Source organism: Citrobacter amalonaticus (assembly GCF_002918555.1).
GTDB classification, from domain to species: Bacteria; Pseudomonadota; Gammaproteobacteria; order Enterobacterales; family Enterobacteriaceae; genus Citrobacter_C; species Citrobacter_C amalonaticus_A.
Genome location: NZ_PQMB01000003.1, coordinates 865,074 through 922,744 on the forward strand (window position 1 = coordinate 865,074; position 57,671 = coordinate 922,744).

General features: G+C 51.4%; 44 protein-coding genes, 1 tRNA gene and 1 pseudogene (2 of these 46 cut by a window edge). 24 read left to right on the plus strand and 22 right to left on the minus strand.

The window, feature by feature from the left end:
* A protein-coding gene (gene efp / locus C3432_RS16890; protein ID WP_042321361.1) for an elongation factor P crosses the window boundary here: on the minus strand, positions 1–272 show its beginning. Its footprint begins 295 nt before the window's first position; only the first 272 of its 567 coding nucleotides appear in the window; its start codon is at positions 270–272; its stop codon lies beyond the left edge, outside the window.
* A 41-nt stretch (positions 273–313) separates the two neighbouring features.
* Here efp and epmB point away from each other — a divergent pair, with 41 nt between their 5' ends.
* Positions 314–1,342, plus strand: a complete 1,029-nt coding sequence (epmB, locus tag C3432_RS16895; protein WP_103777697.1) for an EF-P beta-lysylation protein EpmB — start codon at positions 314–316, stop codon at positions 1,340–1,342.
* Positions 1,343–1,892: 550 nt separating this feature from the next.
* Positions 1,893–2,759, plus strand: coding sequence for a YjeJ family protein (yjeJ, locus tag C3432_RS16905; protein ID WP_103777699.1), 867 nt, complete (start codon positions 1,893–1,895; stop codon positions 2,757–2,759).
* Positions 2,760–2,845: 86 nt separating this feature from the next.
* Here the strand turns inward: yjeJ and C3432_RS16910 are convergent, their stop codons facing one another.
* The 3 genes from C3432_RS16910 to C3432_RS16920 form a co-directional block, all read right to left on the minus strand.
* On the minus strand, positions 2,846–3,199 hold the full coding sequence (locus tag C3432_RS16910; protein WP_103777700.1) for a DUF4156 domain-containing protein: 354 nt from the start codon (positions 3,197–3,199) through the stop codon (positions 2,846–2,848).
* A gap of 260 nt (positions 3,200–3,459) precedes the next feature.
* The gene (gene groL, locus C3432_RS16915; protein ID WP_103777701.1) at positions 3,460–5,106 is read right to left on the minus strand and encodes a chaperonin GroEL; all 1,647 of its coding nucleotides are present in this window, start codon (positions 5,104–5,106) and stop codon (positions 3,460–3,462) included.
* Positions 5,107–5,149: 43 nt separating this feature from the next.
* Positions 5,150–5,443 carry a co-chaperone GroES gene (locus C3432_RS16920; RefSeq protein ID WP_000027827.1) on the minus strand — a complete coding sequence of 98 codons (294 nt, stop codon included), beginning with the start codon at positions 5,441–5,443 and terminating at the stop codon, positions 5,150–5,152.
* 274 nt (positions 5,444–5,717) lie between these two features.
* Here C3432_RS16920 and yjeH point away from each other — a divergent pair, with 274 nt between their 5' ends.
* Positions 5,718–6,959, plus strand: coding sequence for an L-methionine/branched-chain amino acid transporter (yjeH, locus tag C3432_RS16925; RefSeq protein WP_103777702.1), 1,242 nt, complete (start codon positions 5,718–5,720; stop codon positions 6,957–6,959).
* A 20-nt stretch (positions 6,960–6,979) separates the two neighbouring features.
* On the opposite strand, the gene C3432_RS16930 is transcribed toward yjeH, so the two are convergent.
* A complete protein-coding gene (locus C3432_RS16930; RefSeq protein WP_103777703.1) occupies positions 6,980–7,456 on the minus strand; it encodes an FxsA family protein in 477 nt (158 codons plus the stop codon).
* A 336-nt stretch (positions 7,457–7,792) separates the two neighbouring features.
* Between C3432_RS16930 and aspA the strand changes: the two genes are divergently transcribed.
* The 7 genes from aspA to C3432_RS16965 all read left to right on the plus strand — a co-directional run bounded on the left by aspA (position 7,793) and on the right by C3432_RS16965 (position 15,677).
* Complete coding sequence (gene aspA, locus C3432_RS16935) at positions 7,793–9,229, plus strand: aspartate ammonia-lyase (RefSeq protein ID WP_103777704.1); 1,437 nt, start codon at positions 7,793–7,795, stop codon at positions 9,227–9,229.
* A 114-nt stretch (positions 9,230–9,343) separates the two neighbouring features.
* On the plus strand, positions 9,344–10,645 hold the full coding sequence (dcuA, locus tag C3432_RS16940; protein WP_103777705.1) for an anaerobic C4-dicarboxylate transporter DcuA: 1,302 nt from the start codon (positions 9,344–9,346) through the stop codon (positions 10,643–10,645).
* A gap of 131 nt (positions 10,646–10,776) precedes the next feature.
* On the plus strand, positions 10,777–11,124 hold the full coding sequence (gene cutA, locus C3432_RS16945; protein WP_103777706.1) for a divalent cation tolerance protein CutA: 348 nt from the start codon (positions 10,777–10,779) through the stop codon (positions 11,122–11,124).
* On the plus strand, positions 11,100–12,803 hold the full coding sequence (locus C3432_RS16950; RefSeq protein ID WP_103777707.1) for a protein-disulfide reductase DsbD: 1,704 nt from the start codon (positions 11,100–11,102) through the stop codon (positions 12,801–12,803). The genes cutA and C3432_RS16950 overlap by 25 nt, the downstream gene beginning before the upstream one ends.
* Before the next feature lie 36 nt (positions 12,804–12,839).
* Complete coding sequence (locus C3432_RS16955) at positions 12,840–13,415, plus strand: transcriptional regulator (protein ID WP_103777708.1); 576 nt, start codon at positions 12,840–12,842, stop codon at positions 13,413–13,415.
* Between the two features lie 67 nt (positions 13,416–13,482).
* Positions 13,483–15,483 (plus strand): DUF1176 domain-containing protein, encoded by a 2,001-nt coding sequence (locus C3432_RS16960; protein WP_103777709.1) that lies wholly within the window; start codon positions 13,483–13,485, stop codon positions 15,481–15,483.
* Between the two features lie 118 nt (positions 15,484–15,601).
* Positions 15,602–15,677: transfer RNA gene (locus tag C3432_RS16965), tRNA-Phe, on the plus strand.
* A gap of 122 nt (positions 15,678–15,799) precedes the next feature.
* Here C3432_RS16965 and C3432_RS16970 read toward each other — a convergent pair.
* The 10 genes and pseudogenes from C3432_RS16970 to C3432_RS17020 all read right to left on the minus strand — a co-directional run bounded on the left by C3432_RS16970 (position 15,800) and on the right by C3432_RS17020 (position 30,643).
* Positions 15,800–19,240: an ImcF-related family protein gene (locus tag C3432_RS16970; RefSeq protein ID WP_103777710.1), complete on the minus strand. Its 3,441-nt coding sequence runs from the start codon at positions 19,238–19,240 to the stop codon at positions 15,800–15,802.
* Positions 19,241–19,245: 5 nt separating this feature from the next.
* Entirely contained in the window at positions 19,246–20,676 is a 1,431-nt protein-coding gene (locus tag C3432_RS16975) for a hypothetical protein (RefSeq protein ID WP_103777711.1), read from the minus strand.
* Positions 20,676–20,939, minus strand: a complete 264-nt coding sequence (locus tag C3432_RS16980) for a PAAR domain-containing protein (protein WP_103777712.1) — start codon at positions 20,937–20,939, stop codon at positions 20,676–20,678. The genes C3432_RS16975 and C3432_RS16980 overlap by 1 nt, the downstream gene beginning before the upstream one ends.
* Before the next feature lie 90 nt (positions 20,940–21,029).
* Positions 21,030–22,964 carry a T6SS effector phospholipase Tle3 domain-containing protein gene (locus tag C3432_RS16985; RefSeq protein ID WP_103777713.1) on the minus strand — a complete coding sequence of 645 codons (1,935 nt, stop codon included), beginning with the start codon at positions 22,962–22,964 and terminating at the stop codon, positions 21,030–21,032.
* The gene (locus C3432_RS16990) at positions 22,954–24,003 is read right to left on the minus strand and encodes a T6SS immunity protein Tli3 family protein (RefSeq protein WP_103777714.1); all 1,050 of its coding nucleotides are present in this window, start codon (positions 24,001–24,003) and stop codon (positions 22,954–22,956) included. Before C3432_RS16990 ends, C3432_RS16985 begins: the two co-directional genes overlap by 11 nt.
* A gap of 156 nt (positions 24,004–24,159) precedes the next feature.
* Entirely contained in the window at positions 24,160–26,094 is a 1,935-nt protein-coding gene (locus C3432_RS17000; RefSeq protein ID WP_103777715.1) for a T6SS effector phospholipase Tle3 domain-containing protein, read from the minus strand.
* Positions 26,087–27,133, minus strand: a complete 1,047-nt coding sequence (locus C3432_RS17005) for a T6SS immunity protein Tli3 family protein (RefSeq protein ID WP_103777716.1) — start codon at positions 27,131–27,133, stop codon at positions 26,087–26,089. Before C3432_RS17005 ends, C3432_RS17000 begins: the two co-directional genes overlap by 8 nt.
* Before the next feature lie 4 nt (positions 27,134–27,137).
* Complete coding sequence (locus C3432_RS17010; protein ID WP_103777717.1) at positions 27,138–29,630, minus strand: type VI secretion system Vgr family protein; 2,493 nt, start codon at positions 29,628–29,630, stop codon at positions 27,138–27,140.
* Positions 29,631–29,902: 272 nt separating this feature from the next.
* Positions 29,903–30,094, minus strand: a pseudogene (locus C3432_RS17015) (Clp protease N-terminal domain-containing protein); the annotation flags it as partial.
* 180 nt (positions 30,095–30,274) lie between these two features.
* On the minus strand, positions 30,275–30,643 hold the full coding sequence (locus C3432_RS17020; RefSeq protein WP_103777718.1) for a type VI secretion system contractile sheath small subunit: 369 nt from the start codon (positions 30,641–30,643) through the stop codon (positions 30,275–30,277).
* Positions 30,644–31,498: 855 nt separating this feature from the next.
* Between C3432_RS17020 and C3432_RS17025 the strand changes: the two genes are divergently transcribed.
* The 6 genes from C3432_RS17025 to C3432_RS17050 all read left to right on the plus strand — a co-directional run bounded on the left by C3432_RS17025 (position 31,499) and on the right by C3432_RS17050 (position 38,704).
* Positions 31,499–31,750: a hypothetical protein gene (locus C3432_RS17025; RefSeq protein ID WP_103777719.1), complete on the plus strand. Its 252-nt coding sequence runs from the start codon at positions 31,499–31,501 to the stop codon at positions 31,748–31,750.
* Positions 31,751–31,981: 231 nt separating this feature from the next.
* Positions 31,982–33,613, plus strand: a complete 1,632-nt coding sequence (locus C3432_RS17030) for a sensor histidine kinase (RefSeq protein ID WP_103777720.1) — start codon at positions 31,982–31,984, stop codon at positions 33,611–33,613.
* Positions 33,610–34,329, plus strand: coding sequence for a two-component system response regulator DcuR (gene dcuR / locus C3432_RS17035; RefSeq protein ID WP_103777721.1), 720 nt, complete (start codon positions 33,610–33,612; stop codon positions 34,327–34,329). Before C3432_RS17030 ends, dcuR begins: the two co-directional genes overlap by 4 nt.
* 552 nt (positions 34,330–34,881) lie before the next feature.
* Positions 34,882–36,222, plus strand: a complete 1,341-nt coding sequence (gene dcuB / locus C3432_RS17040; protein ID WP_103777722.1) for an anaerobic C4-dicarboxylate transporter DcuB — start codon at positions 34,882–34,884, stop codon at positions 36,220–36,222.
* Positions 36,223–36,283: 61 nt separating this feature from the next.
* A complete protein-coding gene (gene fumA / locus C3432_RS17045) occupies positions 36,284–37,930 on the plus strand; it encodes a class I fumarate hydratase FumA (protein WP_103777723.1) in 1,647 nt (548 codons plus the stop codon).
* Between the two features lie 144 nt (positions 37,931–38,074).
* The gene (locus tag C3432_RS17050; RefSeq protein ID WP_103777724.1) at positions 38,075–38,704 is read left to right on the plus strand and encodes a DUF2238 domain-containing protein; all 630 of its coding nucleotides are present in this window, start codon (positions 38,075–38,077) and stop codon (positions 38,702–38,704) included.
* Between the two features lie 26 nt (positions 38,705–38,730).
* Here the strand turns inward: C3432_RS17050 and C3432_RS17055 are convergent, their stop codons facing one another.
* From C3432_RS17055 to melA, 3 genes are all read right to left on the minus strand, one after another.
* A complete protein-coding gene (locus tag C3432_RS17055; protein WP_103777725.1) occupies positions 38,731–38,985 on the minus strand; it encodes a SemiSWEET transporter in 255 nt (84 codons plus the stop codon).
* Between the two features lie 2 nt (positions 38,986–38,987).
* Positions 38,988–40,418, minus strand: coding sequence for a melibiose:sodium transporter MelB (melB, locus tag C3432_RS17060; RefSeq protein WP_103777726.1), 1,431 nt, complete (start codon positions 40,416–40,418; stop codon positions 38,988–38,990).
* A gap of 85 nt (positions 40,419–40,503) precedes the next feature.
* Positions 40,504–41,859: an alpha-galactosidase gene (melA, locus tag C3432_RS17065; protein ID WP_103777727.1), complete on the minus strand. Its 1,356-nt coding sequence runs from the start codon at positions 41,857–41,859 to the stop codon at positions 40,504–40,506.
* Between the two features lie 517 nt (positions 41,860–42,376).
* Here melA and melR point away from each other — a divergent pair.
* From melR to pmrB, 7 genes are all read left to right on the plus strand, one after another.
* Positions 42,377–43,309 (plus strand): transcriptional regulator MelR, encoded by a 933-nt coding sequence (gene melR / locus C3432_RS17075; RefSeq protein ID WP_103777890.1) that lies wholly within the window; start codon positions 42,377–42,379, stop codon positions 43,307–43,309.
* 198 nt (positions 43,310–43,507) lie between these two features.
* Entirely contained in the window at positions 43,508–45,781 is a 2,274-nt protein-coding gene (gene adiA, locus C3432_RS17080) for an arginine decarboxylase (protein ID WP_103777891.1), read from the plus strand.
* Positions 45,782–46,283: 502 nt separating this feature from the next.
* Positions 46,284–47,045, plus strand: coding sequence for an AraC family transcriptional regulator (locus tag C3432_RS17085; RefSeq protein WP_103777728.1), 762 nt, complete (start codon positions 46,284–46,286; stop codon positions 47,043–47,045).
* 127 nt (positions 47,046–47,172) lie between these two features.
* A complete protein-coding gene (adiC, locus tag C3432_RS17090) occupies positions 47,173–48,510 on the plus strand; it encodes an arginine/agmatine antiporter (RefSeq protein WP_103777729.1) in 1,338 nt (445 codons plus the stop codon).
* A gap of 100 nt (positions 48,511–48,610) precedes the next feature.
* Positions 48,611–50,254, plus strand: a complete 1,644-nt coding sequence (eptA, locus tag C3432_RS17095) for a phosphoethanolamine transferase EptA (RefSeq protein ID WP_103777730.1) — start codon at positions 48,611–48,613, stop codon at positions 50,252–50,254.
* The gene (pmrA, locus tag C3432_RS17100; RefSeq protein ID WP_103777731.1) at positions 50,251–50,919 is read left to right on the plus strand and encodes a two-component system response regulator PmrA; all 669 of its coding nucleotides are present in this window, start codon (positions 50,251–50,253) and stop codon (positions 50,917–50,919) included. Before eptA ends, pmrA begins: the two co-directional genes overlap by 4 nt.
* Positions 50,920–52,002, plus strand: coding sequence for a two-component system sensor histidine kinase PmrB (gene pmrB, locus C3432_RS17105; protein ID WP_103777732.1), 1,083 nt, complete (start codon positions 50,920–50,922; stop codon positions 52,000–52,002).
* On the opposite strand, the gene pmrR is transcribed toward pmrB, so the two are convergent.
* Both pmrR and proP read right to left on the minus strand, forming a co-directional pair.
* Entirely contained in the window at positions 51,996–52,085 is a 90-nt protein-coding gene (gene pmrR / locus C3432_RS17110; protein WP_103777733.1) for an LpxT activity modulator PmrR, read from the minus strand. The genes pmrB and pmrR overlap by 7 nt on opposite strands.
* Positions 52,086–52,258: 173 nt before the next feature.
* A complete protein-coding gene (proP, locus tag C3432_RS17115) occupies positions 52,259–53,761 on the minus strand; it encodes a glycine betaine/L-proline transporter ProP (protein ID WP_103777734.1) in 1,503 nt (500 codons plus the stop codon).
* 657 nt (positions 53,762–54,418) lie between these two features.
* Between proP and kdgT the strand changes: the two genes are divergently transcribed.
* On the plus strand, positions 54,419–55,417 hold the full coding sequence (kdgT, locus tag C3432_RS17120; RefSeq protein ID WP_103777735.1) for a 2-keto-3-deoxygluconate transporter: 999 nt from the start codon (positions 54,419–54,421) through the stop codon (positions 55,415–55,417).
* Positions 55,418–55,435: 18 nt separating this feature from the next.
* On the opposite strand, the gene C3432_RS17125 is transcribed toward kdgT, so the two are convergent.
* Positions 55,436–56,326: a diguanylate cyclase regulator RdcB family protein gene (locus C3432_RS17125; protein ID WP_103777736.1), complete on the minus strand. Its 891-nt coding sequence runs from the start codon at positions 56,324–56,326 to the stop codon at positions 55,436–55,438.
* Positions 56,323–57,671: the 3' portion of a clamp-binding protein CrfC gene (gene crfC / locus C3432_RS17130; RefSeq protein ID WP_103777737.1), read on the minus strand. Its footprint extends 1,006 nt past the window's final position; 1,349 of the gene's 2,355 nt are visible here — the last part of the coding sequence; its start codon lies beyond the right edge, outside the window; its stop codon occupies positions 56,323–56,325. Before crfC ends, C3432_RS17125 begins: the two co-directional genes overlap by 4 nt.

Consider the following 57,671-nt stretch of genomic DNA (forward strand, 5'->3'; position numbering starts at 1 on the left):
TCAAAGGTTTCGTTGTTCATGAAATGCCAGAACTCACCGTCGTTGTACAGGTAAGTCAGGTTCATATCGACAACGTCTGCGCCTTCAGCGGAATCGGTGGATTTGAAAGTTTTCTCAACGCGGGTACCGGTCAGCAGGCGGCGCAGCTTAACGCGCGCAAAAGCCTGACCTTTACCTGGTTTAACGAATTCACTGGCTTCAACCGCGTAAGGTTCGCCGTCCAACATGATTTTAAGACCAGCACGAAAATCGTTGCTATAGTACGTTGCCATAAGGCCCTCTGAAAATTGTTAACTGGTAGCTAAGCCACAAAATGGCGCATATTGTAACCCTAAATACCCCATCCAGAGAAGATTGGTTAGTGCAACTTGCCGATGTTGTGACCGATCCCGATGAACTTCTGCATCTTTTGAATATAGACGCAGATGAAAAACTGTTGGCCGGACGCGATGCAAAACGCCTCTTCGCCCTGCGCGTACCCCGTGCTTTCATTGCCCGCATGGAGAAAGGAAATCCTGACGATCCGCTTCTGCGTCAAGTACTTACTTCGCAGGACGAATTCGTTTCCGCGACCGGTTTCTCCACCGATCCGCTGGAAGAGCAGCACAGCGTCGTACCCGGATTGCTGCATAAATACCGCAACCGTGCGCTACTACTGGTAAAAGGCGGCTGTGCGGTTAATTGTCGCTACTGCTTCCGTCGCCATTTCCCTTATGCGGAAAATCAGGGCAATAAGCGTAACTGGCAGGTCGCACTGGACTATATTGCCGGGCATCCGGAACTGGACGAGATCATTTTCTCCGGGGGGGATCCGCTTATGGCGAAAGATCGTGAACTCGACTGGCTGCTTACGCAACTTGAGGCTATTGGACACATCAAACGCCTGCGTATTCACAGTCGCCTGCCAATCGTCATCCCTGCGCGGATCACCGATGCGCTGACCGACCGCTTTGCACACTCTTCCCTGCAAATTCTGCTGGTAAACCATATCAACCACGCCAGGGAGGTTGACGAGACGTTCCGTCAGGCGATGGGGAAACTGCGGAAAGCTGGCGTCACGCTGCTTAACCAGAGCGTGCTGTTACGCGGGGTTAACGACAATGCGCAAACGCTGGCAGATCTCAGCAATGCGCTGTTTGACGCAGGTGTGATGCCCTATTATCTGCACGTGCTGGATAAAGTTCAGGGAGCGGCGCATTTCATGGTGAGCGATGATGAAGCTCGTCAGATTATGCGCGAGCTGCTAACGCTGGTGTCCGGCTATATGGTGCCTAAACTGGCACGAGAAATTGGCGGGGAGCCAAGTAAAACACCGCTCGATTTACAGCTACGCCAGAACTAATGTTATGACCTGGATGGTTATATATCCTGAATAATTCGGGTTGCAGGACAAATCGCGTAGTCGTTTTGAACAGCGCTTGCGCTGGCCCGGAAGGGGCGAGGCCGAAGGCCGAGTAACAACGCCAACGTACCTGCAACTTGAAGTATGGCGGGGATAAAAGGGAAATCGGGTTCTGGGTCGCCGTCACGCCCTGAACTGGACGCCATTCATCTGGTCACTCTGCGGGAAACGCAAAATGGCCAGGTAATGCCAGTCCCCCCTCTCACAACACGGGTAGATGATGATTTCATCCTGCAACATCTCATTGCAACGACTGAGAAATAGCTCAATAAATAGTCCAAAATTATCCGTTTAATAAAAAATCAATCGATAATTAATTGATACCAATAGAGGAAAACCGTCTGGCATAAAAAATTATTATTTCGGACGCTGCTTGTCTGGAGTAAGGCTTTCTGTTTATGTTATTTTAATCACGCTCAGCAAATTCATCATTAATATAACAAATTCAATATTAATTATCCGATAAATAATGGGTTAGGGAGAACCGTGCATGACTATTACTATCAAAGGCATCAATACTGGCATTATTCGTAAAGCGAATGAATTTATCGCTCTGGCATTAAAGATAAAAGAGCCAGGAAATAAAGAGTCATTATTCTTTCTGACCGCGCTTGAGCTGAGGGATCTTCTTATCGCACTGGAAAGTCGACTCCATCAAAAACAGCAACTCAATGCAGAAGAACGTCAGCAATATGAAAAATCGCGTGATATAGCCAGCGAAAAAATGCATGAAAATATTCCACTTATTCAGGAAGATGAGCTCAGAAATGCGGATATAAATCGTCGGGTGAATGTATTATCTTTCATCGATAAGCAGACCGAAAATCTGACATTTTCTTTCACATTACATGATGGCAATGTATGCGAATTGATTATTAATGAACTACAGATTGAAGTTCTTGTTCGCGCAATTATTCGAGCGTTCGATAATGCGGGGATGCGTGAACTGGTACAGCGTATTACGTCGCTCCTGGATTTTCTGCCATTATATGATGCTGATTGCCAGGACAACGGTAATCTGGAATTCGACTCTTACACGCAACCCGAGTGGAAGCACAATCTTTTTACCCACTACCTGGCTATGGTGTATCGCTTTACGGATGAATCCGGTAAAGAACATTTCAGCGGCGCTGTTGTTAAAACGCGAACACCATCCGGCAGCAATGAGGCTGAAGCCATTTCACGTCGTTTGCTCGATTTCAGTCCACGATTGAAAAAGCTGACCGGTGTACCGTGTCAGGTATTTGTCAGGACGTTAGCCACAGATAAAGCGCCCAAGCTGACTCAGGATCAGTGCCTGCACGCTCTGCATCATTTGCGCGTTCAATCCGCAAAAACGGCTGTACTACAGCCATAATGTACTTCTCCGGTGACGCTACGCTCATCAGACCAACAGGCCTGATAAGTCACCTTAGCGTCACCATTATCCGACAACAGCAGTTATCAGTTAGGGCACTTATAAACCTGACCAATCATCTCGCTGGCGGTCGGGACAAAGCTGGATAACATACCCTGTGTTGGGCTGCTCACACCGTAGATCACGTTGCCGCCCATCGCCGCAGCCTGATTACGCAGATCATTTGCCGCACCGCGCATAGAGCCACCCTCTTCGCCATGTTGACCAGAAAGCCAGTTGCTCTGCTTACCGGTCGCCGTACCAACCAGCTGGCATTCGGCGCCGGGCTTCTCTTCAACAAAACGAACGCTCTGTCCAGCCGCGCTCAGTTCGTTGCTGGAGCTACAACCCGCCATCAGTAGCGCGGCACCAACGATCCCTGCTAAATATTTCACGTGCATGTTATTCCCCATAATCAATGAGCTGGACGTTTTGTCCGTATCTGAATCTTATACTAGAAAGATGACCAAAAGAAAAACCCCCGGACATTTCTGCCTGGGGGTTTCTCATTTTTTGCGAGATGCTTATTTAATCGAATAATTCAAGTTACAGGAAGGCGACAAGTTCGTATCCCTCATTCATCCCCGGTCGCTTACATCAGTAGTGACCAGGGTGAAGAAACGCAGTCAACGCATCTGCGGCCTGAAGTATGAAGATTAAATTACATCATGCCGCCCATTCCACCCATGCCGCCCATACCGCCAGCAGCACCTAAGTCAGGCGCATCGCCTTTCGGCAGATCGGTAACCATGCACTCGGTGGTGATCATCAGGCCAGCAACAGACGCCGCGTACTGCAGAGCAGAACGGGTAACTTTAGTCGGATCCAGGATACCCATGTCGATCATGTTGCCGTACTCTTCGGTCGCAGCGTTATAACCGTAGTTGCCGTCGCCAGCTTTAACGGTGTTAGCCACAACAGACGGCTCTTCGCCGCAGTTCAGCACGATCTGACGCAGCGGAGACTCCATTGCGCGCAGCGCAACTTTGATACCCACGTTCTGGTCTTCGTTCTGACCTTTCAGGTCGGCAATCTTAGACGCTACGCGAATCAGCGCCACGCCACCGCCAGCAACCACGCCTTCTTCTACCGCAGCACGGGTTGCGTGCAGGGCGTCTTCAACGCGTGCTTTCTTCTCTTTCATCTCAACTTCGGTAGCAGCACCAACTTTAATGACTGCAACGCCGCCTGCCAGTTTCGCTACGCGCTCCTGCAGTTTTTCACGATCGTAGTCAGAAGTGGCTTCTTCAATCTGCTGGCGAATCTGAGTCACACGCCCCTGAATTGCCGCTTCTTCACCCACGCCATCGATGATGGTGGTGGTGTCTTTGTTGATTACAACGCGTTTCGCCTGACCCAGATCTTCCAGGGTCGCTTTTTCCAGTTCCATACCGATCTCTTCAGAGATAACGGTACCACCGGTCAGAGTAGCGATATCCTGCAGCATTGCTTTACGACGATCGCCGAAGCCCGGAGCTTTAACCGCAGCCACTTTCACGATGCCACGCATGGTGTTAACCACCAGGGTAGCCAGCGCTTCGCCTTCAACATCTTCAGCGATGATCAGCAGCGGTTTGCCAGCTTTCGCAACGGCTTCCAGAACCGGCAGCATTTCGCGAATGTTGGAGATTTTCTTATCAGCCAGCAGGATGAACGGGCTTTCCAGCTCTACTGCGCCAGTTTCCGGCTTGTTGATGAAGTAAGGAGACAGATAACCGCGGTCAAACTGCATACCTTCAACCACGTCCAGTTCGTCCTGCAAACCGGTACCGTCTTCAACGGTGATCACACCTTCTTTACCGACTTTATCCATCGCTTCAGCGATCAGTTTACCTACGGTTTCGTCAGAGTTAGCGGAGATGGTACCAACCTGAGCAATCGCTTTAGAGTCGGAGCATGGTACGGACAGGGTTTTCAGTTCTTCAACCGCAGCAGCGACAGCTTTGTCGATACCACGTTTCAGATCCATCGGGTTCATACCCGCAGCAACGGCTTTCAGGCCTTCGGTGATGATGGACTGAGCCAGCACGGTCGCGGTGGTGGTACCGTCGCCTGCCGCGTCGTTCGCTTTAGAGGCAACTTCTTTCACCATCTGCGCGCCCATGTTTTCGAACTTATCTTCCAGCTCGATTTCACGTGCTACGGAAACACCATCTTTAGTGATAGTCGGTGCACCGAAAGATTTATCCAGAACTACGTTACGGCCTTTCGGACCGAGGGTAACTTTCACTGCATCTGCCAGTACGTTTACGCCGCGCAGCATTTTCACACGAGCGTCGTTACCGAATTTTACGTCTTTAGCTGCCATTTTCTCTTTCCCTTAAATTCGTATGTTCAGTGTCGTTCGCGGATTACGCTTCAACAATTGCCAGAATGTCACTTTCAGACATGATCAACACTTCTTCATTGTCGATCTTCTCAGATTTCACACCATAGCCATCGTTAAAAATAACGATGTCGCCAACCTTAACATCCAGCGGCTGCACAGTACCGTTATCCAGGATGCGACCCTTACCGACAGCGATGATTTCGCCACGAGTTGATTTACCCGCTGCGGAACCGGTCAGAACGATGCCGCCAGCAGATTTAGATTCAACTTCTTTACGCTTGACGATCACACGATCATGTAACGGACGAATACTCATTGATAGCTCTCCTTTGAGAAAGTCTTTATCAGTTATGGGTGACGCCGGCCCGTAAACGGTTTCCCGGCTAGTGACCAGAGAGATGGGGGTGAGGTTTTGCCCCTTCAAGGGGCAATGCGAAAAAAAAATCGCATCAGCCAAAAATCCTGTAAAAAGCCTACTGACATCACATTTCCCCCCAATTTCGGGTGAGCCATCATAAGCAAATCCGATTGTGGTAACATCGAAAATCTGCGCAGTGGCCTGATTCTCAGGCGAAACCGGATAACAACTCATGAGTGGACTGAAACAAGAGCTGGGACTGGCTCAGGGCATTGGCCTGTTATCAACATCATTATTAGGAACCGGCGTGTTTGCCGTTCCAGCATTGGCCGCCCTGGTCGCAGGCAACAATAGCCTGTGGGCCTGGCCGGTTCTTATCGTGTTGGTTTTTCCGGTAGCGATTGTGTTCGCCCTGCTGGGTCGCCACTACCCCAGCGCAGGCGGGGTGGCGCATTTTGTCGGCATGGCGTTTGGTTCTCATCTGGAGCGGATCACCGGCTGGCTGTTTTTGTCGGTTATCCCTGTCGGCCTCCCGGCAGCACTGCACATTGCCGCCGGATTCGGTCAGGCGATGTTCGGCTGGCACGGCTGGCAGCTTCTTCTGGCGGAGCTTGGAACGCTGGCGCTGGTCTGGTTTATCGGCTCCCGCGGCGCCAGTTCCAGTGCTAACCTGCAAACGGTGATTGCCGGATTGATCGTCGCGCTCATTATTGCCATCTGGTGGGCGGGCGATCTTAAACCGGCAGAAATCCCCTTTCCCGCGCCAGGCGATATTGCAATCTCCGGGTTGTTCTCTGCGCTGTCAGTGATGTTCTGGTGCTTTGTCGGTCTAGAGGCTTTCGCCCATCTGGCATCAGAATTCAAAAATCCCGAACGCGATTTTCCCCGCGCACTCATGATTGGTTTGCTACTGGCGGGTTCCGTCTACTGGGGTTGTACCGTCGTGGTGCTGCATTTTGACGCTTACGGTGAAACTATGGCAGCAGCGGCATCACTGCCGGAAATCGTGGTTAAGCTGTTCGGCGTCCAGGCGCTATGGGTAGCCTGTGTGATTGGCTATCTGGCCTGTTTTGCCAGTCTGAACATTTATATCCAGAGCTTTGCCCGTCTGGTGTGGTCCCAGGCGCAGTACAAACCGGACCACTACCTGGCGCAGCTCTCTTCACGCCATATCCCCCGCAACGCCCTCAACGCCGTACTGGGCTGCTGCGTCGTCAGTACACTGGGGATTTACGCGCTTGAAATCAATCTTGATGCGCTGATTGTCTACGCCAACGGCATTTTTATTATGATCTATCTGCTGTGCATGCTGGCGGGATGTCGTTTGCTGAAAGGACGCTATCGCGTGCTGGCAATAATTGGCGGTTTGCTGTGCCTGCTGTTGCTGGCGATGGTTGGCTGGAAGAGCCTGTATGCGCTGGTTATGCTGGCGGTGCTGTGGTTGTTTTTACCCCGCAGGCCGAATAAGCGTTAGCGCTATCCGGCCTGCCGGCATTAATCCCTGCGATCGTCTTTATGTTCAATACTGTTACGATCGTCATCTTTGCGCTGGAATTCACCGTCAAAGGTCTCTCCGCCCCCCGTTCCGGCGCTAAAACCGCCTCCCGGCATCCGGGAGAATCGCAGATGCGGCAGCAGCTTCATCGTCAGATGCTTCTGCACCGGAGGTAATAAAAGAAGAAGACCGAGGAAATCGGTAAAAAATCCCGGCAGCAGCAGCAGCAGACCAGCAATGATCAATGACACACTCTTAATCATCTCAGCCGCGGGGCTTTCACCTGCCGCCATTTTCTGTTGCATCAGTAAAAAGTTCTTAAATCCCTGGTTACGAACCAGCGACATCCCGATAACCGAGGTGAAGATCACCAGCAGCAGGGTCATCAGGACGCCCAAAACATGGGCAACCTGGATAAAAATAGAAATCTCAATGTAAACATAGAGAAAGACAGCAAGTAACGGTACCCAGCGCAAAGGATTCTCCTTAAATGACCCCGTGATATCACGCAGATCTGAATATAGTTGCATTCCGCATTAAGCGGATGTTGTGGTAGTTCGAGAAATTTCAAGTCGTTTGCATAGTTATTTTTGAAGGTAATCCTAAAGCGGTGACCTATTTCACAAAATAATAATTAAGGAGTAATTACCCGCACTTAAAGTGATCCAGATTACGGTAGAAATCCTGAAGCAGCATATGATCTCGGGTATCAGACCGATGCAGGGGATAATCGTCGGTCGGAAAACGTTCGTAACCACATATATCCTGTGTGTTTAGTGCAATTCATTGGCAGCTTGAAAAAGAAGGTTCACATGTTAAACAACATTCGTATCGAAGAAGATCTGTTGGGTACCAGGGAAGTTCCAGCCGAAGCCTACTATGGTGTTCATACTCTGAGAGCGATTGAAAACTTCTACATTAGCAATAACAAAATCAGTGACATCCCTGAATTTGTGCGTGGTATGGTAATGGTGAAAAAGGCAGCAGCTCTGGCAAACAAAGAGTTGCAAACCATTCCTAAAAGTGTGGCGAATGCCATCATTGCCGCATGTGATGAAGTCCTGAATAACGGTAAATGCATGGATCAGTTCCCGGTAGATGTTTACCAGGGCGGTGCAGGCACCTCCGTCAACATGAATACCAACGAAGTGCTGGCCAATATCGGGCTTGAGCTGATGGGTCACCAGAAAGGTGAATATCAGTACCTGAACCCGAACGACCACGTTAATAAATGTCAATCCACCAACGACGCCTATCCAACTGGCTTCCGCATTGCGGTTTACGCTTCAATCATCAAACTGATTGATGCTATCAACCAACTGCGTGAAGGTTTTGAGCGTAAAGCGGTTGAATTCCAGGATATCCTGAAAATGGGTCGTACCCAGTTGCAGGATGCAGTGCCGATGACGCTCGGTCAGGAATTCCGTGCTTTCAGCATCCTGCTGAAAGAAGAAGTGAAAAACATCGAACGTACTGCTGAGCTGCTGCTGGAAGTTAACCTCGGTGCAACGGCGATCGGTACTGGTCTTAACACCCCGAAAGAGTATTCTCCTCTGGCTGTGCAGAAACTGGCGGAAGTCACTGGTTTTGCCTGTGTACCGGCAGAAGACCTGATTGAAGCCACCTCTGACTGCGGCGCATACGTGATGGTGCACAGTGCGCTGAAACGTCTGGCTGTGAAGATGTCCAAAATCTGTAACGACCTGCGTTTGCTCTCCTCTGGTCCACGTGCCGGCCTGAACGAGATCAATCTGCCGGAACTGCAGGCGGGCTCTTCCATCATGCCAGCAAAAGTGAACCCGGTTGTGCCAGAAGTCGTCAACCAGGTCTGCTTCAAGGTCATCGGTAACGACATCACCGTTACGATGGCATCTGAAGCAGGTCAGCTGCAGCTGAACGTAATGGAGCCAGTCATTGGCCAGGCAATGTTTGAATCCATTCACATTCTGAGCAATGCCTGCTACAACCTGCTGGAGAAATGCGTTAGTGGTATCACTGCTAACAAAGAAGTCTGTGAAGCGTTTGTATTCAACTCCATCGGCATCGTTACTTACCTCAACCCGTTCATCGGTCACCACAACGGCGACATCGTCGGTAAAATTTGTGCCGAAACAGGTAAGAGCGTACGTGAAGTTGTTCTGGAGCGCGGCCTGTTGACTGAAGCAGAGCTGGACGATATTTTCTCCGCACAGAACCTGATGCACCCGGCTTACAAAGCAAAACGCTATACTGATGAAAGCGAACAGTAATTGTACAGGGTAGTACTACAGGGGGCACGTCACACGACGTGCCTTTTTTCTTGTAAGAAGTTACCAAATAACAACAATTTAATATCAACTTGTTAAACAACAAGGAAGGCTAATATGATAGTTGTCGAACTTATCATTGTTTTGCTGGCAATCTTTTTGGGCGCCAGACTAGGGGGCATCGGTATTGGATTTGCAGGTGGGCTTGGCGTTCTGGTTCTTGCCGCCATCGGCGTGAAGCCAGGTAATATCCCATTTGATGTAATCTCCATCATCATGGCAGTTATCGCTGCGATTTCTGCCATGCAGGTTGCTGGCGGTCTGGACTATCTGGTTAACCAGACAGAAAAGCTGCTGCGTCGTAACCCGAAATACATCACGATCCTCGCCCCGATTGTGACCTATTTCCTGACTATCTTTGCTGGTACCGGCAACATCTCCCTGGCAACCCTCCCGGTTATTGCCGAAGTGGCGAAGGAACAAGGCGTTAAGCCATGCCGTCCTCTCTCCACGGCGGTGGTTTCCGCACAGATTGCGATTACCGCTTCTCCGATCTCCGCTGCGGTAGTTTATATGTCTTCTGTCATGGAAGGTCATGGTATCAGCTACATCCACCTGCTCTCCGTGGTCATTCCGTCCACCCTGCTGGCAGTGCTGGTCATGTCCTTCCTGGTCACCATGTTGTTTAACTCTAAACTTTCTGACGATCCGGTATACCTGAAGCGTCTGGAAGAAGGTCTGATCGAACTGCGCGGCGAGAAGCAGATTGAAATCAAACCGATGGCGAAAACTTCCGTCTGGCTGTTCCTGCTGGGCGTCATTTGCGTGGTGGCCTATGCGATCATCAACAGCCCGAGTCTCGGCCTGGTGGCGACTCCGCTGATGAACACCACTAACGCCATCCTGATCATCATGCTGAGCGTCGCAACGCTGACCACGATTATCTGCCGCGTTGAAACTGACTCTATCCTCAACTCCAGTACCTTTAAAGCCGGTATGAGCGCCTGTATTTGTATCCTGGGTGTTGCATGGCTGGGCGACACTTTCGTGTCTCACAACATTGACTGGATCAAAGATACTGCGGGTAGCGTAATTCAGGGTCATCCGTGGCTGCTGGCGGTCATCTTCTTCTTTGCTTCTGCTCTGCTGTACTCTCAGGCAGCGACTGCAAAAGCACTGATGCCGATGGCTCTGGCGCTGAACGTCTCTCCGCTGACCGCTGTAGCCTCTTTCGCTGCGGTTTCTGGTCTGTTCATTCTGCCAACTTACCCGACTCTGGTTGCGGCGGTGCAGATGGATGACACCGGTACAACCCGTATCGGCAAATTCGTCTTCAACCACCCGTTCTTCATCCCAGGTACGCTGGGTGTTGCGCTGGCCGTCTGCTTTGGCTTCCTGCTGGGCAGCTTCATGTTGTAAGTTTTACCTGCGGGGCGTATCTGCGCCCCGCTCGCCTTTCCCCACTTCTCCCCGCTTCAACTAACATCTCTCCCCCCTTCCGTTGTATAGTGACCACTCTCTAGCCGGTCTTTCTGTCTTTCGAGGTGTTTATGCTTGATGTCAGCAGTCAGGATATGCCCATCCCCGAAACCGTGGTGGTACTCTGTACCGCACCGGATGAAGCAACAGCCCAGGATCTGGCCGCCAGGGTGCTGGCGGAAAAACTGGCCGCCTGTGCGACATTGCTCCCCGGGGCAACCTCGCTCTACTACTGGGAAGGTAAGCTGGAGCAGGAATATGAAGTGCAGATGATTTTGAAAACATCAGTTTCACACCAGCAAGCGCTTCTTGATTGCCTGAAGTCGCATCATCCCTACCAAACGCCAGAACTGCTGGTTTTACCCGTCACTCACGGAGACATTGATTATCTCTCATGGCTCAACGCATCCTTACGCTGATCCTGCTTCTTTGCAGCACATCTTCCTTTGCCGGATTATTTGACGCCCCGGGTCGCTCGCAGTTTGTCCCTGCAGACCAGGCGTTTACTTTTGATTTCCAGCAAAACCAGCACGACGTCAATCTCTCCTGGCACGTGAAGGACGGCTATTATCTTTACCGCAAACAGGTCAGCATTACGCCTGCTCAGGCAGATATTGCCGAAGTCCGGCTCCCGCCGGGCACCTGGCATGAGGATGAGTTCTACGGGAAGAGTGAAATCTACCGTAAACGGCTGAACATTCCGCTCACCGTCAATCAGGCAGCCTCTGGCGCAACGTTGACGGTCACCTATCAGGGCTGTGCCGATGCCGGTTTCTGCTATCCACCAGAAACCAAAATCGTACCGTTAAGCGCAGTCGCCGCCAGCCCTGAAGCCTCGTCAGCAACAACGTTGGCTCCCGTAAAACAATCTGAGCAAACGCCTGCTGAACTGCCCTTCTCCGCGCTGTGGGCGCTGCTGATTGGTATTGGTATCGCTTTTACGCCTTGTGTACTGCCGATGTATCCGCTGATTTCCGGCATTGTGCTCGGCGGGAAACAGCGCCTGTCGACGGGACGCGCGCTGCTGTTAACGTTTATTTACGTGCAGGGGATGGCGCTCACCTATACCGCGCTGGGCCTGGTGGTCGCGGCGGCGGGGTTACAGTTTCAGGCCGCACTTCAGCATCCGTACGTGTTAATCGGTCTGACGGTAGTTTTCACCCTGCTTGCGCTGTCGATGTTTGGTCTTTTCACCCTCCAGCTCCCCTCATCTCTGCAAACGCGCCTTACGCTGATGAGCAACCGCCAGCAAGGCGGTTCTTCGGGCGGCGTGTTTGCGATGGGGGCGATTGCCGGTCTTATTTGCTCACCATGCACCACCGCGCCGCTGAGCGCGATTTTGCTGTATATCGCCCAAAGCGGAAACATGTGGCTGGGGGGCGGAACACTGTATCTCTACGCGCTGGGCATGGGGCTACCGCTAATGCTGGTGACCGTGTTTGGCAACCGTCTGCTGCCGAAAAGCGGCCCATGGATGGAACATGTCAAAACGGCTTTTGGCTTTGTGATCCTCGCGCTGCCGGTCTTTTTACTTGAGCGGATTATCGGTGATGAATGGGGTTTACGCCTGTGGTCGCTGTTGGGCATCACCTTTTTCAGTTGGGCGTTTATCACCAGCCTGCAGGCAAAGCGTGGCTGGATGCGCATTGTGCAGATTATCCTGCTGGCAGCCGCGCTGGTGAGCGTACGGCCCTTGCAGGACTGGGCGTTTGGTACAACCGTCGCCCAGACGCAGGCGCATCTGAACTTTAAGCCGATTGCGACCGTCGACGAGTTAAATCAGGCGCTGGCCGAGGCAAAAGGAAAACCGGTGATGCTGGATCTGTACGCCGACTGGTGCGTTGCCTGTAAAGAGTTTGAGAAATACACCTTCAGTGACCCGCTGGTACAAAGGGAGCTGAACGACACGGTGCTGTTACAGGCCAATGTCACCGCCAACAATGCGCAGGATGTGGCGTTGTTGAAACATTTGCAGGTGCTGGGGCTACCCACCATTCTGTTCTTTGATGACCAGGGTCAGGAGCACCCGCAGGCGCGGGTAACAGGCTTTATGGATGCGCCAACGTTCAACGCGCATTTGCGCGATCGCCAACCGTGAGCAACACTTGCAAAAGAATAGACAGAGGAAAATACCGTGCAACGTGAAGATGTCCTGGGAGAAGCCCTGAAACTGTTAGAAGTTCAAGGGATTGCCAACACCACACTTGAGATGGTGGCAGAGCGCGTTAATTATCCGCTCGAAGAACTGCAACGCTTCTGGCCGGATAAAGAGGCGATTTTATACGATGCGCTACGCTATCTTAGCCAGCAGGTGGATATCTGGCGCCGTCAGCTGATGCTGGATGAAACGCAGTCCGCAGAGCAAAAGCTGCTTGCGCGCTATAATGCGCTTTCAGAATGTGTGAGCAATGAGCGCTACCCCGGCTGTCTGTTTATCGCCGCCTGCACGTTTTACCCCGATCCGGCACACCCGATCCATCAACTGGCCGATCAGCAGAAAAGCGCCGCATACGATTTTACCCATGAACTGCTAACCACGCTGGAGATTGACGATCCGGCAATGGTCGCCAAACAGATGGAACTGGTACTGGAGGGTTGTCTGAGCCGGATGCTGGTTAACCGTAGCCAGGCCGATGTGGAGACCGCACACCGTCTGGCAGAAGATATTCTGCGTTTCGCGCAGTGTCGTCAGGGTGGCGCACTGACCTGATTCAGATTTCATTACCCTGCTGAACCGCATATAATTTCGACAATACGGACATGTTAAAAGGAATTATATGCGCCTTCTTCACTGCGTCCTCCTCACAGGTTTTCTCTCTGCCCCCCTGTTTGCCAAACCGTTAACCGGTTTTTCGTTCGCCCATAAAGACTGGGAAGTTGCGTGTGATAATACCGGCACCTGCCGGGCGGCGGGTTATAGTGATAATGCGGTAAGCGTTCTGCTCACGCGGGCGGCAGGCCCCGACACCCGCGTAAAAGTTGAGGTGACCTTTGCACAACGCACGGCAGATCAGTCGCCCCTGACAGGCGCGACGCTTTTTATTGACGGTCAAAAGAAAGGTGAATTAACCAACCTCTCAGACGGATATTTTACGCTCGACTATGAACGCCGAAGAGAATTTCTGGCCGCCTTACGCCAGGATAACACCATTGAGTTTGTTGCCGATGGGGAACGTGTAACGCTTTCTGGCGCAGGTTCTGCCGCAGTGTTACTGAAAATGGACGAATTTCAGAAACGTATCAATACCCAAAGTGCTCTGCTGCATCCGGGAGATAAAAACAGCAACGATGTGCTGAAGGCCGAACCTGTCCCCCTCATCATCACCCAACCGGTCGTTCGTACTCCGGACTCTGAACCTTTAACGGCTGCGCAGCAGCTAAAAATAGCGCCTCAGCTCAGGCTCACTCCCGAGATGGGATGTCGTGAACTTACAGAGGATAAAGAACGGGTTTATTACCGTATTCCGGTTGATAAACATCATGTATTAATTCAGACCGAATGCTTTGATAGCTCCCGTTTCGCCCTCTGGCTCACCAATGCAGAACTTACCGCCCCACCCGTACTCATCACCAGCGATGCCAGTGAATATGAAAATGGAGAGATCGCCCGTTTCAGCGACCCCATTCAATTCTGGGTTTGGGATGGAAAGCACTTCACTCTGCGTGATGAATACCGTAGCGGCGGACAGGGAAACCTCTCTATTGGCGGTGTCTGGACGCTCCCTACGTTTGTCAGTAACGTACGCGCTCAGTCTGAAGTGGATGCCGATAATGCGGCTTTAAAAACGCTACAAAATGCCGTCGCGAATATGCAAAAAACGGCTCCGGAATTTGCTCTGAGCAAAATTGCCGGGCAGTTCCCGTTAACCGGAAAAGTCACCAATTTTACAATCTCTTACGCTGAAGATTCAGCGAAACCAACCACAAAACCCTCTGCTGAGATTAGCGATGATGAGTGGCAGGCATGGTCCCGTACAACGATAATTGTCGATTCGGAACATGGTCGGGTGAATTTCACGCTGGTTGATCTGGACGGCGACGGTAAACGCGATCTTATTATCGACAGTTACGTTGGTGGCACAGGGCTTTTCAGCTATACCGGCGTGCTCAAACGCGGTGATGACAGGTTTTTCGCCCTCAGCAGAACCCCGGATGACGATGACTTTGGCGTGCCCGGCGCCCTGTTTTCGGAAAATGGACGCGGCGCCAATCAGTGGAGCCAATGGGTACGCATCAACGGCCAGGTTTATGCGCTCTGGTTCAACGGCTTATATAATGAAGATAACCTTTATCTACTGCGTCCGTTTAGTGCAGACGATAAGGTTCCCGTTGTAACCGTCCACTATCATCATGAATACGATATGAATTCAATTGAACCGCAAGACGCGGGACAACCGTTAAGACCGACATTAAGCGATAGTGATAAAGCTCAATTAATCAAAACGCTGAATACAATGCAACGTCATCGTTCAGAAAACAGACAGGCCGCCCCAATTTGCCCTGTACCGCCTGCAACCTCACCGGAAGAGGCAGACAGTTACAGTATGGGGATTGCGGGCACCTATGTGACTCAACATGTTGCAGATATCCCCATCTGGCTTAATGGGGAATGTTTTATCGGCACGGTTGAGAGCTATTTTGGCCGGGGTGAAACTCTCGACCTCACCTCACCGAAGGATCGGGACAGTATTATTGGTGGCTATTCGATTTCAGGTTTAAGGCGGGTCACCGCGATACAGAGCGAATGGAGACACAGAGAAGGCGATAACGGCGCGTGATAAATTCGGGTAAAAATTCCGGGAAAATTGCAAAATCGCCGTAAAGTTAAGCAACCAGACGTGAAAATGAGAAATTTGGTTGACGGGCTGTACGGATTACGGTTTAATGCGCCCCGTTGCCCGGATAGCTCAGTCGGTAGAGCAGGGGATTGAAAATCCCCGTGTCCTTGGTTCGATTCCGAGTCCGGGCACCAAAATTCATATTAACGGACCTCCACGGAGGTCCGTTTTTGCATTCAAAGCCCGCCAAAATCAACGCTACTACAATATCTTAACATCACCCAATTCAATCAACTTCAACCCGCATCAAGTCCCGTCACGGTGCAGTCGCGCCCAGAGACAGGAGGTGGCGACTGTCACTGTTTCTCATATTGACCGTCAGCGCCTGAGCCGTAGCCGCACTGTCGACGCTGAAAATCTGATCCGGTAGCGTGAAGCCGCGCAGAGCCAGTAATGCCAGTGGACCACTTCCAAGTTGTGAGCGCAGTACCCACTGCAGGGTTCGACCATCCGGGGCTGTGAAGCTCATCATCCACTGACTATGGTCAAGCTGCTGGCGTTTGCCCTGATCCAGCCAGCGAATAAAGCCCCAGGTCCCGCGGTAGTCCCCGAACAGGCGCGCACCGGCGTTGATAGTGGTCCAGGTCAGCAGGGTTCCCGGCTTGTACATCTCCCCGGGCCAGCGGAAACTTTGCCAGTCGGCCATCTGGTTGAAATAGTGCAGCTGCTGACCATCAATGGACAGCTGGGTTTCGACCACCTGCGGTACAGGGCGCGCCTGTAGCTCAAAGCTGATGCCCTGGCTTCCATCGGTAAACAGAATGTCTGACAGCTGGCTCAGCTGGTTAATGGCCCGCAGGAAGGCCGGGTTAAAGCTCAGCCCCTGGCCGTTGACCTTATCAGGCACCCACTGGCTGCCCTCTTTGTGCAGCACACCGCTGAGTTCAGTCGTCAGGAAGCGCTCAATACGTCCGCTGTCCTTGCGCACAAATTCAGCCAGCATCGGCAGAGAAGCGTCACTTTTGCTGACGGCAAACGGGAAACGTCCGTCAAATGCCGTGTGCCAGTTCGCTACCACGGAGCGTCTCCACTTGTCATTCAGGCTTGCCGCCGACGGCTGAAGCACGGTCTTCCAGGCCTGGGTCAATGGTTGCACAAACACCGTACTGCCAAAGCCGCTCCACTCTTCGCCAAGGCTTGCCGAAATCAGACTGCCGTACTGCTGGGTATCAGTGAGATCCACGCTTTTACCCTGGAATACGGTCTGCGCCAGAGTCAGCATCATCTCCTGCGGGTCGGAGGCACTGGCCACCTGTTGCAGACGCAGACGCACACGGGTGATACGGGTCAGATAGCTCTGCAGACTTAGCGTGTTATCCGCCGACATCACGTTGCGGCCTTTGTTTTTACCCAGAAGCTGAAGCAGTGGGCCAAAGGTTTTATCCAGTGGCCCCTGCGGGCCTGATGCAGACTGGTCAATCGCGGGCTTTTCTTTTCCACCTACCAGGTCTTTAGCCGATTTGATGATGGAGTCCGAAAGGCCTTCGCTTTGCTGGCCGGTCTGCCCCTGCCAGGCGAGGGTATTCATCAGGGCAATCAGCGGAGACTGGCGGACATCACTCATCAGCATCAGCTGGTCGGTGACATCCGCAATGCTTTTTGCCTGATTCCAGTGCAGGCTGTTGAGGAAGCTCAGCCAGCTACCGGCAAAGTCGGTGAAGTAACGTTGTGTCAGACGGGCTTTTAGTGCTTCCGGCGACAGGTCTCCGGAGACGGCTTTTCGGCTGTCGCTCAACACCCAGTCGATTTCATCCCGGCGGGAACTGGCGGCCTTCCCGATGGCCTGCTGAATCCCCCCTTCCCATGCCTGGCGGGTGAACATGCCCGGCACCACCTCTTCGGTGGTAAACAGGCGGCGGGCATCGGTACCGCTGGTCATGTCTTCCAGAGACACATCGGCGAAGTTACGACGCACGGATTTGAGCATATTCTCATACAGGGTGCTTTCAGCGTTGCGGCGGCCAATTTGCTGCAACAAGACCTGGCGGCTCTGGCTGACCAGCTTTGCATCCGGCATGATTTTCCACTGTGGCTGCTTTGGCAGCTCAGAGATGTAGAACGCCCACAAATCTGGCGACAGGCTTTGCCAGAGGCCGGTTGAGATGCCCATGCGTGTCGGCTGCACGGCTTTCATGGTCTGCGCATAAAATGCGCCATCGCCTTTATCCGGACGGGCCATCATTAGCCAGCCTTTAAGCTGGTCATAGCCCGGTTTCGCCAGCTGTGCACGCTGGTCGCTGTTGGGTGCTGAGTTTACCAGCGCGCTGAGTTTCTGCGTCAGGGCGGCATTTGCCGGGTCGCGTATCAGACGGTTGTTCGCCACACCGTACCAGGGCAGCATCGCGTCGAGCAGCTGCTGATTATGATCCAGACCAAAGCGCTGATACCACGGCGCACCGTCCTGAATACGGTGCTGCAGTCGGCCGGCATCATTACGCAGGGTGTGCAGGGTAGTTAGCTGGTCATCCGATACGGCAGGATGCTCTACCAGTGCATGAGCCTGTTCAGCAACAGAGACTATCTGCAGGCGGTTTACCGCAAACGACAGCAGCGTCCCCGCCCCCCAGACAGCGATAGTGACCATCAGAGTCCAGGCAAGCGTCGACTCCCAGGCCATACTGACACGGCGGCCACGTACACGGGGGCAGTCATCAACAATTCCCTGCCAGGTCACCGGCAGGATCAGCGCATGAGGGTGTGATTCCGGGACATATTTTTCTGCGTCGGCAGATGCAGTGGAAGCGGCTCCCTCTGACGTATATGCGGGTTTATTCTCCGCCAGGCTGAACATCAGCCCCCTCAGTGGGACGCGTTGCGGGGAGACAGCCAGCCATGGCACCAGTTGCTGAGCCCAGTGACCGATAGCGCCTTCTTTAAGGTGCTGGGCCAGGCGCAGCAGGAAGTCGTGACGGTTGTTCTCAGCGACCTGGCTCATACCCTGTGCCCGAAGCGCCGGCAGCATCAGCTCAAGCTGGCGGATAACATCGTCTTCTTTTGCGCGCAGTGGAAAGTTTGCCCCTACCGCCTGCTCAGGGCGCTTCGTCTGCGACCAGTCGCTGTCGCACAGTTGCCATAGCCAGACCGGTGCGGAATAGCGCAGCAGTTCGCTGATTTTTTCCAGCCCGCGTAAATCGTTGTCACTGATTTGTGGCGTCAGGTTAAGCGACGCTGGCATCACCCGAACCATTCCGTCCAGCGGACGTCCGCGGCGCAGTTTACGTAACGCGGTGTATTTTTCTTTGTCCGGTACTGGAGTCAGACTGCCGCCGTAAATCAGAACGGTACGGTTACCTTCAAGCCACAGCTGCTGTTGCAGGCCGGGAACCAGTTGCTCAATAGCTGAATCATCACCGGTGACCAGCAGCAGTTGTACCTTACGCCGCCAGAACAGCGAGTAACGTCTTCTGAGGTGATTGCTGAGGGCTGAAAAATCACATTGAATCGGGGTTTGTTCTTCATTCCTGTCACTCCAGTCATCAGGCGTAACAGGAGAGGGATTTTTTTGCCCGGAAAATGTAAAAAAAATGAGAGTACACAATAGCGCGGTCAGGGTTACAAAACCTGCCACCACATACCAGAAAACATTTTCGCCCCTACCAGAGGGTAATGGTGTGATCTGTACAAGAACAAAGAGCACCAGAAGAAAGACAAGCAGGATAAGGAGCCCTGCACCCAGGAGATTCGAGGCCTTTTTCATGCCAGTTATTCCTTTCCGGACTGTCGTGCAGCCCTGATAAATAAGGGCCGCTGAAGACGGGATGTTACACGCCGTAGCGCAAATACGATCCCGGGCAATGTCGCTACCAGTGATAGCAGCAAGAGAGAGATCCCCGACCAGGAAAATGCCATTAAAGGAAAATAGCGAATCATCAGACTGTACAGCCCGACAGTCAGCATCAGAGCCATCATCATTGAGCCGCCAGGAAAGGGGGCCGGAATAATAAAATGATCATGCCCGACAGCGGGTGCGGCGCTTCCAAGCGCAACAGCCCAGGCATTATGTTCATCTCCGAGAAGAAACCACTGGCAGGTAGGGCCATAAGCAGCCATATCTGCAGCACTACCAATCATTGCCCAACCGGCAAGATCACCGTAACGGGCGCATGTGGTGTCATAATCAATGACACCTCCGGTACCAATGCCATCATACAAAGAGATCGACAGGTCATTCAGCACCCTGCTCACCGACTGGCGTGGCGCATCTGAAAGCCCGCTGTGCCAGACCAGATGTTTCTTGCTGGCAGGAGTGAGAGCCATACTCCGTAATTCACCGAGTTCAGTGGCGAGCGTACTGGTGTTGAGTGGCATCGCCCGGAATAGCCGTAGCGCATTTTTTTGTTCACCCGGGTTCAGCATCGACGGTGGCATCAAAAATAGCGCGCAGGCAAATTCCGGTAACACGTCGTCAGGCTGGCGGTAATGCATAGCCAGAACCAATACGGGTCGCTTTGCTGACTCCACAAACTGGTTCCAGTCACCAAACGGTGATCCCGCATCCTGAAAATGAATATCAACTTTCCAGGGCTGGGAACCTGCATTCCAGATACGATGGAACGATCGGGATTCTCTATCTTTATCATTACCGCTGGTCTGAACTACAACCTGCAGCGGGCCCGAGGGATAGCGTTGCAGCAGCGAGGGCTTGATCTGAGAAATGAGATTACTGGATAGTTGCTCAAAACGTGAAATGCCTGGCGTAAGTGGTTCCTCCGGCAACAGCGTTAAAGGAGGTGTTTCTGCGCTGTCCTCCTCTTGCGCATGTGCGAGACGAGGCAACAACGCCGTGTCGGCAGAGATGCAAACATGGCGGAGAATGACGAGATGTTGATGTGCGCGTCTGCGCCACATCAGACGCATACTCCGGCACCACTCATTCCAGTTCCAGACTCGAATTGCGAGCGTTTCCCACCAGAAACTATAGACAGCGATAGCTGCCGAAATGCCTGTAAATGTCCGGATAGTCAGTGGTAACCAGTACCCACTGCTCAACGAAGGCAATCCTGTCGTCGGTAATTTCAGCACAGCAACAATTAGGCCAATGAAAAGGCCTAATACGATAATCAAAAGACAGACCCAGGGCGACCAGGCCGTTGCCTGCGCTTTTTCAGGCACCTCCGGCAGAGACCATCCCATCAGCCAACCTCCATATCCTGCAAGCTTGCGATGACGCTTGCACCACACTGCGTTTTACAGCCATGTAAAACAATTCCACGCCCGTTTTCTTCATAGGCAGAAATATCGCACTCAATAATTTTATTTATGCCATGCTCAGGGCAGGTGACGGTATCATTTAAGAGTGCGGCATTTTTACCGGATATATCAAAACTGGATGAGGCTGATGTGACTTTACCACCATGTGTAGTGGCATCCCCTAAAACAACTGCAAATTTCCCCACTTTCTATTCCTTTAATTATAATTAAACACCTGACTCCATAGTGCTTAATTTTAGAAAACTCACCGAGACTTAAAGTCAGCTTAAATATATTTATGCTTTATTTACAACTCTGTAAGCGGGTAACTTACGTTGCTCTGTATTAAACTCATCAACAACAGTATCCCGGCTAATTAAATCAGGCTCTGGCACTTTGTCAGGTATTCCACTAAAGAGATAGGGATCCTCCCCCTGTACCCAGTCCGCTTTTCGCCGTAAATCAGCCATAAATTCCTTATCCCAGGTTGCATCGCAATACCCAATCGGCAAATCATAAGCTACCACCTGCGACATGAAATCAGCACGCATTGGCAAAGTACTATGGTCCGTGGGCTGGGAAACGTAGGTTCTTAAGCGAGCATCTTTCTCTTCAAATGTTTCTTTGCGAGTCACGGGTACCAGTCGAGGCTCTGATTGTGTCCCCAAATTCTTAAAGCCAATCACAATATCCTGATTAGGATATAGATTGATGTAATTGTCATAGGTATTGTCTTTTTTTTGATTGTTCTTCGGGTTAATCTCACCCCATCCATCTTTTTGACTGGCATCATGTTCAGCTCCAACTCGGGACCCATCAAAATTAGCCAATGTGGCCGCTGATAATGGCTCAGGTACTTTTTCGGCATTAATAAAAACCGTTTGCCATTCTGGCGGATCCGGATAGGTGAAACTACTGCTTTGATACTGGTCACCTTTATCGTCCCAGAAAGGTTTTCCATCCAGCAATTTTGCAAAAGGCGTCACGGGATTTGGAGCTTCGCCACATGGAGTACTGCGAGCCAGCATCCGCTGAAATAAATTTCCCTGATGCTTTTTCAGCAGAGGATGAGGATGCCCCTGAGAATCATTGGGTAATCCCTGCCAGCCAATTGAGCGTAGCGGCCGTGACCCCATAACACGGTCATGAGGACAAAAGTAGATATAAGTGCGCCCGTGATTATCGCGTTCGGTAAGACTGGTACCATTTTCATCAGCAAGAGTGACATCAGGTCGCCAGTTTTTTTTATCTGCCGTTTGTCCGACACAAAGCCCTTCATAGCCCAGTGATGACAAATGATTTTTTCTTGAAGCCACCTTATCAATGATGGCAGATAACGTATTCTGCCGCCCTTCTGGCGAAATGCACTCATCTGCCGGAAGTGACGCGCCATTGAGATCGTTGTGATCCAGTGCATAGGGGGAGTTAAGTACAAATAATGCATCAGGTGCTTGTTCAGCAATTGCTACGGCAGCCATTGCGACCATGGTTCCCTGACTGTGAGAAACAATGGTCACCGTATCTTTGGGATATTTTTTACGGATACTATCAACCAGGTCTGCAAGACGTTTGGCCGCATGGGCATAATATTTTCGCGGCGGGGCATTGGTTAACAGGCGGTCTTTATCTTCATTAAACCATTGTATCTTAATACCGGCAACGCTCTCTTTAAATCCTTTCTCACTCCATAAAGAGTGCAGATTATTTGTTCCGTTCTGGAATGGTCCGCCGCCCCAGAAAAATGGCCCCTTAGCAATAATATTTTCATGAGAAACACCTTGCATTTTCAACTGATGATAATCAACGCCTTTCCTATTGGCTAACGGTATAACGTATTTATCTTCATTACCTTTAGGTGAGGAATACCCCCAGTAAAAACGAATAACTGGAGACCTATTTTTATCAACTTCAGGTAAATATCGGGATACTAGAGGTTCAGAATTTATTTTATCGTCAGAAAGATATTTGTTGGCCTCCAGTTCATAATCTGTCCCGTTTAATCCAAGCCTCTTATTCAGACCTTCGCAAAGTTTATCCTCCGCAATTGAAAACCACTCTCCTGTCGAGTTTACACCGTGTACAAGTAAAATAACACCAGGTAAGTGCGGCGGTAAATCACACCCGCCTCTGATCTGGCAATTTTTATGAGACGGGAATGAGTGCCAGGACGGATGCCCATTATCATCAAATTTACATTCAAGTTCCCGGATGGGTTCAGAATTACTGTTCATTTTTCACCACCTCCTTTTTCCCGTTTGATTCACTTGTATATATAATGGTTTTAGCTTTAATGCTTTTATTACACTGATATTTACTATCTAAGCCCTGAGTTAAAAGAATTGGGAATTTAATCCTATTGCTATAAACCTCATCTTCAATCCTGATTCGAATATCTGACAATTCATTTGCCATCAAATTACTTTCCTCATGAGTTTTCGGAGGTGTTAATGTTCTGATATAGTCGAATATATGAAACCTCGGTCCATAATCGTTTGCATAGGGCATTTTTTTTCTTATCAGTTCTTTTTTCACTAACTCATGAACTTTTTTCTGCCAGTCATCATAAACACTGATTAAATTTCCGTCTGAAAATATTAATTTATTCACTGAATGAAGATCGCGAAGACCTATAGGGTGAGAATATACACTCTCTGTTTGAGACCCATCTTTTAAATAAACCCCATCGTTTGCCACTACCACTTTAAGCTTACTGAATCGTTCAGGGGTGTTGTACTCCTCAGCTATAATTTTATAGATAAAGGTTTTTCCATGATCCGCTGAAAAGAAGAAAAACACAGGACAACCTCTTTCTGACCTTCCGCTACCACAATACTGATCAGTGGATGCTCCAGGAAATGCGAGATACCCATTATCCGCTCCATTGACAATGCTTCCCTGATATGACGCCATGCTATTCCCAAGACGATATGAGAAATCATTGAAATCAATATCCCATCCCAGCAGGTTTTTTATTTCCCTTTCAGTATCATTGTAATAAACCTGCCCCCCCTTATCACAAGATATGTAGTTTTCCAGTGTCAGATATCGATTTTTATCTATGCGATAAATAATTTGAGTCGGCGCATCCGTTTCAACTTTTCGTGATTCTTCTACCTGTTGAGACCCGCTCATTCCTCCCAGACCGACCCCAAAACTGGCCCCCATTGATACACCAGCTAAAAACTGAAGTCCTTTATAAATGGCATACAGGAGCACACCAGTAATGGCTATAATTGTGAGTACTTTTCTGTCTGACTGATTCCATTTCATATTATTGCGCCTTAACCAGGGTAATGAGCATATTGTCGATAACATCAGATGAGTTCAGCGACGTCGCGCCCGACGAATCTGGCACGCCTGCTTTTTATATGTATAAAAACGATCGTTACGTGTTCTTTCCCTGTACTGTAATCTACAAAAATATATTTATGCCTTATTTACAACTCTGTAAGCGGGTAACTTACGTTGCTCTGTATTAAATTCATCAACAACAGTATCCCGGCTAATTAAATCAGGCTCTGGCACTTTGTCAGGTATTCCACTAAAGAGATAGGGATCCTCCCCCTGTACCCAGTCCGCTTTTCGCCGTAAATCAGCCATAAATTCCTTATCCCAGGTTGCATCGCAATACCCAATCGGCAAATCATAAGCTACCACCTGCGACATGAAATCAGCACGCATTGGCAAAGTACTATGGTCCGTGGGCTGGGAAACGTAGGTTCTCAGGCGAAGATCTTTTTCTTCAAACGTTTCCTCACGGCTTACGGGAATCAACCGCGGTTCTGCTTCTGTACCCACATTTTTAAAACCAATCACAATATCCTGATTAGGGTAAAGATTAATGTAGTTGTCATAGGTATTGTCGTTTTTATTTTTTTTATCCGGGTTGAACTCTCCCCAGCCATCTATTTGCCTGGCGTCATGTTCCATCCCCACTCGTGTTACATCAAAATTTGCCAATTTAGTAGCATCAATAGGCTCCGGAACTTTTTCGGCATTAATAAAAACCGTTTGCCATTCTGGCGGATCCGGATAGGTGAAACTACTGCTTTGATACTGGTCGCCTTTATCATCCCAGAAAGGTTTTCCATCCGGCAATTTTGCAAAAGGCGTCACGGGATTTGGAGCTTCGCCACATGGAGTACTGCGAGCCAGCATCCGCTGAAATAAATTTCCCTGATGCTTTTTCAGCAGAGGATGAGGATACCCCTGAGAATCATTGGGTAATCCCTGCCAGCCAATTGAGCGTAGCGGCCGTGACCCCATAACACGGTCATGAGGACAAAAGTAGATATAAGTGCGCCCGTGATTATCGCGTTCGGCAAGACTGGTGCCATTTTCACCAGCAAGAGAGACATCAGGCCGCCAGCTCTTTTTATCTGCCGTCTGACCTACGCAGAGTCCCTCATAACCAAGCGATAACAGGTGATTTTTTCTTGAAGCCACCTTATCAATGATGGCAGATAACGTATTCTGCCGCCCTTCTGGCGAAATGCACTCATCTGCCGGAAGTGATGCGCCATTAAGATCGTTGTGATCCAGTGCATAGGGGGAGTTAAGTACAAATAATGCATCAGGTGCTTGTTCAGCAATTGCTACGGCAGCCATTGCGACCATGGTTCCCTGACTGTGAGAAACAATGGTCACCGTATCTTTGGGATATTTTTTACGGATACTATCAATCAGGTCTGCAAGGCGTTTGGCTGCATGCGCATAATATTTTCGTGGTGGCGCATTGGTTAACAGGCGATCTTTATCTTCATTAAACCACTGAACTTTGATACCTGCGACTCTCTCTTTAAATCCTTTCTCACTCCATAAAGAGTGCAGATTATTTGTTCCGTTCTGGAATGGTCCGCCGCCCCAGAAAAATGGCCTCTGAGCAATAATATTGTTATGAGAAACACCCTGCATTTTCAACTGATGATAATCAACGCCTTTCCGATTGGCTAACGGTATAACATATTTATCTTCATTACCTTTAGGTGAGGAATACCCCCAGTAAAAACGAATAACTGGAGACCTATTTTTATCAACTTCAGGTAAATATCGGGATACTAGAGGTTCAGAATTTATTTTATCGTCAGAAAGATATTTGTTGGCCTCCAGTTTATAATCTGTCCCGTTTAACCCAAGCCTCTTATTCAGACCTTCGCAAAGTTTATCCTCTGCAATTGAAAACCACTCTCCTGTCGAGTTTACACCGTGTACAAGTAAAATAACACCAGGCAAATGTGGTGGTAAATCACACCCACCTCTGATCTGGCAATTTTTATGAGACGGGAATGAGTGCCAGGACGGATGCCCATTATCATCAAATTTACATTCAAGTTCCCGGATGGGTTCAATATTATTATTCATTTTTCACCACCTCCTTTTTCCCGTTTGATTCACTTGTATATGTAATGGTTTTAGCTTTAATGCTTTTATTACACTGATATTTACTATCTAAGCTCTGAGTTAAAATAATTGGGAATTTAATCCTATTGCTATAAACCTCATCCTCAATCCTGATTCGAATATCTGACAATTCATTTGCCATCAAATTACTTTCCTCATGAGTTTTCGGAGGTGTTAATGTTCTGATATAGTCGAATATATGAAACCTCGGTCCATAATCGTTTGCATAGGGCATTTTTTTTCTTATCAGTTCTTTTTTCACTAACTCATGAACTTTTTTCTGCCAGTCATCATAAACACTGATTAAATTTCCGTCTGAAAATCTTAATTTATTCACTGAATGAAGATCGCGAAGACCTATAGGGTGAGAATATACACTCTCTGTTTGAGACTCATCTTTTAAATAAACCCCATTGTTTGCCACTACCACTTTAAGCTTACTGAATCGTTCAGGGGTGTTGTACTCCTTAGCTACAATTTCATATATAAAGGTTTTTCCATAATCCGCTGAAAAAAAGAAAAATACCGGGCAGCCTGTTTCTGAAGTACCGCTACCGCAATATTGCCTGGTTGATGCACCGGGGAATGCCAGATAACCATTATCTGCACCATTAATAATGGTTCCCTGATAAGCCGCAACATTATTACCACGACGATATGAGAAATCATAAAAATCTGTATCCCATCCCAGTTGGGTTTTTATTTCCCTTTCAGTATCATTATAATAAACCTGCCCCCCCTTATCACAAGATATGTAGTTTTCCAGTGTCAGATATCGATTTTTATCTATGCGATAAATAATTTGAGTCGGCGCATCCGTTTCAACTTTTCGTGATTCCTCTACCTGTTGAGACCCGCTCATTCCTCCCAGACCGCCCCCAAAACTGGCCCCCATTGATACACCAGCTAAAAACTGAAGTCCTTTATAAATGGCATACAGGAGCACACCAGTAATGGCTATAATTGTGAGTACTTTTCTGTCTGACTGATTCCATTTCATATTATTACGCCTTAACCAGGGTAATGAGCATATTGTCGATAACATCAGATGAGTTCAGCGACGTCGCGCCCGACGAATCTGTCACACCTGAAATAACAGAACCATCTGGCATGGTGATGTTATAAGCCTTACCAGGTATCGGTTCTTTTGTTAGCGCATTTCTGATAACAAATTTCTCATCAAACGTTGATGGCTCAAACGACTTCATCACGCCATGCAAACTGCCGGACCCCGCTTTCCTGATGCCCATATTCTTAATAAGCAGTTTCCCCGGGCCACCAATCTCAACATTCCCACCCCTGATTTTGATATAACCACCACCGCATATCAGCGTCAGTTCATCCTGCGCCGTGACAATCATTTTTTTGCCGCTTGAAATGTATGTGTCCTGTGTCGACCAGGTGGTGATATTTCCCCCCTGAGCCTGAATATCAATATCGTTTTGCGAGCTGAACAGTTTTGCGCCTTCACGGCTGTACAGACTGAGTTGCTTACCCGCAGCCAGCGTGAAGTCTTTTTGCACTCCGACATCCAGTTGCTTACCTGCCGTCAGCGTCAGATTATCTCTCGCCGATAGCTGCATATCTTCGCCACTCACCAGTACCACTCCTTTCGGTGCACTGCCCAGAATGACCTCCTCATGCAGTTGCTCGATTTTCTGCTTCAGGAGTTTTTGCTGACGACTGACATCCGCCGCCAGCGCCTGTGCCTGCTGTGCGCTTGCCGACAGCGATTCCATTTCCACTAATGCCGCCGACAGTCTGGCAATCGCCGGCTGCATTTCTAAAACCTGACCCTGCGCCTTTGCCTGCCCGTCTGCTGAGATGAACAGACCTTTCTGCGCACGGATGGCTCCCCGGCTGTCGGTTCTGAGCTCAAAACCCTCACCGCGCTTCTGCTTATCGGCATCCACTAAATGTCCGAGATTCAGCTGACTCTTGCCGCCGTACTCGGTGCTGACTTTGATGTGCTCTTTCCCGCGCTCATCGTCGAGCCGGATTTTGTTGTTCGCCGGGGTGCGCAGCACGTTACGTTTGTAGTTGCGGATGGTGACGTGGTCGCCGTGCGCCGAGTCGTGCAGCACGCCGGAGATGTACGGTCTGTCCGGGTTACCGTCCTCAAAGCCAATCGCCACTTCGGTGCCCGCCAGCAGCGGCAGGTGCAGGCCGTAAGTATCCCCGGCATAGGGGCGGGACTGACGGACCCACAGGCTCTCGAACCCGGTCTCCCAGTTGCCACTGTCAAACAGCATCCTGACGCGATAGCGGCCATCTTTATCGATATGCCCGTAGGTGTCATTTTCGGTGGTACTGGTGACGCGGGCCGGTAATGTGCCGGCCATCACCGGGCGTGAGCCAGGCTCAGGGCGGAAGCTAAAATCAGTGCTGTCCGGGATCCCGTCGAAGTTGACGCCAAAATCTTCATCACGCCGCGCATGGCTGTGCATCCCCGTGATGACCACACCATGAGCAAACACGTCCGCCACTTCGTAACCGCCGGTGACTTTCAGCACCTGCCCCGGAGAGAGGGTTGGGCAACTGGTGATGGCATGGGTCTGCGTCTGACCATTCAGGTAGCGTTCATGACGAATGCGGGCATAAAACGCCCCGGACTCCGGTGCCGGATTGCGGTCATACGCACTGCCCGGCGTCAGCCAGTTATCAGCATAGTGACAGGCATCACCGTAGGTGGTGGTATCCCCGCGGGTCGCATCGACCTGAGTGTTCATGTCATCCGTGGCCCGGCGGTAGTTGTAATCACGGGTGCTGACCTGCTTCTGCACCACATTATGATGGCTCTCCATTCCCCACACCGAGTCCACACCCTCCGAATGCTGGCCTGATGGCGGCACCGATAGCAGCGTCAGGCCTCTCTCGTAACCCTGCTGACTGTCATAAAACTCCACGACGTCGATATTCAGGCGGGTGTCGGTGGTGAAGCGGAACCAGATACCGACCTCGCCCAGCAGACGGGTGATAAAGTGCAGGTCGTCCTCGCCGTACTGCATCACCTGCTCGCGACGCGGATATTCTTTTGAGAGCGAGAACAGAAAATCCTGGCCGCGCATGCCGTGACGCTCACGCAGAATTTTTTCCACGATTTGCGGGACAGACATATCCTGGTAAATCGCGTTCTGATGCGAACGATCGAGCAGCGCCAGACGTGGCTGGAGCGTCAGGGCGTAATGGGTTTCATCTTTCGAGGTGCCGAGACGTGCAAAGCCGCTCACCACGCCCTGAAGGGTGCGCACAGCCTGTTGCATTTTAATGCCGTAACCCTGGTCAACCGGGGCCTGCAGCGTCAGAGAAGCGGCTTTCTTCAGCATCATTTCTTTGCTGATGGCATGGTCACCACTGGTAAACTCAATCCGGTAGCTGAACGGCGTGCTCAGGGCTTCATCGCCTTCAAACGCCAGCACATCAAGCGCTGAGCCGCACCCTTTAACCGACAGCAGGTGGTGGTTGTGGCTGAATCTTATCGGGGGATGGTTGCTCATACGTTCACTCCTTGTGTCCGGTCAAACTCCGGTCCGCTCCCCTCAGCCTCACTCCAGCTAAGGCATAGCGACTGTGGTTTCTGTTTTGCGGCAATGTGGATCGGCACCGGCAGAATTTGTTGATTAAGCAGGCAGGCGGCGTCATCGTCCGGCTCGTCCACCTTTACCATCCGGAAGCGACGCTCCAGTGCGGCATCGTTGTATTCAGACCCGCTGGTGGCTGCGATAGTACGCAATTCACCGCATGCAAGAGCGGGTTTCAGCAGATTAGCCGCATCCCCATCCCACTCGTAACGGCACGCCAGGACTGTCAGGTCACCTTCCCCCTGCTCGAACAGCTTTAACAACCAGCGCTCAGGCAGGATTTCTGCGTGGGCGTGTTTCTGGCACAGGGAGGCTGCGCCTTCCATGGCACGGACACAGTAAGGGCTCAGACGCCGCAGCAGGATGGCTGGATTTTCCATGAATATCTCTCTTTCTTTGCCGGTTCCTGGACACGCTACCGCCCCTCGCGGTTTCCCGTGAAGGGGACCAAAGCGCATACGGTCTGGCTGACAGTTTGTGGGTTTCTTTGCTGAACGACCGCGCACGCAGACGCTCAGCAAAAACGAAAAAGCGGACAGAGGTGACTGTCCGCATGCGACTTACTCGGTGGCGCATTCGTTCCAGGAATCGGAATGAACGATGTAGCCGTCTTTGTAGCTCCAGGTGTTTTTTCCGTAACACAGCTCGATCTGCTCAAGGTGGCTGTGCTTCTCGTAAGAAGGAGCCTTTATGTCGTGCATAACCGGATTTATTTTTGGGGAATATTCGGAAAGAACTGCGGCGAAGTTATTATTCAGATTAACTTTTTTTCGCTCTGATAATGGCGCGGACTCCAGACCATTACTGAAACCACCCGCAACCAGTAACTTCAGGGGAAGTTCGGTTTTCTTGTCTGCGCCATCCGTATGCAGGCCAGGCTTCAGATTAATAAGCGCCTTTGGCACTTCATTCAGGAAACTGTCAGCCATCTCATCATCCCTCGGCTATCGCTGTGCACACTTTTCACACTACAGTTTTTTACACGCGATATTAGAATAATGATCGGCACAAGATCAAATATACAGATCTTTAGTCCGCATTAAGAAAATCCTTAAGAATTTTTCACTATTTATTAATGATGAATAGCGCTGACATACCAGTAAAATGAGCTACCAGTAATACATTAAGCAAACATTTATGTCGCACTAGTTAAAGCACACGGAAAGTTGTTAACAAAGCAATGTGAAATTGATTTAAATCAATATTGAAATACTTAAAATACCCATGCATTTTCAAAGATAGGGTTTCAGATCGACAGAAGCTAAAAGGACACACCGGGAAAACTGAAAATCATGACCTTACTTAATGTGAGAAACACCGTAATAATCATGGTGAAGGCATAAGAAACATCATCGGATTATGTCCCGATAAACAATATTTGAGTTACCGGGCCATTCGAACGCTCTCCGGTAAGGCGCTTAATCAGGAGGAAGCCTGGCTACTGCGCACCGGGGAGGGACGCATCTGCTTGTCCATCAGCCACAAGGTGTTTTTGCAGGACCGGCAGATTGACCAGGACAGAAGATTATCCCCCACGAACACAAACATCCTGACCACATTGCCACTACGCTGGGAGATACTGGCATGACCCAGCAGCGTTGCTGCCAGTATGGCGGAGCCGGTGCGAAGTAAGCGTAAACCGACATGAGTTCGTCAGCAATCATCCAGAAAAAGTGAAAACCGCATTTTAACTTCCTTTCGGAAATCGGTCTTTTAATACAATAGGCAGACGGGCAGCACTGGCTGCCCGACATTTTTTATTTCAGGACATGTTAAGGTCATCTATGAAATCACATATTGCTGTTTTTACCGGGCTTATTCTTCTCGCGGGCGGTTTGATAACAACGGCACAGGCCACAGAACAGGCTCATCAGCGTCGTGAAGCCCGGGATACACGCCAGGACACCCGTCAGGATGCTCGCCAGGAAAAACGCGAATGCGTGGTCGGGAACGATAAAAGTAACCATGAGTGTCGCCAGGACAAACGACAAAGTAAGCAGGATGGGCGTCAGGAAGCCAGAGATATCAAATACTGATTTGGCCGCATCATAACAAGGCACGTTACATCCCTGCATCGTGCCTCTGTATCAGTACCGCGGGTTCATCGCCAATATCACTTCTCCACGCTTTTTTGACCAACGTGTAATTTAAACGGCTTCGGGATGACAAAGAAGGATGAATGAACACCCCGTCTATTGACCTGGTACCGTTGAATTACTCACCTCATCAGGGATAATAACTGCACGATGAATGACTTCAGGACCACTATGAGACATTCCCTGCCCTGCCGCATGTTACGTAAACGGCCGATGAAACTCGGTACGACGGTGATTCTGATGGTCAGCGCCGTACTGTTCTCGGTGCTGCTGGTGGTCCATCTGATTTACTTTTCACAGATCAGTCATATGACGCGCAATGCGCTGGCGGATAAAGCTCTCGCGGTAGCGCGTACCCTGGCTGATTCCCCGGAAATACGCGAAGGTCTGCGTAAAAGCCCCAAAGAGAGCGACCTTCAGGCCATCGCCGAAGCCGTGCGTAAGCGCAACGATATGCTGTTTATCGTTATTACCGATATGCAGAGCCTGCGCTATTCCCACCCGGAAGCCCAACGCATTGGTCAGCCCTTCAAAGGCGACGATATTTTGCTGGCGCTGCAAGGGCATGAAAACGTCGACATCAACCGCGGTTTTCTTGCCAAAGCGCTGCGAGTCTTCACTCCAGTCTACGATGAAAACCACAAACAGATTGGCGTGGTGGCGATAGGCCTGGAACTGAGCAGAGTCACGGAACAGATTAACAATAGCCGCTGGAGCATCATCTGGTCGGTGCTGTTTGGCGTACTGGTTGGTCTGCTGGGCACCTGGGTGCTGGTAAAGGTGCTCAAGCGTATTCTGTTTGGCCTGGAACCTTATGAAATCTCCACCCTGTTTAAGCAACGGCAGGCCATGCTGCAATCCATCAAGGAAGGGGTAATTGCGGTTGACGATAGCGGTGAAGTGACGCTGATTAACCAGGCGGCGCAGGAGCTGCTCGATTATCATAAATCCCAGGATGATCCTCACCTTGCATCGCTCAGCCACGCCTGGTCGCAGGTGGTGGACCTGAGCAAAGTGCTCCGCGATGGCACGCCGCACAATGATGAAGAGATCACCGTTAAGAACCGGTTACTCTTAATCAATACCGTTCCGGTGCGCAGTAACGGTGAAATCATTGGCGCAATTTCGACTTTCAGAGATAAAACTGAAGTCCGCCAACTCATGCAACGATTAGACGGTATGGTGAACTATGCCGATTCACTCCGTGAACGATCACACGAATTTATGAATAAATTACATGTGATTCTGGGATTGTTGCATCTGAAGAGTTATAAGCAACTTGAAGACTATATTATTAAGACAGCAAATAACTATCAGGAAGAGATTGGTTCTCTGTTGGGCAAAATAAAGTCACCGGTGATCGCCGGTTTTTTACTCAGTAAGATTAATCGCACCTCTGATTCCGGGCACCGTTTAATCATCAGCAATGAAAGCCAGTTGCCGGACAGCACGAATGAAGAACAAGTCACGGCATTGATTACGGTACTGGGAAATTTGATTGAAAACGCGCTGGATGCGCTGGGGCCACAACCGGGCGGCGAGATCAGTGTATCCTTACATTACCGCCACGGCTGGCTCCATTGTGAAGTAAATGATGATGGTCCGGGAATCGAGGCAGAGCAGATTGAGCACATCTTTGAGAAAGGCGTCTCGTCAAAGGGAACCGAACGAGGCGTGGGTTTAGCCCTTGTAAAACAACAGGTTGAAAGTCTTGGCGGCACTATTTTCGTGGAATCCGAACCTGGGATTTTCACACAATTTTTCGTACAGTTACCCTGGGATGGGGAGAGGGCCAGAATATGATCAATGTCTTAATTATCGATGACGACGCAATGGTCGCAGAGCTTAACCGCCGCTACGTTGCCCAGATCCCTGGTTTTCAATGCTGCGGCACTGCCTCTACGCTGGAAAAAGCCAAAGAGATTATTTTTGACAGTGAAATCCATATCGATCTGATTTTGCTTGATATTTATATGCAAAAAGAGAACGGGCTGGATCTGCTGCCGCTGCTGCACGCCGCAGGATGCAAAAGCGATGTCATTGTGATCTCTTCTGCCGCCGATGCACCAACCATTAAAGATTCACTCCACTATGGCGTGGTCGATTATCTGATCAAACCTTTTCAGGCCTCACGCTTTGAAGAGGCGCTCAATGGATGGCTGCAAAAGAAAACGGAGATGGATAAACACCAGTATTATGAACAGTCTGAACTCGATCAGTTAATTCATGGCAACGCGTCGAATGAGCAGGATACTCGCCGTCTGCCGAAAGGGTTAACACCGCAAACGCTGCGTACCCTGTGCCAATGGATAGACGCTCATCAGGACTATGAATTCTCCACCGACGAACTGGCTAATGCCGTAAATATCTCCCGCGTCTCCTGCCGCAAATATCTTATCTGGCTGGTCAATTGTCACATTCTCTTCACCAGCATCCATTATGGCGTCACCGGCCGTCCGGTTTATCGCTACCGTATTCAGGCAGAACATTATTCTTTACTTAAGCAATATTGTCAGTAGAAAATAAAATTCGCACAAATTATTTCGTTATATGTTGATAACAATTATCACAATAATGAAAAATAAAAAGAATAAGGATTACATCTGCAAAATAGAGAATTTGTGCCAGATCAAATATAATCAAAAATATGATTTAGTTTCTTTCTTTATTATCGCTTTACGTCACATTGTTTTTAATTTCAAAAACGGTAACAAAAGTTAATAAAGTATTATGTAGCTCGCATAATGTGTATTTTTACTCATAAAGGAGTAGTCTGAAATACAGCAGACACTTAATAAAAACAAAGATGACACCCTTTTGTGAGCAGACGCTATGTTGTTATATTTCAGCAACATAAGATGATAAAAGATAACCAACCTCTGTTCCATCTTAAAACCTGCCCATCGCCGGGGAGTTTTACTCCCTGAAAACTCTGAACCGATGTTTAGATATTAATCACAAACACAGGTAAAGCGAGTATTTAGTCAGGCTCTGAGCCACTTCACAAAAAACAGAACATGACTGTGATCAATTTATCAAAATTTAAACGGATTTATCGCGAGGGTAAATAAATGCTATTTAGTATACAACTTCTCATAATATTAATATGTCTGTTCTATGGGGCCAAAAAGGGCGGTATCGCGCTGGGTTTGTTAGGCGGTATCGGCCTGGTCATTCTGGTCTTCGTTTTCAACCTCCAGCCGGGTAAACCTCCCGTTGACGTCATGCTGGTGATCATCGCCGTGGTCGCCGCCTCCGCCACGCTACAAGCCTCTGGCGGCCTTGACGTTATGTTGCAGATTGCAGAGAAACTGCTGCGCCGCAACCCCAAATATGTCTCTATTGTGGCACCGTTCGTCACCTGTACCCTGACAATTCTGTGCGGTACCGGTCATGTGGTCTACACCATTCTGCCTATCATCTATGACGTGGCGATTAAGAACAACATTCGCCCGGAACGTCCGATGGCGGCGAGTTCTATCGGCGCACAGATGGGGATCATCGCCAGCCCGGTTTCCGTTGCCGTGGTATCGCTGGTCGCCATGCTGGGGAACATCACCTTTGAAGGCAAACATCTGGAATTCCTCGACCTGCTCTCTATCACCATCCCGTCGACACTGTTAGGTATCCTGGCGATCGGTATTTTCAGCTGGTTCCGCGGTAAAGATCTGGATAAAGACGAAGAGTTCCAGAAGTTCATCTCCGTCCCGGAAAACCATCACTATGTGTATGGCGATACGGCTACGCTGCTGGATAAAAAACTGCCGAAGAGCAACTGGCTGGCAATGTGGATTTTCCTCGCTGCCATTGCTGTCGTCGCCTTGCTGGGCGCCTTCTCTGAGCTGCGTCCTTCCTTTGGCGGCAAAGCGCTGTCAATGGTACTGGTTATCCAGATGTTCATGCTGCTGACCGGTGCGCTGATTATTATCCTGACGAAGACCAATCCCGCTTCAATCTCTAAAAACGAAGTCTTCCGTTCCGGTATGATCGCGATTGTGGCGGTGTACGGTATTGCCTGGATGGCGGAAACGATGTTCGGCGCGCACATGGCGGAAATCGAAGGTGTGCTGGGCAATATGGTGAAAGAGTATCCCTGGGCCTATGCGATTGTGCTGCTGCTGGTTTCCAAGTTTGTAAACTCCCAGGCAGCGGCGCTGGCGGCGATTGTTCCGGTCGCACTGGCTATCGGCGTGGATCCGGCTTACATCGTAGCCTCAGCACCGGCGTGCTACGGTTACTACATTCTGCCGACCTACCCGAGCGATCTGGCTGCCATCCAGTTTGACCGTTCCGGCACCACCCGCATTGGCCGCTTCGTCATTAACCACAGCTTCATTCTGCCAGGCTTAATTGGCGTGAGCGTGTCCTGCGTATTTGGTTGGATCTTCGCCGCAATGTACGGATTCCTGTAATTGCACCTCGCGTGTCGCCCGTCAACGGCGGCACGCGATATTAAAATAAGGCTGGAAGCATATGTCGAATAAACCATTCATCTATCAGGCGCCTTTCCCGATGGGGGAAGACAAAGCAGAGTATTACCTGCTGACCTCCGATTACGTCAGCGTGGGTGACTTTGAAGGAGAATCCATTCTTAAGGTCGAGCCAGAAGCCCTGACATTACTGGCGCAGCAAACCTTTCACGACGCCTCCTTCATGCTCCGCACCGAACATCAGCAACAAGTCGCCTCCATTCTCCATGACCCTGAAGCCAGCGAAAACGATAAATACGTGGCGCTGCAATTCCTGCGCAACTCCGAAATCGCGGCCAAAGGCGTGCTGCCAACCTGCCAGGATACCGGCACGGCGATTATTGTGGGTAAAAAAGGTCAGCGCGTCTGGACCGGCGGCGGCGATGAAGCCGCACTCTCCAAAGGTGTCTACAATACCTACATTGAAGACAACCTGCGTTACTCCCAGAACGCCGCACTGGATATGTACAAAGAGGTCAATACCGGTACTAACCTGCCAGCGCAAATCGATCTCTATACCGTTGACGGTGACGAGTACAAATTCCTCTGCGTGGTAAAAGGTGGCGGCTCAGCCAACAAAACCTACCTGTATCAGGAAACCAAAGCGCTGCTCACCCCCGGTAAGTTGAAAAACTTCCTCGTTGAGAAGATGCGCACCCTGGGTACCGCAGCCTGTCCGCCGTACCATATCGCGTTTGTGATTGGTGGTACTTCCGCAGAGAGCACGCTGAAAACCGTGAAGCTCGCCAGCACGCACTACTACGACGGTCTGCCCACTGAAGGCAACGAACACGGCCAGGCGTTTCGCGATGTGCAGCTGGAACAGGAACTGCTGGAAGAAGCGCAGAAGCTCGGCCTCGGCGCACAGTTCGGCGGCAAATATTTTGCCCATGACGTTCGCGTGATCCGTCTGCCGCGTCACGGCGCTTCCTGCCCGGTAGGAATGGGCGTCTCCTGCTCCGCTGACCGTAACATCAAAGCCAAAATCAACCGTGAAGGGATCTGGATCGAAAAACTGGAGCATAACCCGGCACAGTACATCCCGGAATCCCTGCGTCAGGCAGGTGAAGGCGAAGTGGTTAAGGTTGACCTTAACCGTCCAATGAAAGAGATCCTCGCCCAGCTTTCACAGTATCCTGTCTCTACCCGCCTGTCGCTGAGCGGCACCATCATCGTTGGGCGCGATATCGCTCACGCGAAGCTGAAAGAGCGTATCGAGTCCGGGGAAGGCCTGCCACAGTACGTGAAAGATCATCCAATCTACTACGCGGGTCCGGCAAAAACGCCGGCAGGCTATGCCTCCGGCTCGTTAGGCCCAACGACCGCAGGCCGTATGGACTCCTACGTTGATCTGTTGCAGTCCCACGGCGGCAGCATGATCATGCTGGCAAAAGGTAACCGTAGCCAGCAGGTGACCGACGCCTGCCATAAACACGGGGGCTTTTACCTGGGCAGCATCGGCGGTCCGGCTGCGGTTCTGGCGCAAGAGAGTATTAAGCATCTGGAGTGCGTTGAATATCCTGAACTGGGTATGGAAGCTATCTGGAAAATCGAAGTGGAAGACTTCCCGGCGTTTATCCTGGTCGATGACAAAGGCAACGATTTCTTCCAGCAGATTGTAAGCAAGCAGTGCGCTAACTGCGCGAAATAACCTATCCGGCCCGGCGCAGGACTGACACCAGAATGTTGGGGTCAGTCCTGCGATCCCCCCGGGCCACTTTCTCCCCAATAACAGGCATTGAAATTTTATCCGCTGCGGTAAATAGTAACCTTTTCCCTTACTTGCGAAATCACGATGATCCGCACACTGAGTCCCCTGCAACTGAACGTTGGCGCGCTGCTGCTGACCCTTATCCTGATTTACACCGGCATTTTTGCGGGTGAGAAAATCACCTGGCTGATGGAAGTCACACCGGTCATCATTGTGGTGCCGCTGTTGCTGTCCACCGCAAAGCGTTACCCGCTGACGCCCCTGCTTTATACGCTTATTTTCTTCCACGCCATCATCCTGATGGTTGGCGGAATGTACACCTATGCCAAAGTCCCCATCGGTTTCGAGGTTCAGGAGTGGCTGGATCTGAGCCGCAATCCGTACGACAAGCTGGGACACTTCTTTCAGGGGCTGGTTCCGGCGTTAACCGCGCGTGAGATCCTCGTGCGTGGGCAAATTGTCCGCGGGCGTAAAATGCTGGCGTTCCTGGTCTGCTGCGTGGCGCTGGCGATTAGCGCGACCTATGAGCTGATCGAGTGGTGGGCGGCGCTGGCGATGGGCCAGGGGGCGGACGATTTTCTCGGCACCCAGGGCGATCCATGGGATACCCAGTCGGATATGTTTTGCGCCCTGCTCGGGGCGTTAACGACGGTGATTTTGCTGGCGGGTTGGCACTGCCGACAGCTGAAACGCTATCAGTTGATTGCCGGATAAGCATCAACGCCATCCGGCAATCTGCACTACCCTCTGCGGTACTTGATAACCAGAATCGGCAAGGCGAACACCAGCGTCAGGAAGTTCGCCATGCTGACTGCCGCATCCTCAATCAACAAACCGTAAATAAGCCACATCACCAGCCCGCAGACAAACATCACGTACATCAGGCCAGAAATACCCTGCGTGTTGCGGGTGGTGATCACCTTAATCGCCTGCGGCAAAAAAGAGAGCGTGGTCAGCGTTGCCGCCAGATAGCCAATCAGCGAAACCCATTCCATGATTACGCCTTTAAATCGCCGGTCGCCACCGCAGGAATCGTCCGGGTATCCGGCTGTTCGACGGGGGACGGTACGCTTCGGTATTTATCCAGCAGGTGGATCTGAATCTTACGCAGCATATCGCCATTCAGGCGGTAATAGCGGAAGTAGAGCACCAGAGTAACAATGAAGAATACCGTGGGCAGCACTATCATAATGAACTGCATACCGAGGATGGTTTCTGCGGATTGCGCCGCATTGGGAACATAACCAATAATCCCCAGCACCACCGCAATAAAGAAGGCGGAAAACGCCGAGCCGCCTTTTACCACCATCGTCTGCACGGCGTAGGCAATACTCTCGCAGCGAACGTTAAGCTTGTACTCGCCGTAATCGACGGTGTCAGCCACCATAATCACCTGTAGTACCCAGAACAGCGCCGTACCGATGTTCAGAAAAATCCCGGCCAGGCAGATCAGGAATACATTGTGATAGCCTGCCAGCGCCATGATGAGCAACACGCCGCCGCTCAGAACCGGCATAACGGAGGCGCCGGTCCACAATATCCGACGCGAGAGCGCCTTTACCAGACGAGGAAAGAAGACCAGCGTCAGCAAATTCGCCGCACCTGCATATGACAGGTAGTAGGGGAAAAGGTCAGCATCACCAATCACATAAGTGAAGTAGTAAATTGCGAAGCCGGTAATAATATTCGCCGCCACGTTGTAAGCCAGCGCCATCCCCAGCAGGCAAGAAAGCTGATCGTTTTTGTAGATTAGCGCGAGGATCGATTTTAGCGTCAGTCGGGTGCTGTCTGCGGTGGCCTCGCTGTCGGAAGAGTACACTTCATGCACATTTCGCAATGTCACGATCGTTGAGACAACAAAGAACGCGATCAGCACCAGCGTGAACATCTGGAAACCGAACCCGCGATCCGCGCCCCCCACGTAGTTCACAAAAGGCAGCGTCACCCCGGCGGTGACAAATCCGGCCAGACTGGCGAAGAAGCGGGGAAAAGGAACCAGTTGCTCACGTTCGCGCTTATCAAGGGTAATGGTCGGCACCAGCGACCAGAACGGAATATCCATGATGGTATAGGTCATTCCCCACAGAATGTAGGTCACGCAGACAAACACCACCTGCGCGGTACCTTCAAAAAGATGCGCGCTAAAGAGCAGAAACAGCACCAGCGAGTTCGCCAGCGAGCCAATTAATATCCAGGGTTTAAACTTCCCCCAGCGCGAACGCGTGGCGTTAACAATCCAGCCCATAATGGGATCGTTTACCGCATCCCAAATTCGCGCCACCAGAAAAAGTGTCCCCACCATGCCCACCGATAACCCCACCACATCGGTGTAGTAATACATCAGGTACATGTACACAATGCCGATGGCGAAATCCTTACCAAACGCACCGAACCCGTAACTTAGTTTTGTTGTCAGAGAGATGCTCATAGGGTATCGGGTCGCTGTTACCAGCGCCCGCCTTCTGTTATTAGAGAGGTTAAACGCCGGGTCTGCCGCCCGGCGTGGTTGGCAATTAACGGTGTAGCCAGGCCGGTAACCAGTCGCCGTGTGCGGCGATCAGGTCATCCACCAGCGCATAAATCTCCTCAATGCCCAGCACCGCAGCGGTGTGTGGATCCATCATTGCCGCGTGGTAAACGCGATCGCGGTTTTCCGTCAGAATGGCTTCGGTCAGCAGCGTCTGTACGTTGATATTGGTCTGCATCATCGCCGCCAGATGAGAGGGAATAGCCCCCACTTTCGTCGGCTGAATGCCATTGGCATCCACCAGGCAGGCCACTTCCACACAGCTTCCTTGCGGCAGGTTGTCGATCAGGCCATCATTACGCACGTTGCCGTAAATCACGCTTGGCTCACCGGTCCAGATAGCGTTCATAATAGTGCTGGCATATTCACGCGAGGGCTTAATCTCGATTCGCTCAGCGGTTTTGTACTCTTCCAGCTCTTTATGCCAGTTTGCCAGCTGTTCAACACAGCGCTTCGGATATTCGTCCAGCGGCACTTTATAGCGCTCGATCAGGTCTTCGCGTCCGGGCTTGATAAACCACGGCGTATACTCAGCAAAGTGCTCTGACGATTCCGTCACGAAATAACCCAGTTTTTTGAACATCTCGTAGCGCACAATATTCTGACAGCGCTCGTTACCGTGAATGTTTGGTTTCGGTGCCTGCCCGGCCTCATAGGCAGCCAGCAGTTCCGGGTAAAAATTGACGTAGCTGCCGTCGGCGGTTTTGCGCTCCAGCTCCAGATAGAACGCCATATGGTTGATCCCGGCGCAACGGTAACGCAGCGAAGCAGGATCAATATTCAGATCCCGCGCCAGCTCCTCCGCCGTTCCCTGCACGGAGTGGCACAGGCCAACCTGTTTGATGTGCGGATAGCGGGCATACATCGCCCAGGTATTCATTGCCATCGGGTTGACATAGTTGAGCATCGTGGCGTCCGGGCAAACCTCCGTCATATCTTCGCAAATCTGCCACAGGTGCGGGATGGTGCGCAGCGCACGCATGATACCGCCGGGCCCCAGCGTATCGGCGATGGTCTGCTCCAGCCCGTGCCGTTTACAGACCTCAAAATCGGTGACGGTGCAAGGTTCATAGCCGCCAATCTGGAAGGCCACCACCACAAAATCCGCATTCTGTAACGCCACTTTTCTGTCGGTATGGCAGGTAATCTGGCCGGACGCGCCTGCGGAATCCATCAGCTTACGAACGACAATATGCGACTCTTCAAGGCGCGTTTCGTCGATATCCATCAGGGCAATATGCGCCGACTTCAGCGCCTCACGGTGAAAGACGTCGCCGAGGATATTTTTCACGAAAATCGTCGAACCGGCGCCGATAAAGGTAATTTTGGGTGCTGTCATCATGACTCTCCAGAACAGTAGTGAACATGTTCATGGTGGCACGCGATCCGGGTGAAAACATCCGTCTTCCCGGATGAGCATTCCCATAAACTCAGATTCTCTGCTGACCGTTGGGCGATCTGAGTTTTTGGGACAAAATCACGTAATACGCAGATCGCCGACCGTTTCAGGCAGGAACGTCAGGCGTTTGTCGAGGCGATGGTAATGGCAGGACAGACGTAGCGCGTCAGGATGCCGGAACGCGCGTCCTGGATTATGTGAAAAACAAAGGCAGGAGCTAATGCAAAACCCCCTAACCCTGGGGTCAGGGGGCAATTTTACGCATCCATGGGATGAGGAAAGCGGCATTGGCAAACAAAATAGCCTGAGAGATCAGGCTCTGAATCTAAGACCAAAAAGCAGAGCAACCGGCCGGTTAATCAGTCTACTATTAACAATAACGACATTTTTTGTGTTCCCATTCCCGGTTTCTTTACTGCGGATAAGGCATGATTCTGATAATTCAGGAAATGGAGTGATGATGAGTACGCAGCCGATAGTCTTTCTCCCGCCCGACCCACATATGTGTAATGGCGACGAAAAGCAAACCCGTAGCCCGCTGTCGCTCTACTCGGAATACCAGCGGATGGACATTGAGTTACGCCAGCCGCATGCCATGGCCGCCAGCCACTGGCATGGCCAGGTGGAAGTCAACGTGCCGTTCGACGGCGACGTGGAGTATCTGATCAACAACGAAGTCGTACAGATAAAGCAGGGACATATCACCCTGTTCTGGGCCTGTACGCCGCACCAGCTCACCCGCCCCGGCAACTGCAGGCAGATGGCGATCTTCAGTTTACCCATGCACCTGTTTCTCTCCTGGCCGCTGGATCGTGAGCTTATCAACCATGTCACCCATGGGATGGTGGTGAAGTCGTTGGCAACCCAACAGCTCAGCACATTTGAAGTGCTGCGCTGGCAGCAGGAGGCGAACAGCCCAAATGAGCAAATTCGCCAGCTGGCGATCGATGAAATCGGCCTGATGCTTAAGCGCTTTAGCCTTTCCGGCTGGCAACCGATTTTGCTTAACAAAACCTCACGCACGCACAAGAACAGCGTCTCGCGCCATGCGCAGTTCTACGTCAGCCAGATGTTAGGGTTTATCGCTGATAACTACGATCAGCCGCTGACCATTAATGACGTTGCAGAACATGTGAAGCTCAATGCCAACTACGCGATGGGGATCTTTCAGCGCGTAATGCAGCTAACCCTGAAGCAGTACATCACCGCGATGCGGATCAATCATGTACGCGCCTTACTCAGCGATACCGACAAAACGATCCTCGACGTCGCCCTCACCGCCGGATTCCGCTCCAGCAGCCGCTTTTACAGCACGTTCAGTAAATTTGTCGGAATGTCGCCACAGCAATACCGCAAACTGAGCCAACAACGGCGACAAACGATAAGCAACTGAAGCTGCCATATCACTTTCAGCCATAAAAATAATTCACCTGTCGATAAACGGCGGGTTAAAAGATGAAAAGCATCCATTTAACCCGTTGTTTTAAAACCAATAACTATTAATTTCGCCTGTTTTTCAACCGCTTTACACCCTCATTTATCAGGTAAATACTTGCCCGCGTTACATTTCTCCACAACCGGGTAAAAGATGATGAAAGTATTAATTGTTGAAAGTGAGTTTTTGCATCAAGACACCTGGGTCGGTAGCGCAGTCGAACGTCTGGCTAACGCTTTAAGTCAGCAAAACGTTACCGTCATCAAGTCCACATCATTCGATGATGGCTTTGCCATTTTGTCCGCCAATGAAGCCATTGACTGCCTGATGTTCAGCTATCAAATGGAACAGCCGGACGAGCACCAGAGCGTCAGGCAATTGATCGGTAAGCTTCATGAGCGCCAGCAAAACGTGCCGGTATTCCTGTTAGGTGACAGGGAAAAAGCCACCGCGTCGCTGGGTCGCGATATGATGGAACTTGTCGATGAATTTGCCTGGATCCTGGAAGATACGGCTGACTTTATCGCCGGGCGGGCCGTGGCCGCCATGACCCGCTATCGCCAGCAGCTTCTACCGCCGCTGTTCAATGCGCTGATGAAATACAGCGATGTCCATGAGTATTCATGGGCCGCGCCGGGCCACCAGGGGGGTGTCGGCTTCACCAAAACCCCTGCGGGACGTCTATACCATGACTATTACGGCGAGAACCTCTTTCGTACCGATATGGGGATCGAACGAACCACGCTGGGTTCCCTGCTTGACCACACCGGCGCGTTTGGCGAGAGCGAGAAAAACGCCGCCCGCGTGTTTGGCGCTGACCGCTCCTGGTCCGTGGTAGTCGGAACATCCGGCTCCAACCGTACCATCATGCAGGCCTGCATGACCGACGACGACGTGGTAGTGCTGGACCGCAACTGCCACAAATCCATCGAGCAGGGTCTGATCCTGACTGGCGCAAAACCGGTGTATATGGTGCCAAGCCGCAACCACTACGGCATTATCGGGCCTATCTATCCGCAGGAGATGCAGCCGGAAACCCTGAGCAGAAAAATCAGCGAAAGCCCGCTGACTAAAAGCAAAGCCGGGCAAAAACCTTCCTATGCGGTGGTCACTAACTGTACTTATGACGGCGTCTGCTATAACGCCAAAGAGGCGCAGGAGCTGCTGGCGCAAACCAGCGACCGTCTGCACTTTGATGAGGCCTGGTACGGCTATGCGCGGTTCAACCCGATTTACGCCGATCACTACGCGATGCGCGGTCAGCCGGGGGATCACAATGGCCCGACCGTCTTCGCCACCCACTCCACTCATAAACTCCTCAACGCGCTCTCTCAGGCCTCCTACATTCACGTGCGTGAAGGACGGGGAGCGGTGAACTTCTCCCGCTTCAATCAGGCGTATATGATGCACGCCACCACTTCGCCACTGTACGCCATTTGCGCGTCAAACGACGTCGCAGTATCGATGATGGACGGCAGCAGCGGCCTGTCGCTGACCCGGGAGGTCATCGACGAAGCCATTGATTTTCGTCAGGCCATGGCGCGTCTGTACAATGAATTTACCGCCGATGGCGACTGGTTCTTCAAACCGTGGAACAAAGACGTGGTCAGCGATCCGCAAACCGGTAAAACATACGATTTTGCCGATGCGCCAGCGAAACTGCTGGCAACTGACCAGAACTGCTGGGTTATGCGTCCGGGTGAATCCTGGCACGGCTTTAAAGATCTGCCGGATAACTGGAGTATGCTCGATCCCATTAAGGTCAGCATTCTGGCGCCGGGGATGGGCGACGATGGCGAACTGGAGGAAACCGGCGTACCCGCCGCTCTGGTGACCGCATGGCTGGGGCGTCATGGGATTGTGCCAACCCGTACCACCGACTTCCAGATCATGTTCCTGTTCTCCATGGGCGTCACCCGTGGGAAATGGGGCACGCTGATCAACACGCTGTGCTCCTTCAAACATCATTATGACGCCAATACCCCACTGTCACAGGTCATGCCAGAGTGGGTGGAAGAACATCCTGAAACTTACGCCAGCATGGGCATTCACGACCTGGGCGATCGGATGTTTGCCTGGCTGCGGGAAAATAACCCAGGCGCACGACTCAATGCGGCTTACTCTGGTCTGCCTGTTGCTGAAATCACCCCGCGTGAAGCCTATAACGCGATTGTGAACAACAATGTCGAGATGGTGGCGATTGAGAATCTGCCGGGTCGCATTGCGGCAAACTCCGTCATTCCTTATCCGCCGGGGATCCCAATGCTGCTGTCTGGCGAAAACTTTGGCGATGAGAACAGCCCGCAGGTGAGCTATTTACGTTCGCTGCAATCCTGGGACCACCATTTTCCTGGCTTTGAACATGAAACCGAAGGAACGGAAATTATCGAGGGTGTTTACCACGTCATGTGTGTAAAACAATTTGCTTAGAGCCGATCCCGGCAGGCGTATATTGTTACAGCCCGTCTGACCACGGACAGCGCGGAACAACCGGAGCGTACACGCAGTATGTGAGGATGATTCGCCACGCTCACCCAGCGAGCCGCTGCAAGCGGCGTTAAAAACGCTGTCGGGCTTTGTGTGAGCACTGTCCTGGACCAGGATGGCAAATAAAATAGCCTAATGGGATAGCCTTAGTCTGCTTTTAAAGGTTGACGTGTCATTATTGAGTAATTCCTGAGTATTGCTGCAAAACTTTAACATTGTCATACCTTTTGCGCGGGTCCACCCCGCGCTTTTTTTATCCAATTTTTTGTCGTTTCCACCCGCGTAAAAAATTATGTACATAAGAATTATCGAAAATCTATTGTAATTCAGATTAATCGCGCTATTTTATGGCGGTCCTGATTCATCATACAAATTATTTTTCTTCCGTTATCTTGCCCCTTTGGCAAAATCGGTTATTTTATGTTCATATTCCAGGAGTTCGGGTATGAGGATTTACAGCAAAGAACCTTGCATTGTGGTATTAACTGAAAAAGACGTTTGGCTTAGAGTCAATGGTAAAGAGGCCATTAATTTAAAAGCAAACCATATGGCGCTCATTGCCAGTGAAAATAACATTATTGATATCTCTTCTCTCAATAACGCGCTGGTTGCTCATATTAGTCGCGACATCATCAAAGATTACCTGCGATTTCTTAATAAAGATCTCTCACAAATGCCCGTCTGGCAACGAAGCGCCTCACCGGTGCTGAGCGCCTTCTGTCTGACGCCAGGCGTTTTTCGCGTCGCCGCAGAACACAGCATAACGCATTCCCAAAATCCAGGAGAAAGTGAACGTACCCGCTCCCTTTTGTTCACCGTTCTCTCACGCTTTCTTGACAGTAAAAAGTTCATTCCGTTGTTAATGCATATGTTACGTAACCGCATCAGCGACAGCGTGTACCATATTATTGCCAGCGATATCCATAAAGCCTGGAGCCTCAACCAGGTTGCCAGCTGTTTATGTCTGAGCCCCAGCCTGCTAAAGAAAAAGCTGAAAAATGAAAACACCAGCTATAGTCAAATAATAACCACTTGTCGTATGCGTTATGCGGTGAATCAATTACTGATGGACGGTAAAAATATTTCGCAGGTATCCCAGCTGTGCGGATATAACAGCACCTCTTACTTTATCTCCGTATTCAAAGAGTACTATGGGATGACGCCATTACATTATGTCAGCCAGCACAGAGAGCAATCCGCCGCCTGATTTTTGCGCACTTTGCAATGAGCCACGATAATATCAGCATTGGCGATAAGCCCGCCTCACCTTAATTCATCCGTACTTTGCAGGGGTATGATACAGCCTGATTTATCATTCCTTTCAGGAGTACTTTATGTCTTCGGATGCTGATGCTCACAAAGTGGGCTTAATTCCCGTCACCTTAATGGTGTCGGGAAATATCATGGGTTCAGGTGTTTTTCTGCTTCCCGCTAACCTCGCTTCCACCGGCGGGATTGCAATCTACGGATGGCTGGTGACCATTATTGGCGCGCTGGCACTGTCTATGGTGTACGCCAAAATGTCGTCCTTAGATCCCAGCCCCGGCGGTTCCTACGCTTACGCACGTCGCTGCTTCGGCCCTTTCCTGGGCTACCAGACTAACGTCCTGTACTGGCTGGCCTGTTGGATCGGTAACATTGCGATGGTGGTGATTGGCGTCGGTTATCTGAGCTATTTCTTCCCAATTCTTAAAGATCCGCTGGTATTAACGCTGACCTGTGTGGCGGTGCTGTGGATCTTTGTCCTGTTGAACATTGTCGGACCGAAAATGATCACCCGCGTCCAGGCTGTCGCCACCGTGCTGGCGCTGGTGCCGATCGTCGGGATTGCCGTCTTTGGCTGGTTCTGGTTCCGCGGGGAGACCTATATGGCCGCCTGGAACGTGAGCGGTATGAACACTTTCGGCGCAATTCAGAGCACCCTGAACGTGACGCTGTGGTCGTTTATTGGGGTGGAAAGTGCCTCCGTCGCGGCTGGCGTGGTGAAAAACCCGAAACGCAACGTGCCAATTGCCACCATCGGCGGGGTACTGCTTGCCGCCGTCTGCTATGTTCTCTCAACCACCGCGATCATGGGGATGATCCCCAACGCCGCCCTGCGCGTTTCGGCTTCACCGTTCGGTGACGCGGCGCGGATGGCGCTGGGCAATACCGCTGGCGCCATTGTCTCCTTCTGTGCGGCGGCGGGCTGTTTAGGTTCTCTGGGCGGCTGGACGCTGCTTGCCGGACAAACCGCCAAAGCGGCGGCCGATGACGGCCTGTTCCCGCCGATTTTCGCGCGGGTAAACAAAGCGGGTACCCCGGTTGCCGGACTGATTATTGTGGGCGTGCTGATGACCCTCTTCCAGTTCAGCAGCATGTCGCCAAACGCCGCGAAAGAGTTTGGCCTGGTCTCTTCCGTCTCCGTGATCTTCACGCTGGTGCCGTACCTGTACACCTGCGCCGCCCTGCTCCTGCTCGGCCATGGCCACTTCGGCAAAGCGCGTCCGCTATACCTGCTGGTGACCTTTGTCGCATTTGTTTACTGCATCTGGGCGGTTATCGGTTCCGGAGCAAAAGAGGTGATGTGGTCATTCGTCACGCTGATGATCATTACCGCGCTGTACGCCCTTAACTACAACCGGATCCATAAAAATCCCTATCCGCTGGATGCCCCAGTGAGCCGTAATTAATTCCTCCTGACATCAGGTATTAAGCCAACATTAAGTTCTTAAGGTTGGCTTAATTTTACTTTGCGAGGATTGTCATCACTGAGTCGATGGAAACCCCGTAATGTTAAAGCACCTTCTAAAAAGACCGATCCTCAGCCAGCTCGCCTGGCTAATGCTGGTTTCATTCTATATAGCCGTTTGCCTGAACATCGCCTTCTATAAGCAGGTGTTACAGGTTTTACCGCTGGATTCGGTACGCAACGTGCTGGTTTTTTTATCGATGCCGGTTGTCGCTTTCAGCGTGATTAACATCGTGCTGACGCTGGTTTCCTTCCTGTGGCTCAACCGTCCGCTGGCCTGCCTTTTTATTGTGGTCGGTGCCAGTACGCAGTACTTCATCATGACCTACGGCATCGTTATTGACCGTTCGATGATTGCCAACATGATGGACACCACTCCCGCAGAAACCTTCGCCCTGATAACGCCGCGCATGATGCTCACGCTGGGCCTGAGCGGTATTCTGGCGGCCATTATCGCCTGCTGGATTAAAATCAAACCCACCAGACCTCTGCTGAAAAGCGGTCTTTATCGCGGCGCAAACGTGCTGATCTCCGCGCTATTGATCGTGCTGGTCGCCACCTTTTTCTATAAAGATTACGCCTCGCTGTTTCGCAACAACAAAGAGCTGATCAAATCCCTCAGCCCATCGAACAGTATTGTCGCGACGTCCTCATGGTATTCCCACCAGCGGCTGGCGAACCTGCCGCTGGTCCGGATTGGCGAAGATGCGCATCGCAATCCGCTGATGCTCAAGGAGCCGCGCAAGAACCTGACCATTCTCATCGTCGGTGAAACCTCACGCGGCGAAAACTTCTCGCTCGGCGGCTATCCGCGGGACACCAATCCGCTGCTGGCAAAAGATAATGTGATCTATTTCGCGCATACCACCTCCTGCGGGACCGCCACGGCTATTTCTGTACCGTGCATGTTCTCCGATATGCCGCGCAAACATTATGACGAAGAGCTGGCGCACCATCAGGAAGGGATGCTGGATATTATTCAGCGGGCGGGCATTAACGTGCTGTGGAATGATAACGATGGCGGCTGTAAAGGCGCATGTGACCGCGTTCCGCATCAGAATATGACCGCCCTTAACCTGCCGGGGCAGTGTATTGACGGCGAATGTTATGACGAAGTGCTGTTCCACGGACTGGAAGATTACATCAACACCTTGCAGGGCGACGGCGTGATTGTATTGCACACCATTGGCAGCCACGGCCCAACCTATTACAACCGCTATCCACCGCAGTTTAAGAAATTTACCCCAACCTGCGATACCAATGAAATCCAGACCTGCTCACAGCAACAGCTGGTGAATACCTACGATAATACGCTGGTTTACGTGGACTATATTGTTGATAAAGCGATTAATATACTGAAAGCGCATCAGGATAAATTCACCACCAGCCTGGTCTATCTTTCCGATCATGGCGAATCGCTGGGAGAGAACGGTGTCTATCTGCACGGTCTGCCCTACGCCATTGCGCCAGACACACAAAAACATGTTCCTATGCTCCTCTGGCTCTCTGAGGATTATCAAAAACGCTATCAGATTGACCAGGCCTGCCTGCAAAAACAGGCTAGTTCGCAAGATTATTCGCAGGACAATCTTTTCTCAACCATGCTGGGTTTAACGGGCGTGCAGACGAAGTATTACCAGGCCGCAGATGATATTCTGCAGTCATGCAGGAGAACCGCTGAATGAAGATTCTGATTGTTGAAGACGATACGCTGTTATTACAGGGACTCATTTTAGCGGCGCAAACGGAAGGGTACGCCTGTGACGGCGTCTCTACAGCCCGCGCCGCTGAACAATGCCTGGAGACCGGACATTATAGTCTGGTCGTACTGGATCTCGGCTTACCGGATGAAGATGGCCTGCACTTTCTGTCCCGGATCCGACAGAAAAAGTACACCCTGCCGGTGCTGATCCTGACCGCCCGCGACACGCTGGGCGACAAAGTTTCCGGGCTGGACGTCGGGGCCGACGACTACCTGGTGAAGCCGTTTGCGCTGGAGGAGCTGCACGCCCGCATCCGCTCGCTGCTGCGCCGCCATAACAACCAGGGCGAAAGCGAGCTGGCCGTCGGCAACCTGACGCTGAATATGGGACGTCGCCAGGTCTGGATAGAAGGTGATGAGCTGATCCTGACGCCAAAAGAGTACGCGCTGCTGTCACGCCTGATGCTCAAAGCAGGCAGCCCGGTTCACCGGGAAATCCTCTATAACGATATCTATAACTGGGACAATGAACCGTCCACCAACACCCTGGAAGTGCATATTCACAACCTGCGCGACAAAGTCGGCAAGTCGCGTATCCGCACGGTTCGTGGGTTTGGCTATATGCTGGTCGCAACTGAGGAAGGTTAAGTGAATCTGAGGCGTTTTCTGCAAAGGCCGATGACCCTGCGTCAGCGACTGATGCTTACCATCGGTCTGATTCTGCTGGTTTTCCAGCTCATCAGTACCTTCTGGCTATGGCACGAAAGTACCGAACAAATCCAGCTGTTCGAGCAGGCGCTGCGGGAAAATCGCAACAATGACCGCCATATCATGCACGAGATCCGCGAGGCGGTCGCCAGTCTGATCGTCCCCGGCGTGTTTATGGTCAGCCTCGCGCTGTTGATTTGCTATCAGGCTGTCCGGCGCATCACGCGTCCACTCGCCGACCTGCAAAAAGAGTTAGAGGCACGCACGGCGGATAACCTGACCCCTATCGATATTCACAGCTCCACCATAGAAATTGAGTCCGTGGTTTCCGCGCTCAACGAACTGGTGACCCGGCTGACTAACACCATTGACAACGAGCGGATGTTTACCGCCGACGTCGCCCACGAGCTGCGCACGCCGTTATCCGGCGTACGTCTGCATCTCGAACTGATGGCTAAAACGCACAAACTTGACGTTTCCCCCCTGCTGGCGCGCCTTGACCAGATGATGGACAGCGTCTCGCAGCTATTACAGCTCGCGCGCGTCGGTCAGTCGTTTTCTTCGGGAAACTACCAGCACGTCAAACTGCTGGAAGATGTGATTCTGCCCTCTTACGATGAGCTTAGCACCATGCTGGATCAGCGAGAGCAGACGTTACTGCTACCGGGCAGCACCGACGATGTTATCGTCAAAGGGGATGCCACACTCTTACGTATGCTGTTGCGAAACCTGGTGGAAAACGCCCATCGTTACAGTCCGACAGGCACGACCATCACCATTAGCCTGTACAGCACAGATGAGGCCGTAATGGCCGTCGAGGATGAAGGTCCGGGAGTTGATGAAAGTAAGTGTGGCGAGTTAAGTAAAGCCTTTGTACGCATGGACAGCCGTTACGGCGGAATCGGCCTGGGATTGAGTATTGTCAGCCGCATCACGCAGCTGCATAAGGGACAATTTTTCCTGCGCAATCGCGTGGGAACAACGGGTACCCGTGCATGGGTGGCATTAAAGAAAGATCAGTAGGTTGTGACCCAAACGTACAAAAAACTGCTGACAATCAGCACGCTAAACACGGTCGTTAAACTTTCATAAATACGCTTTTTCATCGCACTCTCCTCCAGGGAATGGAAGAGAGTGTGCCTGAAAGAGATTAAGCAAACCTTAAGGCAATGTGATGTGTATATATTGTCCCACCAGAGACGATGCGCCGGGTGGCGACTGACGCCTTACCCGGCCAACAGAATGTCTGATAGCCCGACGCCATCAGGCAATGACACGCTTACTCGTCAATACGGGGATGCTGCTGTACCAGGCGGGTACGTTTAGACTGCAAATCAGCAATCTCCTGGTCGATATCTTCGATTTTCTGCTCGATGTTATCGTAGTGCTCACCCAGAATTTCCTTCGCTTCCTGAATATCAGAAGCGGCAGGCGTTGCCCCTTTCAGCGGTTGGTTGGCGGTCTCTTTCATCGTAATACCGGTGATAAAACCGATTACCGCAATCACCATCAGGTAATACGCCGGCATCATCAGATTTTGCGAGCTTTCCACCAGCCATGCGGCCAGGGTCGGCGTCAGACCCGCAATCAGCACCGAAATATTAAACGCGGCGGCCAGCGCGCTGTAACGAATGTGCGTCGGGAACATTGCAGGTAATGAAGACGCCATCACCCCGGTAAAGCAGTTGAGGATCACCGCCAGCATCAGCAGTCCCGCAAAAATCAGACCAATAACGTTGCTGTTAATCAGGATAAACGCCGGAATCGCCAGCGCGAACAGCGCGATACTCCCCATGATAATAAACGGGCGGCGGCCAAAGCGGTCACTCAGCAGCCCCATTACCGGCTGTACAAACAGCATCCCGATCATGATGGCGATAATAATCAGCACACCGTGGTCTTCTGAATAGTGCAGGTTATGGGACAGATAGCTCGGCATGTAGGTGAGCAGCATGTAGTAGGTCACGTTGGTGGCGATCACCAGACCGATACACGCCAGCAGGCTGCGCCAGTGTTTGGTCGCAATCTCTTTAAAGGAGACTTTTGGCCCGTCCTGCAATCCTTCACGATCGCCCTGCTCCAGCTTTTCGACGTGCTGCTGGAACGCCGGGGTCTCTTCCAGCGCATGACGCAGATAGAGACCGATAATCCCTAACGGCAGCGCGATGAAAAACGGAATACGCCAGCCCCACTCCAGGAAGTTCGCCTCGCCGACAACGGTGGAGATCAGCACCACCACGCCCGCGCCCAGCACGAAACCGGCAATCGAGCCAAAGTCCAGCCAGCTCCCCATAAATCCGCGCTTACGGTCTGGCGAATACTCGGCAACAAAAATCGACGCGCCGGTGTATTCTCCGCCGACCGAAAAGCCCTGCGCCATTTTACACAGCAGCAGCAGGATCGGCGCCCAGATGCCAATCGAGGCATAAGACGGGATCAGGCCAATACAGAAGGTGCTGATCGACATGATCACGATCGTGATGGCGAGAATCTTCTGGCGACCATATTTATCGCCGAGCATACCGAAGAATAAGCCGCCAAGCGGTCGAATCAGGAAGGGGACGGAGAAAGTGGCAAGTGCAGCAATCATCTGCACGCTGGGGTCAGCCCCCGGGAAAAACACTTTACCTAAAGCGTAAGCAACAAAACCATAAACACCAAAATCGAACCATTCCATCGCGTTACCCAGCGACGCTGCGGTAATCGCCTTTCGCAATTTACCGTCATCAATAATGGTGACGTCGCGAAGCGTAATTGGTTTTATCTTTTTCCTTTTTAGCATAGCAGTCCTCGTAGACTAAGCCCTGTCTCGCTCCGGACCGAATCCATTGGCGCCAGTTGCGCTAACGTCACCGTCGGGCGTTGGGAATTGCACAGGCGCAATCCCTGTAACAAGCGTAGCAGGTTTACTTACACACCCCGGTTAAGGATTGTACAACCGAACCTGTTGACGCCTGATTGGGCGGTTAATGAGCTATCTACCCTACCAGTGTTTAAATTTGTGATCAACTTCACATATATGTTTACGTTTCGTCAACAACGGTAAATAAGATAATTCTTAGTCACTTTTTCCACGTGAAGATGTTGCCAATCAGAAAAAAACAGAACTCCTGCTATTTGAACACGTTGGCTCTAAAATCACGGCTTTTACTATGGCTCTGCGCGAAAATCCGGCGATCATTTTTCACATTCAATTCACGAAACGAAAAATAATAAAAAACATCTCCCCCTTTTGCATAAATTATGTGACAAAGATAACTAAAACATCGTTTTATTTTTATTGAATCAATATATCAACGGGTGCAAAATATTATTATGACGCAACACCTGCGGGCGTGCGGATAAACATAAAATTGCCATTTATCAGATAACACATTGAAGTATAACGATATTAAATTCCTTGCCAGGTAATTCAATACGGCAAGATGTGAGGATGTTTATGAAAATTAAGGCCACCATAGAGCGCATCCCTGGCGGGATGATGTTGATTCCGTTACTGCTTGGCGCGATTTTAAATACCTTTGCCCCTAATACCGGGGAGTATTTTGGTTCCTTTACTAAAGGAATGATCGGCGGCACCGTGCCTGTTCTGGCGGTATGGTTTTTTTGTATCGGTGCATCCATTGACTTACGCGCGACCGGAACCGTATTGCGTAAATCCGGTACGCTGGTGATCACCAAAATCGCTGTCGCATGGGTCGTGGCGATGATAGCCGCATCATTTATCCCGGATACCGGGATCCAGACCGGATTTTTTGCCGGATTATCGGTGCTGGCTATCGTTTCAGCGATGGATATGACCAACGGCGGTCTGTATGCCAGCCTGATGAATCAGTACGGTACTAAGGAAGAGTCCGGGGCGTTCGTCCTGATGTCGCTGGAGTCCGGCCCGCTGATGACGATGGTAATTCTGGGCTCCGCTGGCCTGGCTTCCTTCGAGCCACATCACTTTATCGGGGCCGTACTGCCGTTCCTGATTGGCTTTACGCTGGGGAACCTTGACCACGATCTGCGATCTTTCTTCAGCAAAGCAACACCAGTACTGATCCCATTCTTCGGCTTTGCGCTGGGGAATACCATTAATCTCGGCGTGATCGTGGATACCGGCCTGCTGGGTATTGTTCTGGGCGTGGCGGTTATCGTGATCACCGGTATCCCGCTGATTATTGCAGACCGCGTGATTGGCGGCGGAAATGGTACCGCAGGTGTGGCTGCCTCTTCTGCGGCAGGCGCTGCGGTAGCAAACCCGGTCATTATCGCGCAAATTAACCCGGCGTTTGAACCCGTCGCGGCCTCAGCGACGGCGCTCGTTGCCGCCAGCGTCATCGTTACCGCTATTCTGGTACCGATCATCACCGCGCTGTATGCACGACGCTTCGGTAACCTGCCAGCACAGCAGGCGCAGGAAGAGAAACCTGCCGGGTCTCTGCACCACTAAGTGCAACACCGTCCTCTTTTATCCTCTCTGAGAGGACGGTGTAAAAATTTCCTCGACCATCGCATCCACCAGTCGCTTCGCTGAACAGAGTCGCGGCATCCCCAGCGCCACGTTTTGCCAGCGCTGAGTCACCGACCAGCAGACCGGATGCTTATCCGCGTCGCACCAGTCGCCCACCCAGCTCAGCATATCGTTATGCCCGCCCGTCCCCACTGCCGCAGGCGAACTGAGCCACTGATGGTAGTAATGGCGCGTGGTCGGCGCGGCCTGATGACTGTACGCCAGATAGTGAGTCGCCATCCCACGCAGATTATCTTTCAGCACCGCAACCACTTCCGGGTTTGCCAGACGACAGGCGTCGCCAAAAGGCCCCCAGCGTAGCTCTTCCAGCGCGATAAAACAGCGCCCTGCCAGCGACCAGCCATCATAGGCCCCCGCGTGCCAGCGGGCAAAAATCTGCTCACTGTGCAGACCCGCCTGCACCGTCAACCCCCGCCGGGTTAGCGCCTTTTCTTTCCAGACGCTGCGCTGCGTAAACCACCGTTGCAGAGCATCCAGCTGCCGGGCAATACCGGGAACCGACTGCCCACGGGAGAGATCCGCCTGCTGTAGCAGCGTCAGCCGTTGTACAATCCTGGTTAACGCCAGATGCCCGGGGTCGATCGACCCCGCCAGTTTCTCCACCAGCCCGAGGCGCATCATCAGGTTTTCACTGTACACCCCGGCCATCGCCCACGCGCGAAGCTGCGTCTGCGCCAGAACGTCCTGCGTCAGGCGCTCGCGAAATTGCTGCTGTTGCAGCGTACCGCCCACCCGTTTGGGTTCTTCTCCCTGAACCAGATCGACCATAAACTTCGGATGAATGCACTCCAGCATCCGTCCGGGGCCTTCCAGTAACACGCTCGTCATGTGTGCTCAGCTGCAAAAAGAGTCTGAATATCATCGCGGAGCAGGCGAGAGTCCTCATAAATCCACGCGTTCGCGGCGATGCTGTGTTGTAACTGTTCGCTCAAGGTCGTCACGGCGGATTCATGCTGCTGGCGCACCAGCAGAGTCTCACGCAGGCTCTCCTGTAGTCCGGCAAGGGATAATGAAAACTCTGCAAAAAACGTTGCCATACCTGCCGTAACAGAAACATCGACCTGGACGGCTAAAGCTTGATAAATTTGTTGGCAAAAGTGGCGGACATAATCCTCCAGGCTGCGGTGTAATGCTTTTATATCAATGGAGTAGCGTGCCCTGGCCTCAACCTGTTCATTCCCTCCCCAGTCTGGCTGATTCAGCCAGCGGGAGAAGGTTTCACGTACCCCACCCGCCCGCGGCGCGAGGTTGTCCATCGATTTTTCTTCCGCTATCGCCTCACTGAACAGCTGACGGGTATCGAAATTGAACAGAGAAGCCTGAAAGGCCGGGAGGCCGATCCGCACATGAAACCCCGCATGGCTTAACTCCTCTTTGACTCGCTTCTCGATTGGGCGCATCGCATCATTAAGCGTGCGGCTTAACGTTGCTTCAAGTTGCTCAAAGTGCAGCGTCAGCTCGCAGCTGATAGTTTCCTGCGCGGCCAGCAGCATTCCCTCACAGGAGGAGCGAATTTTACTCAGCACCACCTGCGCCTGCCCTTCGTCATGCAGTATCAGCAGCCCTTCGGTCATTTCTGCTGCAGGAAGAAGAGGAAAACGTTCATATCGCGCCATTTGCAGCACCTGCTCCCGGCTGAAGTCGCTGTCGATACGCCGGAGGATCTCTCCCTGCTGGCGGGTGATAAATACGCTGGCCGAGGCCAGCGCCCGTTCAACCTCGTGTTCCACCTCGTCGCGTACGGCCTTCTGGCTCACCTGTAGCTGCTGCATATCCGCTTCAAGATGCAGAATATTTTGCTGTAACTGCCCGTAAGCAACCGTCAGACCGTGATAACGAAAATCCAGATATTCACGTACGTTTTGGGCATAATTCAGCAACTTTTGCGAAGCAGAACGCAGCGCATAGAGAGAGGCATTGGCATAAGCCGCATGGATAAGCGCCTGAATCGGTTGCTCAAATAGCGAATCTTCCCACAACAGCCTGGCGGCATGACGAATATGGTCGATATCATCAAGATCGGCGCTACGCCAGCGTCTGCCCAGCGCCGCTTCGGCAAAATCCTGCACCCAGCGCTGCTCCTGGTGATCCGGCAAGCGCCCGTTGACCGCCAACTCATGCCGCGCCCGATTCGCCAGGTAGCCCCACATTGACGAGACCGGGTAAATGTGTC

Coding starts and splice junctions, on each gene's coding strand:
- epmB (WP_103777697.1), top strand. CDS start 314: ATGGCGCATATTGTAACCCTAAATACCCCATCCAGAGAAGATTGGTTA.
- yjeJ (WP_103777699.1), top strand. CDS start 1,893: ATGACTATTACTATCAAAGGCATCAATACTGGCATTATTCGTAAAGCG.
- C3432_RS16910 (WP_103777700.1), bottom strand. CDS start 3,199: ATGCACGTGAAATATTTAGCAGGGATCGTTGGTGCCGCGCTACTGATG.
- groL (WP_103777701.1), bottom strand. CDS start 5,106: ATGGCAGCTAAAGACGTAAAATTCGGTAACGACGCTCGTGTGAAAATG.
- C3432_RS16920 (WP_000027827.1), bottom strand. CDS start 5,443: ATGAGTATTCGTCCGTTACATGATCGTGTGATCGTCAAGCGTAAAGAA.
- yjeH (WP_103777702.1), top strand. CDS start 5,718: ATGAGTGGACTGAAACAAGAGCTGGGACTGGCTCAGGGCATTGGCCTG.
- aspA (WP_103777704.1), top strand. CDS start 7,793: ATGTTAAACAACATTCGTATCGAAGAAGATCTGTTGGGTACCAGGGAA.
- dcuA (WP_103777705.1), top strand. CDS start 9,344: ATGATAGTTGTCGAACTTATCATTGTTTTGCTGGCAATCTTTTTGGGC.
- cutA (WP_103777706.1), top strand. CDS start 10,777: ATGCTTGATGTCAGCAGTCAGGATATGCCCATCCCCGAAACCGTGGTG.
- C3432_RS16950 (WP_103777707.1), top strand. CDS start 11,100: ATGGCTCAACGCATCCTTACGCTGATCCTGCTTCTTTGCAGCACATCT.
- C3432_RS16960 (WP_103777709.1), top strand. CDS start 13,483: ATGCGCCTTCTTCACTGCGTCCTCCTCACAGGTTTTCTCTCTGCCCCC.
- C3432_RS16970 (WP_103777710.1), bottom strand. CDS start 19,240: ATGAAAAAGGCCTCGAATCTCCTGGGTGCAGGGCTCCTTATCCTGCTT.
- C3432_RS16975 (WP_103777711.1), bottom strand. CDS start 20,676: ATGGGATGGTCTCTGCCGGAGGTGCCTGAAAAAGCGCAGGCAACGGCC.
- C3432_RS16985 (WP_103777713.1), bottom strand. CDS start 22,964: ATGAACAGTAATTCTGAACCCATCCGGGAACTTGAATGTAAATTTGAT.
- C3432_RS16990 (WP_103777714.1), bottom strand. CDS start 24,003: ATGAAATGGAATCAGTCAGACAGAAAAGTACTCACAATTATAGCCATT.
- C3432_RS17000 (WP_103777715.1), bottom strand. CDS start 26,094: ATGAATAATAATATTGAACCCATCCGGGAACTTGAATGTAAATTTGAT.
- C3432_RS17005 (WP_103777716.1), bottom strand. CDS start 27,133: ATGAAATGGAATCAGTCAGACAGAAAAGTACTCACAATTATAGCCATT.
- C3432_RS17010 (WP_103777717.1), bottom strand. CDS start 29,630: ATGAGCAACCATCCCCCGATAAGATTCAGCCACAACCACCACCTGCTG.
- C3432_RS17020 (WP_103777718.1), bottom strand. CDS start 30,643: ATGGCTGACAGTTTCCTGAATGAAGTGCCAAAGGCGCTTATTAATCTG.
- C3432_RS17025 (WP_103777719.1), top strand. CDS start 31,499: ATGAAATCACATATTGCTGTTTTTACCGGGCTTATTCTTCTCGCGGGC.
- C3432_RS17030 (WP_103777720.1), top strand. CDS start 31,982: ATGAGACATTCCCTGCCCTGCCGCATGTTACGTAAACGGCCGATGAAA.
- dcuR (WP_103777721.1), top strand. CDS start 33,610: ATGATCAATGTCTTAATTATCGATGACGACGCAATGGTCGCAGAGCTT.
- dcuB (WP_103777722.1), top strand. CDS start 34,882: ATGCTATTTAGTATACAACTTCTCATAATATTAATATGTCTGTTCTAT.
- fumA (WP_103777723.1), top strand. CDS start 36,284: ATGTCGAATAAACCATTCATCTATCAGGCGCCTTTCCCGATGGGGGAA.
- C3432_RS17050 (WP_103777724.1), top strand. CDS start 38,075: ATGATCCGCACACTGAGTCCCCTGCAACTGAACGTTGGCGCGCTGCTG.
- C3432_RS17055 (WP_103777725.1), bottom strand. CDS start 38,985: ATGGAATGGGTTTCGCTGATTGGCTATCTGGCGGCAACGCTGACCACG.
- melB (WP_103777726.1), bottom strand. CDS start 40,418: ATGAGCATCTCTCTGACAACAAAACTAAGTTACGGGTTCGGTGCGTTT.
- melA (WP_103777727.1), bottom strand. CDS start 41,859: ATGATGACAGCACCCAAAATTACCTTTATCGGCGCCGGTTCGACGATT.
- melR (WP_103777890.1), top strand. CDS start 42,377: ATGAGTACGCAGCCGATAGTCTTTCTCCCGCCCGACCCACATATGTGT.
- adiA (WP_103777891.1), top strand. CDS start 43,508: ATGAAAGTATTAATTGTTGAAAGTGAGTTTTTGCATCAAGACACCTGG.
- C3432_RS17085 (WP_103777728.1), top strand. CDS start 46,284: ATGAGGATTTACAGCAAAGAACCTTGCATTGTGGTATTAACTGAAAAA.
- adiC (WP_103777729.1), top strand. CDS start 47,173: ATGTCTTCGGATGCTGATGCTCACAAAGTGGGCTTAATTCCCGTCACC.
- eptA (WP_103777730.1), top strand. CDS start 48,611: ATGTTAAAGCACCTTCTAAAAAGACCGATCCTCAGCCAGCTCGCCTGG.
- pmrA (WP_103777731.1), top strand. CDS start 50,251: ATGAAGATTCTGATTGTTGAAGACGATACGCTGTTATTACAGGGACTC.
- pmrR (WP_103777733.1), bottom strand. CDS start 52,085: ATGAAAAAGCGTATTTATGAAAGTTTAACGACCGTGTTTAGCGTGCTG.
- proP (WP_103777734.1), bottom strand. CDS start 53,761: ATGCTAAAAAGGAAAAAGATAAAACCAATTACGCTTCGCGACGTCACC.
- kdgT (WP_103777735.1), top strand. CDS start 54,419: ATGAAAATTAAGGCCACCATAGAGCGCATCCCTGGCGGGATGATGTTG.
- C3432_RS17125 (WP_103777736.1), bottom strand. CDS start 56,326: ATGACGAGCGTGTTACTGGAAGGCCCCGGACGGATGCTGGAGTGCATT.